The 57,671-nt window shown below is 59.7% G+C and carries 41 protein-coding genes, 1 tRNA gene and 2 pseudogenes (1 of these 44 cut by a window edge); 16 read left to right on the forward strand and 28 right to left on the reverse strand.

Annotation, left to right across the window (positions count from 1 at the left end; translation table 11 throughout):
* Positions 1-945 (forward strand): annotated as a pseudogene (locus tag AC1Q6I_RS14790) (methyl-accepting chemotaxis protein); its annotated part reaches 609 nt to the left of the window's first position; the annotation flags it as partial.
* Between the two features lie 23 nt (positions 946-968).
* Here AC1Q6I_RS14790 and AC1Q6I_RS14795 read toward each other — a convergent pair.
* Positions 969-2,309, reverse strand: a complete 1,341-nt coding sequence (locus tag AC1Q6I_RS14795; protein WP_024076570.1) for a hypothetical protein — start codon at positions 2,307-2,309, stop codon at positions 969-971.
* Between the two features lie 103 nt (positions 2,310-2,412).
* Positions 2,413-2,919, reverse strand: a complete 507-nt coding sequence (locus tag AC1Q6I_RS14800) for a hypothetical protein (protein ID WP_146015743.1) — start codon at positions 2,917-2,919, stop codon at positions 2,413-2,415.
* 245 nt (positions 2,920-3,164) lie between these two features.
* On the opposite strand from AC1Q6I_RS14800, the gene AC1Q6I_RS14805 reads away from it, so the two are divergent.
* The 3 genes from AC1Q6I_RS14805 (at position 3,165) to AC1Q6I_RS14815 (ending at position 7,348) form a co-directional block, all read left to right on the forward strand.
* On the forward strand, positions 3,165-4,205 hold the full coding sequence (locus tag AC1Q6I_RS14805; protein WP_024076572.1) for an alpha/beta hydrolase family protein: 1,041 nt from the start codon (positions 3,165-3,167) through the stop codon (positions 4,203-4,205).
* Between the two features lie 212 nt (positions 4,206-4,417).
* Positions 4,418-5,644 (forward strand): MFS transporter, encoded by a 1,227-nt coding sequence (locus AC1Q6I_RS14810; RefSeq protein WP_102623609.1) that lies wholly within the window; start codon positions 4,418-4,420, stop codon positions 5,642-5,644.
* A 315-nt stretch (positions 5,645-5,959) separates the two neighbouring features.
* Positions 5,960-7,348: an aminotransferase-like domain-containing protein gene (locus AC1Q6I_RS14815; protein WP_102623608.1), complete on the forward strand. Its 1,389-nt coding sequence runs from the start codon at positions 5,960-5,962 to the stop codon at positions 7,346-7,348.
* Here the strand turns inward: AC1Q6I_RS14815 and panB are convergent.
* Positions 7,336-8,151 carry a 3-methyl-2-oxobutanoate hydroxymethyltransferase gene (panB, locus tag AC1Q6I_RS14820; protein ID WP_024076575.1) on the reverse strand — a complete coding sequence of 272 codons (816 nt, stop codon included), beginning with the start codon at positions 8,149-8,151 and terminating at the stop codon, positions 7,336-7,338. The genes AC1Q6I_RS14815 and panB overlap by 13 nt on opposite strands.
* 165 nt (positions 8,152-8,316) lie before the next feature.
* Between panB and AC1Q6I_RS14825 the strand changes: the two genes are divergently transcribed.
* Positions 8,317-8,478 (forward strand): DUF2986 domain-containing protein, encoded by a 162-nt coding sequence (locus AC1Q6I_RS14825; RefSeq protein WP_024076576.1) that lies wholly within the window; start codon positions 8,317-8,319, stop codon positions 8,476-8,478.
* A 1-nt stretch (position 8,479) separates the two neighbouring features.
* On the opposite strand, the gene AC1Q6I_RS14830 is transcribed toward AC1Q6I_RS14825, so the two are convergent.
* Positions 8,480-9,691 carry a YeeE/YedE family protein gene (locus AC1Q6I_RS14830; RefSeq protein WP_024076577.1) on the reverse strand — a complete coding sequence of 404 codons (1,212 nt, stop codon included), beginning with the start codon at positions 9,689-9,691 and terminating at the stop codon, positions 8,480-8,482.
* An 80-nt stretch (positions 9,692-9,771) separates the two neighbouring features.
* Here AC1Q6I_RS14830 and AC1Q6I_RS14835 point away from each other — a divergent pair, with 80 nt between their 5' ends.
* The 4 genes from AC1Q6I_RS14835 (at position 9,772) to AC1Q6I_RS14850 (ending at position 12,461) form a co-directional block, all read left to right on the forward strand.
* Positions 9,772-10,989, forward strand: a complete 1,218-nt coding sequence (locus AC1Q6I_RS14835) for an MFS transporter (RefSeq protein ID WP_102623607.1) — start codon at positions 9,772-9,774, stop codon at positions 10,987-10,989.
* Positions 10,990-11,064: 75 nt separating this feature from the next.
* On the forward strand, positions 11,065-11,340 hold the full coding sequence (locus AC1Q6I_RS14840) for a metal/formaldehyde-sensitive transcriptional repressor (protein WP_024076579.1): 276 nt from the start codon (positions 11,065-11,067) through the stop codon (positions 11,338-11,340).
* Positions 11,337-12,248 carry a CDF family Co(II)/Ni(II) efflux transporter DmeF gene (dmeF, locus tag AC1Q6I_RS14845; protein ID WP_069076157.1) on the forward strand — a complete coding sequence of 304 codons (912 nt, stop codon included), beginning with the start codon at positions 11,337-11,339 and terminating at the stop codon, positions 12,246-12,248. Before AC1Q6I_RS14840 ends, dmeF begins: the two co-directional genes overlap by 4 nt.
* A gap of 33 nt (positions 12,249-12,281) precedes the next feature.
* Positions 12,282-12,461: a DUF1289 domain-containing protein gene (locus AC1Q6I_RS14850; RefSeq protein ID WP_024076581.1), complete on the forward strand. Its 180-nt coding sequence runs from the start codon at positions 12,282-12,284 to the stop codon at positions 12,459-12,461.
* 26 nt (positions 12,462-12,487) lie between these two features.
* On the opposite strand, the gene AC1Q6I_RS14855 is transcribed toward AC1Q6I_RS14850, so the two are convergent.
* Positions 12,488-13,285 carry a DNA/RNA non-specific endonuclease gene (locus AC1Q6I_RS14855; protein WP_024076582.1) on the reverse strand — a complete coding sequence of 266 codons (798 nt, stop codon included), beginning with the start codon at positions 13,283-13,285 and terminating at the stop codon, positions 12,488-12,490.
* A 138-nt stretch (positions 13,286-13,423) separates the two neighbouring features.
* Positions 13,424-14,635, reverse strand: coding sequence for an MFS transporter (locus AC1Q6I_RS14860; RefSeq protein WP_069076155.1), 1,212 nt, complete (start codon positions 14,633-14,635; stop codon positions 13,424-13,426).
* A gap of 122 nt (positions 14,636-14,757) precedes the next feature.
* On the opposite strand from AC1Q6I_RS14860, the gene AC1Q6I_RS14865 reads away from it, so the two are divergent.
* Positions 14,758-15,408, forward strand: coding sequence for a TetR/AcrR family transcriptional regulator (locus AC1Q6I_RS14865; RefSeq protein ID WP_102623606.1), 651 nt, complete (start codon positions 14,758-14,760; stop codon positions 15,406-15,408).
* A 71-nt stretch (positions 15,409-15,479) separates the two neighbouring features.
* Here the strand turns inward: AC1Q6I_RS14865 and AC1Q6I_RS14870 are convergent, their stop codons facing one another.
* Together AC1Q6I_RS14870 and AC1Q6I_RS14875 are read right to left on the reverse strand one after the other, a co-directional pair.
* The gene (locus tag AC1Q6I_RS14870) at positions 15,480-16,535 is read right to left on the reverse strand and encodes an NAD(P)-dependent oxidoreductase (RefSeq protein ID WP_024076585.1); all 1,056 of its coding nucleotides are present in this window, start codon (positions 16,533-16,535) and stop codon (positions 15,480-15,482) included.
* A gap of 149 nt (positions 16,536-16,684) precedes the next feature.
* On the reverse strand, positions 16,685-17,581 hold the full coding sequence (locus AC1Q6I_RS14875; RefSeq protein ID WP_069076154.1) for a LysR family transcriptional regulator: 897 nt from the start codon (positions 17,579-17,581) through the stop codon (positions 16,685-16,687).
* A gap of 122 nt (positions 17,582-17,703) precedes the next feature.
* On the opposite strand from AC1Q6I_RS14875, the gene AC1Q6I_RS14880 reads away from it, so the two are divergent.
* The 3 genes from AC1Q6I_RS14880 to AC1Q6I_RS14890 all read left to right on the forward strand — a co-directional run bounded on the left by AC1Q6I_RS14880 (position 17,704) and on the right by AC1Q6I_RS14890 (position 20,959).
* A complete protein-coding gene (locus tag AC1Q6I_RS14880; RefSeq protein ID WP_069076153.1) occupies positions 17,704-18,366 on the forward strand; it encodes an RraA family protein in 663 nt (220 codons plus the stop codon).
* 11 nt (positions 18,367-18,377) lie between these two features.
* Entirely contained in the window at positions 18,378-19,586 is a 1,209-nt protein-coding gene (locus AC1Q6I_RS14885) for a pyridoxal phosphate-dependent aminotransferase (RefSeq protein ID WP_102623605.1), read from the forward strand.
* Between the two features lie 95 nt (positions 19,587-19,681).
* On the forward strand, positions 19,682-20,959 hold the full coding sequence (locus AC1Q6I_RS14890; RefSeq protein ID WP_102623604.1) for a cation:dicarboxylate symporter family transporter: 1,278 nt from the start codon (positions 19,682-19,684) through the stop codon (positions 20,957-20,959).
* A 290-nt stretch (positions 20,960-21,249) separates the two neighbouring features.
* Here the strand turns inward: AC1Q6I_RS14890 and AC1Q6I_RS14895 are convergent, their stop codons facing one another.
* The 10 genes and pseudogenes from AC1Q6I_RS14895 to AC1Q6I_RS14940 form a co-directional block, all read right to left on the reverse strand.
* The gene (locus AC1Q6I_RS14895) at positions 21,250-21,708 is read right to left on the reverse strand and encodes an Hsp20 family protein (RefSeq protein ID WP_024076590.1); all 459 of its coding nucleotides are present in this window, start codon (positions 21,706-21,708) and stop codon (positions 21,250-21,252) included.
* 1,954 nt (positions 21,709-23,662) lie between these two features.
* Positions 23,663-24,043, reverse strand: a complete 381-nt coding sequence (locus tag AC1Q6I_RS14900) for a hypothetical protein (RefSeq protein ID WP_143036972.1) — start codon at positions 24,041-24,043, stop codon at positions 23,663-23,665.
* Positions 24,044-24,051: 8 nt separating this feature from the next.
* Complete coding sequence (locus tag AC1Q6I_RS14905; RefSeq protein ID WP_143036971.1) at positions 24,052-24,465, reverse strand: CdiA C-terminal domain-containing protein; 414 nt, start codon at positions 24,463-24,465, stop codon at positions 24,052-24,054.
* Between the two features lie 99 nt (positions 24,466-24,564).
* Positions 24,565-25,017, reverse strand: a complete 453-nt coding sequence (locus tag AC1Q6I_RS14910) for a hypothetical protein (protein WP_024076595.1) — start codon at positions 25,015-25,017, stop codon at positions 24,565-24,567.
* A 361-nt stretch (positions 25,018-25,378) separates the two neighbouring features.
* A complete protein-coding gene (locus tag AC1Q6I_RS14915) occupies positions 25,379-25,687 on the reverse strand; it encodes a DUF3630 family protein (protein ID WP_024076596.1) in 309 nt (102 codons plus the stop codon).
* Entirely contained in the window at positions 25,684-38,247 is a 12,564-nt protein-coding gene (locus AC1Q6I_RS14920) for a two-partner secretion domain-containing protein (RefSeq protein ID WP_102672938.1), read from the reverse strand. The genes AC1Q6I_RS14915 and AC1Q6I_RS14920 overlap by 4 nt, the downstream gene beginning before the upstream one ends.
* A 33-nt stretch (positions 38,248-38,280) precedes the next feature.
* Positions 38,281-40,002 carry a ShlB/FhaC/HecB family hemolysin secretion/activation protein gene (locus tag AC1Q6I_RS14925; protein WP_024076598.1) on the reverse strand — a complete coding sequence of 574 codons (1,722 nt, stop codon included), beginning with the start codon at positions 40,000-40,002 and terminating at the stop codon, positions 38,281-38,283.
* 237 nt (positions 40,003-40,239) lie between these two features.
* Positions 40,240-40,561: pseudogene (locus tag AC1Q6I_RS14930) on the reverse strand (ParA family protein); the annotation flags it as partial.
* Positions 40,562-40,682: 121 nt separating this feature from the next.
* Positions 40,683-40,758, reverse strand: a tRNA-Asn gene (locus tag AC1Q6I_RS14935).
* 84 nt (positions 40,759-40,842) lie between these two features.
* The gene (locus AC1Q6I_RS14940; RefSeq protein ID WP_024076600.1) at positions 40,843-41,730 is read right to left on the reverse strand and encodes a LysR family transcriptional regulator; all 888 of its coding nucleotides are present in this window, start codon (positions 41,728-41,730) and stop codon (positions 40,843-40,845) included.
* A 100-nt stretch (positions 41,731-41,830) separates the two neighbouring features.
* On the opposite strand from AC1Q6I_RS14940, the gene lldD reads away from it, so the two are divergent.
* Both lldD and AC1Q6I_RS14950 read left to right on the forward strand, forming a co-directional pair.
* Positions 41,831-42,973: an FMN-dependent L-lactate dehydrogenase LldD gene (gene lldD / locus AC1Q6I_RS14945; protein ID WP_024076601.1), complete on the forward strand. Its 1,143-nt coding sequence runs from the start codon at positions 41,831-41,833 to the stop codon at positions 42,971-42,973.
* A gap of 281 nt (positions 42,974-43,254) precedes the next feature.
* Entirely contained in the window at positions 43,255-44,181 is a 927-nt protein-coding gene (locus tag AC1Q6I_RS14950) for a GGDEF domain-containing protein (protein ID WP_041160986.1), read from the forward strand.
* Positions 44,182-44,203: 22 nt separating this feature from the next.
* Here AC1Q6I_RS14950 and AC1Q6I_RS14955 read toward each other — a convergent pair whose 3' ends face one another.
* From AC1Q6I_RS14955 to AC1Q6I_RS14985, 7 genes are all read right to left on the reverse strand, one after another.
* Entirely contained in the window at positions 44,204-44,974 is a 771-nt protein-coding gene (locus tag AC1Q6I_RS14955; protein ID WP_205896045.1) for an iron-containing redox enzyme family protein, read from the reverse strand.
* A 78-nt stretch (positions 44,975-45,052) separates the two neighbouring features.
* Positions 45,053-47,515, reverse strand: a complete 2,463-nt coding sequence (locus AC1Q6I_RS14960) for an EAL domain-containing protein (RefSeq protein ID WP_024076604.1) — start codon at positions 47,513-47,515, stop codon at positions 45,053-45,055.
* A gap of 71 nt (positions 47,516-47,586) precedes the next feature.
* The gene (locus tag AC1Q6I_RS14965) at positions 47,587-49,404 is read right to left on the reverse strand and encodes an ABC transporter ATP-binding protein (RefSeq protein WP_069076148.1); all 1,818 of its coding nucleotides are present in this window, start codon (positions 49,402-49,404) and stop codon (positions 47,587-47,589) included.
* Positions 49,397-50,032: a DsbA family protein gene (locus AC1Q6I_RS14970; protein WP_024076606.1), complete on the reverse strand. Its 636-nt coding sequence runs from the start codon at positions 50,030-50,032 to the stop codon at positions 49,397-49,399. Before AC1Q6I_RS14970 ends, AC1Q6I_RS14965 begins: the two co-directional genes overlap by 8 nt.
* A 3-nt stretch (positions 50,033-50,035) precedes the next feature.
* Positions 50,036-50,977, reverse strand: a complete 942-nt coding sequence (gene trhO / locus AC1Q6I_RS14975) for an oxygen-dependent tRNA uridine(34) hydroxylase TrhO (RefSeq protein ID WP_024076607.1) — start codon at positions 50,975-50,977, stop codon at positions 50,036-50,038.
* A 118-nt stretch (positions 50,978-51,095) separates the two neighbouring features.
* Positions 51,096-51,392: a BolA family protein gene (locus AC1Q6I_RS14980; protein WP_024076608.1), complete on the reverse strand. Its 297-nt coding sequence runs from the start codon at positions 51,390-51,392 to the stop codon at positions 51,096-51,098.
* A gap of 6 nt (positions 51,393-51,398) precedes the next feature.
* Complete coding sequence (locus AC1Q6I_RS14985) at positions 51,399-51,917, reverse strand: DUF2059 domain-containing protein (RefSeq protein ID WP_010567461.1); 519 nt, start codon at positions 51,915-51,917, stop codon at positions 51,399-51,401.
* Between the two features lie 192 nt (positions 51,918-52,109).
* Here AC1Q6I_RS14985 and AC1Q6I_RS14990 point away from each other — a divergent pair, with 192 nt between their 5' ends.
* Complete coding sequence (locus AC1Q6I_RS14990) at positions 52,110-53,492, forward strand: class II fumarate hydratase (RefSeq protein ID WP_102623603.1); 1,383 nt, start codon at positions 52,110-52,112, stop codon at positions 53,490-53,492.
* Here AC1Q6I_RS14990 and AC1Q6I_RS14995 read toward each other — a convergent pair.
* From AC1Q6I_RS14995 to pap, 3 genes are all read right to left on the reverse strand, one after another.
* Positions 53,489-54,445, reverse strand: coding sequence for a DMT family transporter (locus AC1Q6I_RS14995; protein WP_024076610.1), 957 nt, complete (start codon positions 54,443-54,445; stop codon positions 53,489-53,491). The genes AC1Q6I_RS14990 and AC1Q6I_RS14995 overlap by 4 nt on opposite strands.
* 129 nt (positions 54,446-54,574) lie before the next feature.
* Complete coding sequence (locus AC1Q6I_RS15000) at positions 54,575-55,759, reverse strand: thiolase family protein (RefSeq protein WP_069076146.1); 1,185 nt, start codon at positions 55,757-55,759, stop codon at positions 54,575-54,577.
* Between the two features lie 385 nt (positions 55,760-56,144).
* The gene (gene pap, locus AC1Q6I_RS15005) at positions 56,145-57,659 is read right to left on the reverse strand and encodes a polyphosphate:AMP phosphotransferase (protein ID WP_024076612.1); all 1,515 of its coding nucleotides are present in this window, start codon (positions 57,657-57,659) and stop codon (positions 56,145-56,147) included.
* Between the last annotated feature and the right edge of the window lie 12 nt (positions 57,660-57,671).

The raw sequence follows: 57,671 nt of genomic DNA on the forward strand, positions 1-57,671 counted from the left end.
CGCCGACTGAATAACGGCGCCGAGCTGGGCAGCATGGCCGGCATTTTTGGGGATGTGCCGTTGGCGGGGTTTTCGACCTTCGGGGAGATTCTGGGCTTGAACCTGAATCAGACGCTGACGGCGATTTTCTTCTTTCGGGTGGCCAAGGGTGCGAGTTTCAGTGATGAGTACGTGGACAATTTCATCGCCCATTACGGCGAGTTCAAGGCATTTTTCCTGCGGCGTCAGGTGAAGAAGCTGGCGGGGTTGAACCATGTGGTGGTCAAGCAGATTGCGGCGTTCAAGAACAATGATTTCACCGACACCCTGAATACCCGAGGCCTGGACCGCAATATCCTGCCAGTCTTCGAAGGCCTGGCCGACTTGGGCCTGGTGTTGGCCCAGGCCGAGCGCCAGCAGGAGGACATCGCTTCGCAGCTCAAGCACTACTCCGGTGAGTTACACGCCTCGATGGATGAACTGGTGGGCACGATTGGCCAGCAGAACACGGTGTCTGCCCAGGCCGGGGCCACGGTGGAGGGCCTGTCCAGCCAGGCGGATGTCGCGGTGCAGGGCGCGCGCACGCTGGCGGGGTCGAGTTTGCGTATCCAGTCGATTGTGCAGGTGATCCAGCAGATCGCCGGGCAGACCAACCTGCTGGCGCTCAACGCCGCGATAGAAGCGGCGCGCGCGGGCGACCTGGGCCGAGGCTTTGCGGTGGTGGCGGACGAGGTGCGCAAGCTGGCGGAAATCACGCGTAAGAATGCAGCGGAAATCGGTGTGGATATTGACCTGTTGTCGAGTGAGATCCAGCGCGTGGCCCAGCAGATTGAAGACCAGTCCACCGGGGTGGGCGCGTTGCGGGAGATGCTGGATGTGCTGGAGGCGTCGAGCCGTGCGACGGAGGGTACGGCGCAACGGACCAAGACCATTGCGGATACGTTGACGGGGTTGACCCATGCCTAGGGTATAGGGCGACGACCGCCGCATCAGGGGTTGATAGCTCTCATCACCGTGAACAGATAACCGGGTCCGGTCACCCCCATAGGCGCCCGATTGCGGCTGGTGGCGAGGGCCTCCAGGAGGGTGCGATGGGGGGCTTTGTCGACGGGGACAGGCGAGGTGGAGCCGTGTGGCGCTGGATTGTCTGCAGCGGCAGTCGCCCGTTGCAACTTGCCGGTGGCCTTGTCTAACGTGTAGCCGGCGGCTTTGCCTTCTTCGGTGAGGCTCCAGGTACCGTTGACGCTAGCGGCGAGTACCTTGGAGGGCGGTAGTTTTATGTTCTTATTCGTGGTGATCACAATATTGTCGTTGATCTTGACGGTTTTTAAAGTGGCGAACTCATTGCCCAGCGAGGGCAGTGAAGCCCCTTCGCCAGAGAATTTGATGACCATCTGTTCAAGGAACGGCATACCACCTGTATTTGAGAGTGCTCCGTAATCCGGATTCAGGATATGCCGCAAATAGCCTGGGTCGAGGCGGGTGCTGTTGATCGCCGAACCTTTCAGGATACGTGAGGCAATTGCAGCATCTTCTTCCTTGAAGTTGTAAGTCACTCGATACCCGTCCGAATCGTAGCCATTGTTGCCGCTCAAGAGCTGGCGCCCATCGCTCAAATGACGGTAGTGGCCAAGTGACCAAGCCAGGCGATCCACATAGCCCAGATCCGCACCTTCCGCCTGCGCATAAGCATACATATCCGAGATCAAGGCACGATCATCGCGATTGAGGAATTCAAAAGCGCTTTGAGTGGTGTTCTCAAAGGTCGCCGGAGGTTGGGCAACCGACGGCTCACGGTGGCCGAACAAGCGGGAGATCATCAGGTCACGGCCATTGATGCCTGCCGACCTGGGGCTACTCGCCACTGGGGGAGCGACAGTTTGCATCTCCTGCAACGCGGCACGTCGCTCATGGGTGGTAAAGGCGCCGCCCTCGTCGTGGGCGATCAAGCTCAATTGATCGCGCGCAAGGCCTTTGAAGGGGTTGCTGTCGACCCCATTGACGAAGGCGGTTGCTTGACGGGCGCGAGCCAGCAATTCTGGGGTGGCGGTCTTTGGAAGCTCTGCGTCGTGCTGCGTTTTGTTGGCGAGGTAGGTGTCGCCCGTAATCGAGTCGAGTGGGTGGGGGGTGTTTTGACCGCGACGGGCTTCAGCGCGCGTGGCGGCTTCGCTTAATTGATGGGCGAGCGTCGATACGGTGCTGTTGGTAACGCGACTGCTTGTAGCCAAGGATGCATCAGTCTTGTGTTGCGTTGGCGGGCTAACAACATTCACCGGACTGCCTGTCAGGCGACCATGAGCTATCGAAGCATAAGAAGTCAGGTTAATCATAAAATCTCACCCCGTAGAGGCGGCTGTAACTTGCCTACATTCAAAATGTTCAATTGTCAGCACAGAAGGCCGCAGTAAAAGTGCCCCCTGAGCGGGCACCTGACTAGTCTCTATATCGAAAGGTCACTGAATCAACGCCGGCAGGACGAGCATAGGGAGGGACTCCTCCTAGTACCGTATGACCGATGGTGACACGCGAACCATGGTTGAACGCCTCACCATTAAAGTCTGATAGTGTTCCGGAAGAGTTCGGGTTAATAGCAACACAGTTCTTTTCAGAACTGTAGGGGCGGTAGTAGCACAACTCGACCGACTCGCTAATACTCTGAGGATAGTAGGTCGTCTTCCAGTCGACCCCTAATAATTGTTTAGGATAGGGTAGCGTACCACTGGGGAAATCTGAGGTAGCCAAGTTAAAAAATGCTAATCCGACACCCGCATTATTCGATATCACAAGAACGGGGTCCGGCGTTTGGGTTTTAGTAATAGATCGATCTATCGCGTAGGCTGCGTTATCTAAAACCAGTACGCAAACAGCCAACACAGCAAGCAGGGCTCGTCTTGCATTCATGCAAGACGCCAACAACAAAAACACCGTTGAGCGTTTCATAGTGATCACCATAGCGTCAGGAATTACTCTCTCGGCTTGCTAACAAGCCAGCAGTAGGAACGACGCCCCTAACATGCACGATTTATTATCCCGGGTAAGCCAGCCGCTTCCTAAAAACACTAAGGACCGCTCCGTCATACTTAACAGTAGGATGACGTCAGCCACGTCCTAATCCCGCGTGCACACTATTCAAACCAAGTGGTTAAAGTCATGATGCGCGCCTCACTTCAAGGACGATAAAAACAGTGAAAACCACCTTCGCCGCCCTGCTCCTGACCTGCCTGGCCACACCCGCATTCGCTGACGCCCCCCTCATCGGCTTCAAGAGCACCACCCTGCCCGACGCCCACCACGCTCGCCCATTGGAACTGGCGGTCTGGTACCCCGCCAACACCACCGCCACGCCAACGCTGATCGCCGACTCCGTCGTCTTCATCGGCGCCCTCGCCGTACCCGACGCACCACCGGCCAGCGGCGAACATCCCCTGGTTGTGCTCTCCCATGGTTACGGCGGTAATTGGGGTAAACAGGTGTGGCTGGCCAGTGCTTTGGCGCACCAGGGTTATATCGTGGCGGCGGTCAACCATCCCGGCACTACCAGCAAAGACCGCAGCCCCCAGGCCGCCGCAGCGTTATGGCAGCGCCCGGCCGACCTGAGCCGTGCCATCGACGCAGTCCTGGCGCAACCGAAGCAATTTGGCGCGGTGGCGAAAAACCAGATTGCCGCGGCAGGCCACTCCCTCGGCGGCTGGACCGTACTGGAGATCGCCGGCGCGCGTTTCGACCCCGACCTGTTCAGCCGCGACTGCGGCGCCCACCCCAAGCTGGGCGGTTGCATCGGCTACCAGGAGATGAACCCCGCCGGGACACCTGACGGGAAGGCGCGACTGGCCGCTGACTTGAGCGATAAACGCGTCACCGCCATAGTGTCATTGGACCTGGGCCTGTCACGCGGCATGACCGACGCGAGCCTGGCGGCGCTACGGGTGCCGGTTTTGGTGATTGCAGGCGGGGTACCGTCGGAGGATATGCCTGCCGAACTGGAGTCTGCCGACCTGGCCAAGCGCCTGCCAACCGCCTCGACGCGCTACGTGGCGATCAGCGACGCCAACCATTTCAGCTTTATGTCGATCTGCAAGCCGGGGGCGGTCGCATTGATCGAAGAGCGTTCGCCAGGCGACGGCATGATTTGTCGAGATGGTGAGGGCGCACGACCACGGGCGCAGATTCAAAAACAGGTGACAGCGCTGATCAGCGACTTTCTGGCGCAGACGTTTCAGCGTTAAACAAATCCCCCCTGGACAGACGGCGGCCAGCCAATCAGTCAGGCTACATGGGCGGACCTGGGCAATCCCGCTCAACAGCCTCGCATCGATAACACTGATGATTACTATCGAACCGCTCGCCTATGGGGTGGCCAAACCCGATTCCTATAATCGCCTCCCAATTCTTCCCCTTCGCCTGGCCTCAGGCGACATCCCCCTTGGAACCCAGCATCATGCCAAGCGCCCTCCAGGCCCCCAGCGGCCGTCCCGAACATAATCAACAAAGCGTCAAACAGCAGTGGCTGGCGATTCTCTCGGTCGCGGTGGGCGCCTTCGCCCTGGTGACCAGTGAGTTCCTGCCGGTGGGCGTACTCAACGACGTCGCCGCCGACCTCGGTATCACTGCCGGCCACGCCGGGCTGATGGTGACCCTGCCGGGCATCATGGCCGCCCTCGCCGCGCCGTTTCTGTCGGTGAGCATTGGCGCGATGGACCGTCGCTACCTGCTGATCGGCCTGACGTTGATCATGATCATCGCCAACTCGGTCGTGGCCTTTGCCAGTGACTTCAACCTGCTGCTGTTCGGCCGTGTCTTGCTGGGCATCAGCATCGGCGGGTTCTGGGCCACGGCCATTGCCCTCAGTGGGCGCCTGGCGCCCAAGGGTGTGGATGTCGCGAAGGCCACCTCGATCATCATGATGGGCGTGACCCTGGCCACCGTGCTCGGCGTGCCCGTCGGCACCTGGCTCAGCGGCCTGATGGGCTGGCGCATGACGTTCCTGGTCACCGCGCTGCTGGGCGTGCCGGTGCTGCTGGCGCAGGTGTTCCTGCTGCCTCGGCTCACCCCGGAGAAGGCCATTCGCATCAGCGACCTGCCGGCGTTGTTTATCAACCCACAGGCTCGGGTCGGGTTGATCGCGGTGCTGTTGATCGGCTTGGCGCACTTTGCGGCCTACACCTATGTCGCGCCGTTCTTCAAATACAGCTCCGGCTTCGACGGGCCGACGATCGGCTCGCTGTTGCTGCTCTTCGGCGTGGCCGGGGTGTTCGGTAATATCTTTGCCGGTTTCGCCGCCAACCGCAGCGTGCGTCACACCCTGTTGCTGGTCGCGCTGATGATCGGCACCAGCACCGCCCTGTTCCCTCACTTCGCCACCGGGATGACCGGCGCAGCGATGCTGATCGGGCTGTGGGGCTTCGCCTTCGGCGCCTTCCCGGCCTGTGCCAGTATCTGGATGTTTGTGGTGGCGCCCAAGGATGTCGAACGCGGCATGCCGCTGTTCGTCGCCTTGTTCCAAGTGATCATTGCCTTGGGCTCGTTCTTTGGCGGGCGGATCGTCGACCAACTGGGCAGCTCGGTGCTGTTGAGCCTGGCCACGGCCCTGGTGGGCTGCGGTTTTGTGACGGTGCTGGTGCTGGGGCGTAATGTCAGCAATAGCTTGGCGGCCCAGCCTGGCTAGGCCTGCCCTGCAACCCGAGACCTTCGCAATAAATGCCCGCCATCGCGCCAACCGCGACGCCGATTGCTCCCACGCCGCCACGTGCCTGTCAGCCGGCATGTCGCACCCATGCACGATAGTGCAGGTTTTTTCGGCATGGGAGCGCGGCGACGTTGGCCTTGACGGCAGCCAGTCACGTGGCCGGTATGGCGAGGGTATAGGGCTTGATCGTGGGCATCTGCGTTAAGTTTCCGTATTCCATCGCCTTGCGTGATACTGGACCGGCCCCACATCCGAAGTCTTCCCGTAATCGCAGGTCGAGCGGCTCAAAGGATCATGGATAAACCTAAAGACGCCTCTTTTGCCTATCAGTCGGTGTACCGCTACCTCGTCGAATGGATCGAAGCCAGCCCTTCCCAAGGCGAACGCAAACTGCCGTCCCTGCGCCATTTGGCCCAACGCCTGGGCGTGTCGGTGTCGACAACCAAGTACGCTTACTCGCTGCTTGAGGATCAAGAACGGATCTACGCCAAACCCAAGTCCGGTTACTTCACCCGGTGGATACCGGCGCCTTTATCGACTGAACACTCGCCCAACCTGCTCGACCAGGTGTTCGCCAACGCGCGCCAGCCCGGCATGTTGGCCCTGAGCAGCGACGCCCCGGCGATGCTGCTGTCGCTGGAAAACCCTTTACTGATGATAGAGCGCGAAATAGCCCGCCAGTACCCGCGCTCACTCACGCCGCTGTACCTGCCATTCGGCGAGCCCGAGTTGCGCACGGCGTTGGCCGAGCGTTACACCTGCTCCACAGCCCCTTACTGGCAGGCCGAACAGGTGTATATCGGTTCAGACCTGCACACTGTGCTGGACGTGTCACTCAGCGCCCTCGAACTGCGAGGTACGGTGGCGCTGGTGGAGTCGCCGTGTTCGTGGGCGATCCTGCGCCAGTTGCAGGCGGCGAATATCCGCGTGATCGAAGTGCCCCTCGGAGCAGACGGGCGCTTCAACATGCCGGCCTTCCATGAATTGCTCAAACAGGAGCCGATTCGCCTGGCAGTGCTGTCATCGACGGTCAACATACCCCAGGGTGGCGTGGTACCGGCGCAAGACAAGCAGCAGGTCTGCCGCTGGCTGGCAGAGCGGGATATCTGGTTGTTCGAGAATGACACCTACGGCGAGCTGTATTTCGAACCTCGGCCCGCGCGCTATCGCGACTATGCCGACCCGCAAAGACTGGTGGTGTTTTCAACCTTCGACAAGGTGATCGGCTCGGAAGCGCCCTACGGTTATGTACTGTGTCGCGGGCAGGCGCCGCACTTGCAGCGGCTGTTTATGGAGCGCGGGTTTCGCCTCTCGCCGATCCGCCAGAAGGCGATCGCCAAACTGCTTACCTCCAAGCGTCTCGACCAGCACTTGGTGATGCTGCGGGCGGCGTTGCTGGAGCGCATGACGCGCATGAAAGCCCTGCTGGAAGCGCTCGGCGAATGGCAAGTGGTCGAGCCGAGTGGGGGTGCGAGTTTCTGGTTGCAGACCCGTCGCACGGTCGACATGCGCTGGGTATTCGAGCACCTGCTGGCCCAGCGCATCGTCATCGCTCCTGGAGAACTATTCAGCCAGCAAGGTACCTGGAAGCAGTCTCTGCGCCTGAGCTACACCCTCGACTGGAGCAAGGATATCGCCCAGGCTGTGAGGCAGCTGGCCCAGGCAATTCGTCAAAGCCCGTAACAGTGCCGAGCTTCTGGGAAGCGACCGTGGCGCACGTCTTCGGCAAACCGCTCGCACGCATCACGAATCACCGCGCTGACATCCGCATACTGTTTGACAAAACGCGGCAGGTGCTCGCCGCCCAGTCCCAGCACGTCTTCGGTGACCAGTACCTGGCCGTCGCAGGCGGGCGAAGCGCCGATGCCAATGGTGGGCATGGCCGAGTCCAAGGTGATCTGGCGTGCCACGCCTTCGGCCACCCCTTCCAGCAACAGGCTGAAGGCGCCCGCCTGCAGGCTGGCACGGGCATCGTTGCTGACCACTGCTGCGGTCTGGGCCGTGAGGCCCTGGGCCTTGAACCCACCCATCACGTTGACGAACTGTGGCATCAGCCCCACGTGGGCCATCACCGGAATACCGCGTGCCACCAAGAACTCAACCGTGCCTGCCAGCGCTTGGTTGGCCTCCAGCTTCACAGCATCGCAGCCGGTACGCGCCAGTACCTGGGCGCAATTGCGAAAGGCCTGTTCGTTGGATTCCTGATAACTGCCAAATGGCATATCGGCGATGACACACGCCAACCGCGTGCTGTCGACCACGGCGCGGGTGTGGCCGATGATTTCTTCGAGCTGCATGCTCAAGGTCGAAGCCCGGCCATAGCCGACCATGGCCGTGGAGTCACCGACCAGGATGAAATCCACGAGCGGGTCGATCAGCTTGGCGATGGAACTGGTGTACGCCGTGAGGGAGACGATTTTCTGCCGGCCTTTCATGGCGACCAGTTGGGGCACGGTCAATCGTTTGGTACGGGTGTGGAGGCTCATCTTTTCTTCCCTATGCCGTTCAATACTCGGGGGATTGCAGGGCCCGATTATTGGCGAAAGGAAAGGCGATTCAATGCACAGATCGGCGTGAAAAAGCGACCCAGGGAACGGCCGCGGTTTTTAAGCTGGTATCATCCCGAGCCTGTACCAACCGGGTAAGACGACATGAACCGCCAGAAAAAACTGCAGCAGCTATTCAAGGCCAAGGCGAAAAAGGCCAGTGCCAAATTGGCGCCGAAAAGCAAAGACAGATACATCAGCAAAGCAGAGCGGGAAAAGCTGGCGGCTGAAGCCGCTCAGGCGCCAGACATTTCCCCTGAACGTTGACTCAGCAACCGCTCAACGCCACCTGCGGCCGCTCACCGGCAAAGAAAAACGGCCGCAAGCGCACACCCACGCTATTGCCGATAAACGCCGCCACCAGCCAAACCCAGCCATGCAGGCTGCCCGAGGCGATACCGCTGAAGTACGCGCCGATATTGCAGCCGTAGGCCAGGCGTGAGCCGTAGCCGAGCAACAGGCCACCGATCACCGCCGCTACCAGTGAGCGTGCCGGGATGTTCAGGCTGGGAGCGAAACGCCCGGCCAGGCCGGCCGCCAGCAGCGCACCGAGGACGATGCCGATGTCCATGACGCTGGTGATGTCTTCCCACACTGGCGCGGCCAGGGCCTTGGCGTTGCCAGGCATTTGCCAGAACGCCCAACTGGCCACATCCACCCCCAGCCCGCTCGCCGCCTTGGCCCCCCACAACGCGAACGCCGACGTAATGCCCCACGGCCGCCCGGCCAGGGCCAACGTTGCGTAGTTGAGCAGCGCCAGGCCAATCGCGCCCCAGACCAGCGGCCACGGCCCGCGCAGGAAGCGGCGCAGCCCTGGGTGTTCGCTGGTCACGCCCGCTTCAAGCTGACCATGACGGGCTTTTTCCAGCCGCACAGTCACCACCGCGATGAGCGCAAATACCGCCAGGCTCATGAGCAAGGCCGGCACCACGCCGAAGCTTTTGACGATGGACGTCGCGGGGAACGCAGGCAGCGCAAACCACCAGTCCACATGGTGCGTAGCTATCAACGAACCGCAAATGAAGAAGAACAACGTCACCAACATGCGCGCATTGCCGCCGCCCACGGTGAACAGAGTGCCCGACGCACAACCGCCGCCCAGTTGCATGCCAATGCCGAAGATAAATGCGCCAAACACCACCGACACCCCGACCGGCGCCACCAGCCCGACCACCGGTTGCCCGAACAACGTGCCTGCCCCCAATGCCGGGAAGAACAGCAGCACCGCCACCGCCAACATCACCATCTGCGCGCGCAGGCCGGCGCCACGCCGATCATTGATAAATACGCGCCAGGCCGAGGTGAAGCCGAACGCCGCGTGATAGAGGGTCAAGCCCAGCGCCGCGCCGACCACCAGCAACAGCATCTGGCGCACGCCGACGGTGTTTTGCAGGAATACGGCGCCCACCAGCAGGATGATAAACGCCACCAGGGGCGCAAGCGGTTTGCGCGCAGGGGTCAGGGAAAGAGAGGTGCTCATGGGGATCTCGGTTCGGGTGAAGTTGGACGATTGCGAGGGGGCGAGTATAAACCCAGGGGCGGCTTATCTTTGGAGTATTCATGAGTTTGCTCAGAACCTTCCGCTCCCTGCGCAGCGTCAACTACCGCATCTGGGCGGCGGGTGCACTGGTCTCCAATATCGGCACCTGGATGCAGCGCACCGCCCAGGACTGGCTGGTACTGACCCAGCTCACCCCGCATAACGCGGCCGCCGTCGGCATCGTCATGTCGTTGCAGTTCGGGCCGCAGTTGCTCTTGCTGCCCTGGACCGGCTTCGCCGCCGACCACTATGACCAACGCAAGTTACTGATCGTCACCCAGGCGGTCATGGGCATGCTGGCGCTGACGCTGGGGGTGTTCACCATCACCGGTTTTGTCGAACTGTGGCATGTGTATGTGTTCGCGTTTTTGTCCGGTTGCGCCTCGGCTTTCGATGCACCGGTGCGACAGATCTTCGTCGCGGAGCTGGTGGGTGAGAAGGATTTGTCCAATGCGATCGCGCTCAATTCCACCTCGTTCAACATGGCGCGCCTGATCGGCCCGGCCGTAGCGGGCTTGACCATCGCATCGGTAGGCACCGGATGGGCGTTCCTGCTCAATGGCACGAGCTTTTTTGCGGTGCTGGCTTCGCTGTTTTTCCTGCGGGTGTCCGGCCAGCCGGTGAAGGTGCGAGCGCTGCGCTCCAAGGGCAGCCTGACCGAAGGGCTGCGCTATGTGTGGGCACGACCGGACTTAAAGGCGATCCTGCTGATGCTGTTCCTGATCGGCACCTTCGGCATGAACTTCCCGATTTTCATCTCGACCATGGCAGTCAGCGTGTTCCATGCCGATGCCCGCGCCTACGGCCTGCTGAGCTCGACCCTGGCCATCGGCACGATCGCCGGCGCCCTGCTCGCCGCCGGCCGCGAACGCCCGCAGTTCAAGTCGCTGCTCACGGGTGCAGCAGTGTTCGGCGCGGGCTGCACGCTGGCAGCCCTGGCCCCGAACTACTGGTTGTTTGCCGTGGCGCTGGTGATTATCGGCGTGGGTGCGATGACCTTCAGCAACACCACCAACAGCCTGATGCAGCTGAGCACCGACCCCGCCATGCGCGGCCGCGTGATCGCCCTGCGCGTGGGCGTCGCCCTGGGCGGCACGCCGATTGGGGCGCCCATCGTCGGTTGGGTCGCCGACCACCTGGGCCCGCGCTGGGCGCTGGGGGTGGGCGCGTTATCCGGTGTGCTGGCGGTGGGCGTGGCGCTGTATACCCTAAGGCGCCAGTTGCACCGGCCGAAGTAGCGTTGCAACAGCCTTCTTGTATAGGGGGGTGGGGTATGCAATGATCCGCCGCATTATAGGTAGGGAGGGTATGCCGTGGGTCATCTAGCCGCAAACAAAGACAGCCTGATCAAACGCGTCAAACGCATCGCCGGGCAGATTCAGGCGCTGGAAAAAGCGCTGGAGTCAGACGCCGACTGCGCCAAGACACTGCACCTGGTGGCCGCCACGCGCGGTGCTATCAACGGTTTGATGGAAGAGATCATCGAGGACCACGCCAGGGCGCATGTGGCTGACCCGTCACTGAGTACAGAGGCGCGCAACCAGGGCGTCGAAGAATTGCTTGAAGCCATTCGGCGCTACTCCAAATGACCCTCACGAATAGCCAGGCACACGAGCATGTCTTCCTGGGGGCTGCCCACGACGAGAACGCCCGGCGCACGCTGTGGGTGGTGATACTGACCGTGGTGATGATGGTGGCGGAAATTGCCGCTGGCGCCCTGACCGGTTCCATGGCCCTGCTGGCCGACGGTTTTCATATGGCCACCCATGCGGGCGCATTGGGCATTGCGGCGGCGGCCTATGCCTACGCCAAGCGCCATGCGAACAGCCCTCGCTACAGCTTTGGCACCGGCAAAGTGGGTGACCTGGGCGGCTTCGCCTCGGCGCTGATCCTGGCGCTGGTCGCCCTGGGCATCGGTATCGAATCGTTCATGCGCCTGCTCCAGCCGACCGAAGTGCAATTTGGTACGGCGACCCTGATTGCTATCGTCGGGCTGGTGGTCAATATCGTCAGTGCGTTGCTGTTGGGCCATGGGCATAGCCACGGCCATGACCATGATCACGACCATCACCACCACGGCCACGATAACAACCTCAGGTCAGCCTACATCCACGTGCTTGCCGATGCGTTGACCTCCGTGCTGGCGATCGCCGCATTGCTGGCGGGTCGGTACCTGGGTTGGGTATGGCTGGACCCGGTGATGGGCATCGTCGGCGCCATCGTGATTGCGCGCTGGGCCTGGAGCCTGATGGGCGTGACCGCCGGCGTGTTGCTGGACCAGACCGACGAACACGTCGCCGCCGAGATCCGCGAGCGGGTGGAGCAACCCGGCGATGCAACGATTACCGACCTGCACGTCTGGCAGGTCGGGCCCGGTGTGCATGCGGCCATCGTCAGCGTGGTCGGCCAACCGACAGCGGATGCCGAGAGCATTCGCCTGCGCCTCAAGCCGGTCCATGAAGTGAGCCACCTCACGGTTGAATTTCGTGCCGCGTAGCGGCGCCCCTTGACGGTATCCCCAGGTGAAATTTTGGCTAAAGAAATCGAAAACCCGTGTGTCTCGACCTGCCAGTTGAGTGGCGAGTTGTGCGTCAGCTGCGGGCGGACCAAGGACGACATCCGTAAATGGAAACGGATGAAACGCCCCGAGAAAATGGCCGCCGTACAGCGAGCGACAGCGCGCTTGAAGGCGTTGAAAAAAGGCAAGTAACGCTGGGCGTATCGCTCAACCCAGCATCACGTACGCCCCACCGAACCCGTCACCGGCAGGTTGCCGAGTAATTTGAGCCCGGTACTCTTCACGAAGGTGTCGTAGTCCATCGGTTTCTGGATACGGGTTTCGGCATTGGGCAACACGTAGGCCCAGGCGCGTTTGCTTGAGGCGTCGTACACCAACTTGAACAGGCGCGTCGGCACCCAGACCTTGTTGTCGCCGATGGTGCTGTAGCCCGCATCGAACAGCGGCCCGGTGAACACATACACGTCGCCGCCCGCGCGCTTGGCAAACTTGCGCACATCCGCTTCGACCTTGCTCCAGATCTTGCGGTTGTTGGTAGGGTCTTGCGGCACCATGTTCGACAGCGCGAAAGACTGTGCCATGGCATGGGCATTCGGCGCGTCGGCGGCTGGGGATTGGTGGCCACGGTCCATCGCCGGGTGCTGGCTGCGGTAGTCGCTCAACTCGGCGCGCCCACCTTTGGGAATGCGTGGGTCGGGGTAGAACTGGTTGGTGCGCTCCTCGCCTTTGGCGTCGATCAACTGGGCGGCATTCAGGCGCTCGACCACCACCAGCGGGGTCTTGCTGGTTTGCGAATAGAGCACCGCGAAGTGGTCGGAACAGAGGGCCATTGGCCTCATGCTGGCTGGCACCGTGGCCGTGTTGATCGGTGTCGCGGCGGGGAAGAGTTCGGCGCAACCGTCAAACGAGATACGTTGCTGCGTGGACGTGTAGGGGTTTGCCGGGCCGCGAGCGTCTACGGCGGTAGAGACTAAAACGAGGGCTGCCAGCCCGACTGCAATGTTGCGTAGGTACATGCTTTAGATCTTAAGGTGAGGGTAAACGGATGAGCGCGAATGATCGCGCGGGGCGTATGGACCCTGATAAATCCGTTTGGTGCCGCAGGCTTACCGATCTTGTCGCGCTCCGCTCCCCTATCGCGCTCACCCGAAGGTTCAGTGAGACACTATTGCAACGCCGGACCGTCGCCCAGGCTTGAAGCCGTGGTCACGCGCGCCCCACGCGATCCCCAGCGCCACGCCGATCAACACCAGCATCGCCCACGGAAATGCCCCCACGCCCCAGCGATCGAGTAATACGCCACCCACCACACCGCTGGCGGCAATGGCGCTGTTCCACGCCACGACGTTCAGCGACAACGCCACATCGGCGCCATCGCCCGCCGCGTCGGCCAGAGCCGTTTGCAGCAAAGTGGCGGCACCGCCGAAGCTCAGGCCCCACACGGCGACGCCAAGGTAGATCACTTCAGGCACGTTGCCCAATACGCCAAACACCAGCGCAATCGCGGCAAACACCACCAGGCTGACCAACACCGTCTGGCGCAATAACGGCTCGACCAGCTTGGCCGTCAGCCAGATCCCCACCAATGCCGCAATGCCGAATACCAGCAACACCAGGTCCACCCGCGCGGCCAAGCCTGCCCGCGCCACGAACGGGGCGATGTAGGTATAGAGAACGTTGTGGGCGAGCATCCAGCTGATCACCACCGCCAGTACCGGCCTGACCCCTGGCGTGGTGAGGACCTTGCGCAACGGCAGGCGTTGGTGCGCGGGCTGTGGCGCATAGTCCGGGACTTTCACCAGCACCCAAGCGATCAACACCAGGGTCAGTACCGACATCAGGCCAAAGGTGGTACGCCAGCCGACCAGGCCGCCAAGCCAGGTGCCCAGCGGTACACCCAGTGACAGCGCAATCGGGGTACCCACCATCGCCAGCGCCAGCGCCCTCCCCTGTTGATGGGGCGCGACCATGCGCCGGGCGTAACCGGCCAGCAGGCTCCAGGCCAACCCCGCGGCGACCCCGGCGAAGAAACGCGCCACCAGCGTCACACCGTAATGGGACGACAATGCCGTGATGGAATTGAACAGCAGGAAGCCGACGATGGTCAGCAGCAGCACATTGCGGCGGCGCCAACCACGGGTGGCTATGGTCATGGGGATCACCGCCAGCACCGAGCCCAGCGCATAGGCGGTGACCATCTGCCCGGCCATGGACGGGGAAATCCCCAGGCCATCGCCGATCAACGGCAACAGCCCGGCCGGCAGGGTTTCGGTGACGATGCAGATGAAACCGGTCATGGCCAGCGCGAGCAAGGCGCCGATAGGCAGGCGTTCAGAAGACGCGGATACGCAGAGTGAGGGGGTCACGGGAAACTCCTTGAGGCAACTTAGATACTGATCGATACAAATGTTGCAGGCAGCTGTCGCACGTTGTCAACGACTTATGTATCGACTAGTATTTATCTGGTCTGCCAAGGGAGTTTTATGAAATGGCACAAATGGGCCGTCCCCGTACCTTCGACCGTGACCACGCCGTGGAACAAGCCATGTACCTGTTCTGGCAGCATGGCTACGACGCCACGTCCCTCGCCCAGCTCAAGGCCGGCCTGGGCGGCGGTATCTCCGCACCGAGTTTTTATGCCGCATTCGGCTCCAAGGAAGCGCTGTTCGATGAGTGCGTGCAGCGCTATCTGGCAACCTACGCTCAAGTGACCGAATGCCTATGGGATGAAAGCCTGCTGCCGCGCAAAGCCATCGAGACCGCATTGCGCCAATCCGCGCGCATGCAGTGTGAAGACGGGCATCCCAAGGGGTGCATGGTGGCATTGGGCGTGATGAGCGCACCAAGCCCGGAGAATGCGCGGGTGGCGGATGCATTGACCCAGTCCCGTATGAGAACGCGGGCAGGGATCGTGGCGTGTGTCGAACGTGGAATAAGCTCAGGGCAACTGCCGGATACGATTGCCGCGGTGTCGATGGCGGCGGTGTTTGACAGTTTCTTGCAGGGCATTTCGATATTGGCGCGGGACAACGTGCCCCACGCAACCATCGATGCCGCCATCAGCCACATCCTGCTGACGTGGGACATTGCCGCCGCTACCGCACCGCCCATCCGTGCGACCGCTGCACAGCAGCCCTAGCCCATCCGGAAGCGCTTGCTACAACTCAGGGCGTTGAGGCGTTCATCAAGAGAGCGCTTTGCGTCCTGTGGTCAATGTGCGTTCGCAGCCAGGCTGAGCGCGTGGATCTTGTCGACGATCTGCCGTGAAGCCTTGCGGATTGCCTTCGTCGTGTTGCCGGCGATATGGGGTGTCAGTTGGGCGTTGCGAATGCCAGCCAGCGGCGAGTTGAAGCGGTCTTTTTCCTGGGCGAAGGTATCGATGGCGACCGCTTTTATATGCCTGGGAAATGCCGTCATGAAGCTTGCCAACTGGGCTTCGTCGACAATGTCACCACGAGCGGTGTTGATCAGTATCGAACCTTGGCGCATCTGTCTGAACTCGGTAAGGCCGAACAGGCCTCGGGTGAGCGGTGTCAGCGGTACGTGGATCGAGACCACATCGGCCTCCCCCAACAATTGCTCGAGGGTTTCTCGTCGCTCAAGCCCAAGGCTGCGCGCGACCTGCTCCGTAAAGCGCTCTGAACCGGTGGCGATGACCCGGATCCCCAGCGATCCGGCCTTGCGCGCGACCTCTTGAGCAATGCTGCCAGTGCCGACCACGCCTAACGTGAGTTCGCAGAACTCAAGGCTGGGCGCCAAAGTGCCCTTGGACCAGCGACCACTGTGCGTCTCGGCGTTGTAGTGATCCAGGTCCCTGGATAAAAACAATGTCTGGGCCACCACGTATTCGGCCACAGCTACCGCGTTGGAGGCCGGCGTGTTCAGTATCGTCACGCCACACCGTTCAGCCTCTTGCCGGTCGATATGGTTAACGCCTGAACCGGCCTGGGCGATGGCGCGCAGTGGCGTTGGCAGGGTCGGTGATGCAGCGGCGCGGATCAGTTTGCTCTCAATGGGAATATTCAGGCGCGTCTTGAACACGCTATACCCCCCGGCCTCAGTCACGGCGTCGATGAAAGCTTGCCTGTCGTGGCCATTGATCTCGGTGTATCGGATGCGCTCGCCGTAGTGCTTGCGGATACTGTTTTTATCCGTGAAATAGTAGAGATTCAGGGTGACGACCAAGCCCAACTCAAGGAATCGGTCGACTTCCTCGAATAGCAACGGCGGGCCGGGTGCATCCAGTATCAGGGTGGTGAATGCCATGCATTTTGGTCTTCTTGGCTGATAGAGGCTGGGTTCATGCGCCTTCAAGTATGAAGTTGAACTGACTACATCCAGGCTTGAATTAATCATGACCCTGTTTTTCGACAAAGGACCCTTTTGGAATAAAAAGCGCAGTGTGTGCACTTACGCTAAAACAACAACCGCGAAAAATCACAGCACCCCTGCGCCATCCGCGCCACGTCCTGGTTCAAGCCGAATTGGCGGTCCACCCGGTGCAATGCCACGTACTGGATACTCGGCAACTCCGGCTGCGTGACCAGCGCGCGTAATGCGCCGTGCTCGATCAGATGGGACAAACACGCCTTGGGCAAATAACTCACGCCGATCCCCGACAACGCCAAGCCCACCTGCACCAGCAGGTTATGGCTGGTGAGGGTCCGCGGCATCTGCACGTTGTGCGCGGCCAGCCAACGCTCGTAGATTAAGCCGGTGCCCGACTGCGAACCCTGGGTCAGAACGGTGTAATCGGCCAGCACTTCCAGGCTTACAGGGTCGGGCTGGGGGATCAGGCCTGGCGCGCAGATCCAGGCGTTTTCTACGCATTGCAGCGCCGTGCTGTGAAAGCGCGGGTCGCTGTAGACGTCCGGCACGATGACCAAGTCGAGTTGGTCGCTTTCCAGCTTGCGAAACAGTTCGCTGCTCAGTTCCACTGACGGCTCGATCTGCACCTTGGGGTAGGCCTGACGCAGCGCATCCACCAGCGCCGGCAGCCAGGTCAATGCGGTGAGTTCGGTGACGCCGAGGCGAAAACGGCGCACCAGCACTTCGCGGGCGCTGACCCGTTCGAGCAGTTGGTCGCGGCTGTTGAGCAGGTCGCGGGCGTAGTCAAGCAGCTCACCGCCCTTCTCCGTCAGCCGGGCGTTGCGCTTGCTGCGGTCAAAAATCTCGACGTCAAAGGTGTCTTCCAACTCCTGGATGCGCTTGGAGATGGCCGACTGAGACATGTTCAGCTTGTTCGCCGCCGCTTCAAAGCTGCCGAGTTCGGCAATCCAGTACAGCGCATCGATTTGCTTGAAGGTGATCATCGCGGCCAATTCATGAGAAAAAGCGATGCTATCACATCATAAAATATCGCTAAAACTCTTCGATCATCACTCCTAAGATCCAGCCATAGCCCATCGCTATCTAACAATTCTGGAGATTTGCCATGTCCTTGCCCGGTTCACGCATCCTTCCCAACGCGCCCATGGCCCCGGCCGAACTGGTCGAGGCGTTTGGCCAAGTCGTCACGCCGCATATCAGCGACAACCTCGGCCGTCATATCGGCGCCCGTGGCCTGACGCGCTACAACCGCAGCGGCAAGCTGGTGGGCACGGCGATCACGGTCAAGACCCGTCCCGGCGACAACCTGCTGATCTACAAGGCCATGAGCATGCTGCAACCGGGCCATGTGCTGGTGGTGGACGGCCAGGGCGACACCAATAACGCGGTGATCGGTGAACTGGTCAAGCTCTACGCCCAGCAGCGTGGTTGCGTGGGGTTTGTGATTGACGGCGCGATTCGCGATGTCGCCAGCTTCGAGGACACCCCGTGCTACGCCCGCGCCGTGGTGCACACCGGCCCGTACAAGACCGGCCCCGGCGAAGTGAACGTGCCGGTGTCTATCGGCGGCATGGTGATCAACCCCGGCGACCTGCTGGTGGGTGATGAAGACGGCCTGGTCGCGTTCTCCCAGGCCGACGCCGCCGAAGTACTGCGCCGCGCCGCGCAACATGCCGAGCACGAAGAAGCGGTCAAAGCAGAAATTGCCAGCGGTGCAGTGCGCCAGAGCTGGATCGACAAGGCCCTCAACAATGCCGGCCTGGTATGAAGGAGTCCGAGATGAGCACTGCATTTTTGTCGGACCGTATCCTGGGCATTGCGCCCTCCCCCAGCATTGCCGCCAACGCCCTGGTCACCGAGTTGCGCGCCCAGGGCCGCGACATCGTTAACTTCACCGTGGGCGAGCCGGACTTCGACACCCCGGCGCATATTCTTGAGGCCGCCAGCTTGGCGATGCACAGCGGTGATACCCATTACACCGCCACCACCGGCACCCTTGCCCTGCGCCAGGCCATCTGCCTGAAACTGCAGCGAGATAATGATGTGGTGTATGGCCTGGACGAAGTCGTCGCCGGTTGCGGCGGCAAGCACATCATTTATCACGCGTTGGCCGCCACCTTGAATCGCGGCGATGAAGTCATCGTGCACACGCCGTATTGGGTCTCATACCCGGACATCGCACGGCTCAACGATGCCACACCGGTGATCATCCCGGGCGATGAAAGCCTGGGTTTCAAGCTGTCGCCCGCCGCGCTCGAACAGGCGATCACCCCACACACCAAATGGATGATCCTCAACAGCCCGAACAACCCCAGCGGCGCGGTGTACAGCGAAGCCGAGCTGCTGGCCCTGGCGCAGGTTTTGCGTCGTCATCCCCATGTGCTGGTCATGGCCGATGAGATCTACGAACACTTCGTCTACGGCGACGCCCGGCATGTGCCGTTGACACGCCTGGCGCCCGATCTCAAGCCACGCACGCTGATCGTCAACGGCGCGTCCAAGGGCTATGCGATGACCGGTTGGCGCCTGGGCTTTGGTGCGGGGCCGGCCTGGTTGATCGCGGCCATCGCCAAGTTGCTGTCACAGACCACCACCTGCCCCAGCTCGTTGAGCCAGGCGGCAGCGGTGGCCGCGTTTGCGGGTGATCAAGCACCTATCGCCGGCATGCGCGAGGAATACCAGCAACGCCGCGCGCGCATTCTGGCGCTGCTTGAGGGCATCCCCGAATTGAGCATTACACCACCGGATGGCGCGTTTTATGTATTCGCCAACGTCAGCGGCCTGATGGGCAAGCTCACCCCCCAAGGCGATCGCCTCGACAGCGACACCCAACTGGTGGACTACCTATTGCGCGACTACGGCCTGGCCACCGTCAGCGGCGCGGCCTACGGCATGTCGCCGTATGTGCGCCTGTCGTTCGCAAGCTCGCTGGACGTGATCGAAGAAGGGTGCCGTCGCCTCAAAGACGCATGCAACGACCTGCGCTGACGGCCACCCGTAACACCCGGCGACCAGCGGACGGCCGCCTTTTGACTGCCTAGAACAACAACTTAAAAATCATTGATCTCAAATGAGGCACTCCCATGCACACGCCCCGCATCGCGCTGGTCTGGCAAATCATGATCGGCTTGCTCGCCGGTATCGCCATTGGTGCCCTGCTGCACCGCTTTCCCGAATCCCGGCCGTGGCTGGTGGACAATGTCCTGCAACCGGCGGGCGATATCTTTATCAAGCTGATGAAAATGATCGTGGTGCCCATCGTGTTTTCCTGCATGGTGGTGGGCATTGCCGGGCACGGTGACGGCAAATCCCTGGGCCGTATCGGGGTCAAATCCCTGAGCTATTTTTTCTGCATCACCACCCTGGCGATCATCATCGGCCTGGTCATGGGCAACCTGCTCAAGCCCGGCGCTGGCACTGAACTGTCCAGCCTGCACGCGGCGAATATCACCCTGCCCACCAGCAACGGCGCCGGTCATAGCCTGGGGCAGATCATCGTCGGCATCATCCCCGACAACGTGGTCAACGCCATGGCCCAGGGCAGCCTGTTGTCGGTGCTGTTTTTTGCGGTGATGTTCGGCCTGGGCGTGGCGCGCTTGCCCGCCGAGCGCAAAGACCCGGTCATCGCGCTGTTGCGTGGCGTCAGCGACGCGATGTTCAAGGTCACCTCGATGATCATGGCCTACTCGCCCATCGGCGTGTTCGGCATGATCGCCGTGACGGTGGCCAACTTCGGCTTCAGCTCGTTGCTGCCGCTGGCCAAGCTGATCATGGTCAGCTATGTGGCCATCGCGTTCTTTGTGCTGGTGGTGCTCAACCTGGTAGCGCGCGTTTGCGGGATCAACCTGTTCGCGCTGATGCGCCATATCAAGGATGAACTGGTACTGGCCTTCTCCACCGCCAGCTCGGCGGCGGTGATGCCGCAATTGATGAAGAAACTCGAAACCTACGGCGTACCGCCTTCACTGGTGAGCTTTGTGGTACCGGTGGGTTACTCGTTCAACCTCGACGGCGCTTCACTGTTCCTCGGCATCGGTACCCTGTTCGTCGCGCAGTTGTACGGCATTGATTTGAGCCTGGGCGATCAGGCCTTGCTGGTGGTGACCATGGTGCTCACCTCCAAGGGTGCGGCCGGGGTACCGGGGTTCATGTTCGTGATTCTCTCGGCCACCCTGGCCAGTGCCGGTTTGCCGTTGGAAGGCATCGCGTTTATCGCCGGGGTGTACCGTTTGATGGAGATGCCGACCACGGCGCTGAATGTGCTGGGCAATGCGTTGGCGCCGTTGGTGATTGCCAAGTGGGAGGGGCGTGAGGGGCGGGCTGGGCAGCAGCAGAAAGCGCAAAATGTGCAGATGGAATGAAGCGACTGCTGTGCTTCTGTGGTAAGCGGGCCTGTTGTGGCGAGCGGGCTTGCCCCGCGTTGGGCTGCGAAGCAGCGCCAATAAAGGCACTGAGATTTTCCGATTAGAACTCATAGGCTGATTTTGGGGCCGCTTCGCGTCCCAACGGGAGCAAGGTCCCTCGCCCCAGGTACAGTGTTCGCCCTTGACTGACTGGCATCGGGGCAAGTCCGCTCATACAAAAGCGCCACATTTTGACCTCGCCACATCGAATAAAAGCGCTCCGAAGAGCGCCTTTATTCATTCCAGCCTTATTGCTCGCTGATGGATTTCACCTCAGCCTTGGCAGCACCGCCAATCGCAATGCGCTTAGGCTTGGCTTCCTCGGGCACGATCCTGAGCAGATCGATGCTCAGCAAACCATTGGCGAGCTGTGCGCCCTGCACTTCAATATGGTCAACCAGGCGGAACGACAGGCGGAACGCGCGCTGGGCGATGCCTTGGTGCAGGTAAGTGATGCCCTCATCGTGTTCCCGCTTGCCGCCGGCGACGGTCAACACGCCTTTCTCCACCTGAATATCCAGGTCGTCCTCCACCAAGCCTGCTGCCGCGATCACGATCCGATAATGATCGTCACCGTGCTTTTCGACGTTGTGTGGCGGATAGGTGGTACCGGCCTCGCTGCGAAGCGCCGATTCGAACAGGTCGTTGAAACGGTCAAAGCCCACGGAATGACGGAACAGTGGGGCCAAGGAAAGAGTAGTAGCCATTGCAAAATCTCCTGAGTTTTCTCCAAGTGATTTGATACGCGACCCGCATTCGGCATCGCGTAATCCCTAGGTAGGTTCAGGCGGAAAAATTTCAAGCGTCACCCTAAAAAAATTTTTCCGTGCGTTTTTGGGCTGCTGGCACGCCGGGTGTTCGTCAAATTCAAGGCGAAAAAAAGCCTGCATCGCTGCAGGCTTTTTCCTATCTGGCTTCACGACCTGGACTCGAACCAGGGACCGAGTGATTGACAGTCATTTGCTGGCTGTTAGGCGCGTCGGGGCCACGACGAAATGTGGCGCAGAGATAGGGTTGCTGCATAGCGTGGGTCGCATGAATGCGTCACGCCAGGAAAGTTAGTCGGGTTGGGTGGGCTTGTCAAAGCTGGAGAAGTCAATAAATTGTAGGAAAAGGCGACACTCTTAGTCAGAGACAGTTTAGTCCTCAATGATCGCCTTTCATCAATACGCTTATATAAAGTTGCTCCACTTATTGAGAAACGACACTCAACTCTAAATTTAGTAAAAATAAATTATGCGGCTTCGCTTATTAATACTTACTGGCATAATTTTCGCCTTTCCAAAACTTCTGTTACTTTGATTAACCAGCCAGCACCCCAGACAGCTGTTTAAGAATATTCCTTTCTATCCATCTTACCGCGCTGGGATTTACGGCCTCTACACGCCTTGAGCAAATACAGCACCCAAACCCTCACCGCCACTAGAACGGCATAGGCTAAAGCACCTTTAACCAAACCAAAAACATCAACTCCCCCTCCCAATTGCCACTCTTAAAATAATGTACAACAACGGCGAAAAACGCCCCTAAAAACCCTAAAAAAACAAATAATCCCACACAATAGAGTATTAGAAGCAAAAACAGTTTACCTTGGACTTTCGCCAGTCATTACTTGCCTCCCAATGCGTTAATTTGTCCATTCACCACCTTCGGCAGAAAAGATCCGGAGGTATTGCCGACAGTCTCAGCCGCCCCACCTATTATCGGTATCAATTGCCCCGCAACCAACTTTCCGCTTTTGAATCCCACCACACCACCGACAGCGGTTACCCAGAGTGGGTATGTTGCATCTTCTCTTTTAATATAACTCCTCACCGCTTAAGCTAGTGCCCAATGTAACCCCCAAGACTTCTGTCTTGGGTCGCTATTCCAACGCCCGTGCAACGGATAAATCGACATAATCCATAAGTTTTCCCGCCATCAGTTGATAGTTGAAATTCGCTCCACCGGAAATTTATCCCCCCACAGCCACGTCGGTAAGTCCAACAACGGGGCTTCAACGGCTACCAGCGGAACTCCAGCCATCATTGACAAAGCTTGTATCAATGCGTTTGCAGGCGTCCATCCGTCATAGCCAGCCCCACCTTTTCCCCCAAGCCTTGCTCATAGACACACCACACTAACGTCTAAAGATGATTGATTTCGCGAAGTCCGCATACTTATAAAACCAACTCAACGCAAACAAAATCGAGAATGGCATTCCCAACCATACAAATACCACATCAAACCCCACCTCAAACCCTGCGGAAATAAACAGGACCGGCAACAACGCCAACAAGCATCCTAGGGACAACATGACGACCAAAACACCCGCCCCCATTATCGCCGAGGAAATGAACTTACTTACCGTCACCCTTAGCCTCCTCGTAAAAGCCGTAGCCCTTATAGCCAACTCCGCCGACATATATACCTAGCGCAGTACCAAATGGCGTTTTCGTGCCTAACTGCATACGTTACCTACACACCAGTCTGGACGAACACTACCCGAAGTGCCGTAAGGAACTTCTTGTCCATTTTTATAACTGACTTGTGGGCGAGCTCCAGCACCAAGATCAGCGCCGACATCAATTTCAGATTTTTGGGGTGTGGGACGAACAGGTGTCCCAGTAGAGGCAAGATCATCTACCTTTCCAGCAGCGCCACCAGTTGCTTTTGCACCAACTAATCAACCATGTTTCTCAGAAAACTAATACCAAACTCATCACGAATCACATACAAGCTTTCGTACTGAAAAGAAAGAACAAATTTAAAATCCGTCTCTATCGACAGCTTCGTAAGGAAAGACTTAATATCCTCAGAACTCTCCAGCAAATATTTTATAGGACAATGAAACGCTCCACTCATACCTGCTTTCCAATCAACATCAACCCCTTCAGCAGCAACGTCCTCAGGAGTACTAAAGCAACGAAATACAAAATAAACACCTGAATATTTAAAGTTACCTGTTAGATAACCACTTTCAATTGCGTGCTCAGCCCCCATCACTGAGAGCACTGAAGCAATTTCTTCAAAGGAAACTCCAACTTCAATCTCAAGATTCATTGTAATTGTCACTTCGCAGCCCCTATCACCCTAAATTCCCCGCCCTTCATCAAATAAAGCTTTTTCAAACCTTCGACAGGATTCGAGCGCAGTGCACTTTCTATCTGATCAAAGGTCAATGGAGAGTCAGCCAAATTCACAACAATATTGCTAGCCTGAGTCTCAACTTTACCGGTTATTGTTTTCAGCACTGAAATTGGGCTATTGGTGATTGGCGAGAAAACATCAGCTAGTTCACCATTAATCCGCAAATCAGGGTTGGCTCCTTTTTTCCCAGAATTTGCCAACTGCTCAACATCATATCCAGCTTGAGCAAGCCCCTTCGAAGCTTCATTTTGACGCTCAATTGATCGAATCATGTCCGGACTTGCATTTTTTGGTGGCAGCTCAGGCTCTCCCTTCAAAGAACCTATCTTTGCCAATCCACTGGTTCCAGCCTCAGCGTCTGTTATAGCACTCGTCGCATTCAGATTACTCGCTGGCCCTCCTTTTGCACCAACATGCGACTAAAACCGATAGAGTTAACGCCTATCCTTTTCCGGCAACCAGCCCTCTTCAATTCTCTGGACCAATAGAGTGTCGTTCCATGTTCCACGTATAGGAAACTTCCGCTGCTCTTCTGTAATTTCGCCAACTTTCCATTCTTTCTCCCCGTTCCAAAACCACCAAGCATCGACACGCCCAGTTGAAGGGTCCACTACTCCAGCACGGAAAGTTGGGGTCTCCTTAGAGTGCGTTGGAACAGTACAACTATTAGCTTTTTGGATAATTCCTTGCTTCAGAGCTGCCGAGGCAGGAAAAAAAATCCAGAAATTTGTTTTTTCCTCTACCAAGACATCCAAATCTGGTTCGTCATGATACGTACCTGGCAAGACACGGATTAAAGAACCCATAGGAGGGATTTTTTTCACAAACTGGAAATATGCTTTTCCACTCGTAGTTGCGATGGCAAATACATCTCCAATTTTGATCATTATTTAAACCCTGGATATCCAATTGATTTCAAAAGAGCGGCACCTCTAGCGAGAGACTCCGCATAAATCGGATTAGCTGTGGAGATACTGTTGATCTTATTGATCAATGAGCCGCCATCTTTACCTAAGTCGTTGTATTCGATCAACACTTGCTCAACTGCCCTTGCATCACTGCGAGATATATTCTGAAGACCTGGTATTGCATCAATTTCAATGCCTTTCTGGGATAAGTGTGCCGCTGACCGCGCCTCAAGATTATCGGTAATACCAACATACTGTACAGTGCCGTCTTCAGCCGTCGAAGAATATACAGCGGTCTTACCTGGATCAGGTACTACATCTTTTGCGCCGAAGGACTAACCTAGCTTATCAAAATCTCTCTTAGCTCCTCGACAAATCGGTCCCCCCCTTCACTTTGCGACTCCAAACTAATCATCACGGGAAAGTCTTCGTAAACCAATCGCAGGGACTGACCTTTTATAATCACGCCCCAAACTCTAGTATCAACAGAATCATTTTTACTAATGATACTGCCAGAGAACAGCTTAATGAACTCCTCCGCATAGTTAGGGAAACCTTCCCAGCCCACATCAGAAATCAGCTCCGCATACAACCTTCCAGATTTCATACGGCCAAGAGCATAAACGTTATCATCAATAAATCTCTTCATTGAAAAAGGTCTCCACCGCCAGCCCGAGTAGAACTTTCAATTATCTGATCAAAAGTTTTACCTTTTTTAACTAGATCATCAAATGCGGGTCCAATCTTGTTGCCATATCGCTCCAAGTTTCTTGCATCAATGACATCAAGCATTTCCGGAGGTGTATACTCCCTGTACTTCATTTTCAGCTCGTTTCTTGCGCCATATGCATACTTTGCAACGTCTTCTGCGCTTGCACCGCTAGCACGCATCTTGTCCACAGCCCCTTGTAAGTCGTAAACATCTTTAACATAGTTTTGCCGGACAGGCGGGAGATACCCGAAGTCTCCGTCAGCTTTAGATATAGCGTTATCCCAAGCAGGAGTCCCTTTTGCACCTTCCGCCGCAGCACCACCAACAGCAGCCTTCAGCCCCACTATATTCAGAAGCGCTTGCGCAAACCAACCAATTCTCTCTCCAGTAGTCGCTTTGGCCTCTGTAACCGGGTTAGTGACACCAAATGCCATCGAAAGCTGGCATCCAATGCCAATTAGGCCCATCCCACCGCAGCCTTCACTGAAAGAATCATCAGCAAACTGCTTAAGCGACGCTTTCAGGTCGCTCGCCATTTTCTCCTGATTCGCTCGTCCTTCCAATGCCTGTTCGACGGTCGCCGGCTTCAGATACCACTCGTTACCGTCAGCGGTTTTCACAAATTGATCTGTAACTACACAGAACGAGGTATAGGACGTCTTGCACATGACGATGTCGCCAGGTTTGTGATCCAGCTTGGAGTCCCAGGTCGCATCACTTGCCAAGCTGATGGTTTCGTCTTTAAGTATGCTTTGGGCCTTCTTGAACAAAGCCTCAATATCAGCCTTCAGTTTTGTGCATTCATCTGACGAAACTCCCACGCACGACGAGTTGTACTCCTTTCGCATTATCTCCAGGGAGGCGTCTTCGATCGGGTTCAGATGGTTGTTCTCGACCGCGTTTTTAGCGGTCCCTGCAGCGGCAATCGCGTTGTTCAAGCCTCCAGCGGCCAGCCCACCCGCCAGTCCTCCAGCCAATGTTGATAGAGCCGATATCGTCTGCTTTTCCGACTCGGTTAATTGATCAACAGGTTTATTCGGATACAACTGTTTGGCGATGTATTCACCAATACCTGCTCCCGCAGCGCCCGCCAACGCCGAGTTACCTTGAGCTTTGGCTAGTACCGCTCCCCACACCGCATGTGCCATCAGGTTCGCGACGTCGTCGTCCCCGGTAGCCTTCTTGATTCTTTCAGCCACATAGGGCGCAGCGGCGCCAGCCAACGCACCACCAATGTTCCCACCCAGGATTCCCTGGACAACAGCGCTGACCGCCTGAGACGCTTTCTTGAAGCTGCTACCGACGCCATAGTTCTGACTGACCTGTTGATCGATCTGATCGGGAGTCGGATTGGCGGTGCCCTTCTCCAGTAGCTGCTGACGTGCCGCCTTCGACTCATCACTGTTCGGATCCTTGGCGGCCTTCATCTTGGCCGTGGCAATTGCATCCGAGATGCCATTGACCAACTCCACAGAGCTACGAATCAGCTCCATGCGCTCTTCAATCGCCTTTTTGTCAGGGCGATCCAGTTTTTCGTTGGCATTGGCGGTGTCACGGTTCAAGCCAACCAGGTCGTTAGCTCCTTCGGCGTTACGTACAATGATCGTGCCTTCGCTGACCGCACTTCGGGTCTTGCTACTGTCCGACTCATTGAGCGACATGCCGAACAGGCCGCCCAAGGAAGCCGCCGATCCACCCGCCCCTCCATAACTGGCGGAACCGCTGACGCTGGCAGACGAACTCTCGATGTCGCTCTTGTTCTTGATGTCGCTGGTTATCAATCGGTCGGTGCTGAGCAGGTTTTTGTCGGCCGTCGCATCACTGGCAATCACTGCCCCTTTAAGCGTGGTGTTGGCGCCGACAACAATGTTGTAACCACCATTGCCCGCAAACAGACCGCTCTGGTCCGTAACAGCCTGGTAGTTACTTTTCATGTTGCCGGCGGAAAGGCTGGCCGATGCCGTCACCGGAGCGCCATAACAGATCGGCGGAATGCAGATACTGGCGCCCACACCCGCACTGCCCTGCTTGGTCTTCTCGGTTTCGGAGTCCTGGCGCGAGGTGATGTTCAGGTGGCCCTCAACCAACGCATCAATCTTGTTGGCTCGCACCTGCGCGCCATCAAGGGTGGTGTCTTTGCCACTGTGCAACGTCAGTGCACCGCTATCCAGCGTGGTATTGACCTGAGTGACCGAACTACCGTTACCCATGCCCTTGGCGATCTGGGCACCCAGGTCGATGGTAAAACCATTCTGCTGACCAATATTGAAGCTGGCGCCTATGGCCGTTCTGTTGTTGGAGTTCTTGTTTGCCCAGTCAGCGGTGTTCTGCGCACTTTCCAGAATGATGTCGTTCTTGGCGATCAGTGCAGTCTCGGCCGCCTTCAGGCTACTGCCGATGACATGGATATCACCTACCGTGCCCAGTGCCTTTCCCGTGGCTTCGATAGCAAGGGCCTGGCCTACGTTGAGCGAGCTCTGCTTGGCCGTCTGGCTTTCATATTCGCTAGTACTTTTACTGTGGGTCAGCGCTGTTTCAGTACCGATTTTTATTAATGAGCCATTGCTGGAACCGCCTTTGTTGTTGGCGTAGTCCTTGATGCCCTCGGAAACCGAATCACTCATACCGTTCAGGTTGTAAGCAGCCAGCGCGGCCTGCGCCAGCTTCACAGCCTTGAGTTTGGGGTCATCGGCGTTGTTCGCCGCCTTGATGGCGCCACGGATGGAGTTGAAGGTATCCACGACAGCGCCGCCAACCACTCGGCCCACTGCCAGGCTGCTGGACTTGTCGGTACTGCTCTGGCTGGCGCTTTCCATGCCAGCGGCAATGTTGACGTTGGCCCCCGTCAGGTTCATGTTTTTGGTACTGACCAGATCGCTGGCGATTACGCTCAGCTCACGCCCTGCAGTGAGCACAACATTGCCCTGGCTCGAACCGACGGTGCTGCCGGTCAATGTGGTCTGAGCGGACTGACCGGTATGGTTCTGGCTGCTGATGGACAGATGCTGATTGCCGGTGATGTCATCAATGCCCAGGTTGTTGGCCGTCAGCACACCGGTCAGGTCTCGATTTTTCTGCTTGTGCATTTCACTGTGAGTGAACGTGTTTTGCGCCGCATCAATCACCAGGTCACGACCGGCCTGCACCTTCAGGTCCTGGGTACTGACCAGTCCGGAGCCTCTCACCGTGACATCATGCAGAGCCGCCACATCCACGGTGTTACCCGAGATAATGCTGCCCCTTGCCATGGTCTGCGTCTCAGAAACCGCATCCTGAACCTTGCTCGACTTCAACCCACCCCAGCTGCTTTTGCTCTTGCTGCTTTCATGCCGAGCACTATTGGAATCGGTGACCGCAACAATCTGCACATCATGACCGGCGACTAGCTTGGCTGCGCCCTTGTCGGCGGCGACCTCACTGCCCTTGACGATGAGATCATTACCCGCAACCAGCGTGCTGTTCATCCCACTGGTGACCGAGCTGGCCATATTGGTGGTACTGGCGATCTCATCCAGTCGACTCTTTTTACCCGACGAGCTTTTCTTGACCTTACTGTAGAAGCTGTAGTCTTCATTGGCCGCCGCTTGCAACGTCAGGTTGGCGCCCGCACTCAGGTAGGCCTCATTCCCTGCACTGACCTTGCTGGCTATCAACCCCAAGTCCTTGCCAGCTGCCAGCACCACATTGCCACCCGCCGAAACACTGGTCGCGACTTGCTGGGTGTGATCCTCCTGACTCGTCACCTTCTTGGTCTTACCATACGAATGCTGCTCATCCGCCGCCGAAGCCAGGGTCAGATCACCCACCGCACTCATGCTCACATCGCGCGTGGCAGCAAGCCGACTGGCAATCGCGGTGACATCGCGGCCAGCGCTGACTTTCAAGTCCTGCCCGGCATCGACGGTCGAGCCGTATTGGGTAATGCCCTGACTCGTATACAAACCACGCACGCCGCTGGTGACTTGTTCAGCAGAGACAAGGTTGACGTCACGTCCGGCACTGATCGTGGTGTCCTTGCCGCTTTTGAGCGCGCCGCCGGCGTTGTTGACGTCTCGCCCGGCGTTGACGTTCAGGCCGTTGGCGGCTTCGATGCGGGCGGCGTTATCGACGAAGTCAGTGCGTTCGGCTCGGTAGCTGCTGCCGCTTTCGTGGGTGGTAACCGTGCGTTCGTTGATCACGTCGCGGCCGGCCGTCAGTGAGACGTCGCGGCCGGCGATGACACCGCCTGCCTTGTTGATCAGGTTGTTGCCGGCCAGCAGGTCGAGACGATTGCCCGCTTCGACCAGACCGCTGTTCACCAGGTCGTTGCCAGCCGTCGCCGACAGGTTGTTGGAAGCTTTCAACGTGCCGGCGTTGCTCAGGTCCTTACCAGCGATCAGGGTTACGTCGCTGCCTTGGATAAGGGCGCCGTTGGCGGCCAGGCGATTGTTGGCGTTGGCCAGGTACAGCACCGGCACCAGCACTTGCTCGCCGTTCACCTCGGCGTTTTCCATCCAGACAATGTCGTGGGTCAGTGCCGCGACCTGTTCGGAGGTCAGGGAGACGCCCAATTGCAGGTTCAATTCCTGTTTGCTGGCGACGGCGTTGTTCATCAGGTACTTGAACATGCCCTCGTCGGAGGTCTGGCCATCGATGAAGCGCTGGCCGGTTCGGGCGACTACGGCTTGCTGAATCAAGTTCTGTTCGTAGAAACCGTCACCCAGGCGCTTGGCGCTTTGGTCCGGGTTGTAACCGAGGTTGGACAACAGGTAGTCCGAGCTCATGAACTGCTTGAGGTCGGTGAGTACCGGGTTGGTTTCGATCAGGTATTTATGGGGGGTGGACTGACCGCTGCTGGCGGGCAAGCCCTGGACGCGATTAATGGTAAATGCCGTGGACCGGCCTGGCAGTGCAGAACCCTCAGCGCTGGCAGCCGGTGGGCTGACGTTAATCGCGCTGGCTCCCACGTTGACGTTTGACGCCTGATGACCTGCCGCAGTCAAATCTACGCCGCTGGCCGCAGCCTGAGCGTCGTTGCCCAGTTGAATGTTCGGGGGCTGGACGCTGGGCAGCACTTGCTGACGCTGGGTCGGGCTGACGCTGGCGCTGCCCATGGTCCAGCTTTGCGGGCCGCTGGCCACTGGAGTACTGCTGCCTTGACCACTCAGGCGGAACAAACCGTTCTGCCCGGTGGGCAGTGCGAAACCCGGTAAGGTCAGTGGATTCACCTGCTGCTGGGCGAGGTTCGGTGGCAGCTGTTGATTGACTGTAACTCGCGTCGAAAACGCCCCCGCGCCGCTGGCGCCGGCACTGCCGGTGGTGGTTTTCGCACCCGCACCTACATAGGTGAAACCGGGCCGCGCCACACGGTTGTCGATACCGTCCTGGGCCTTTATGTTCACCGCGCCTGCCGCCTGAATCACGGCAGCGTAGGTCTGGTCACCCGTGCTGATCTTGGTGACCCGGCGCAACACCGTGCGCTCTTGCTCGGTCATGCCGATAAACGAGGACATGGCGCCAACCAGGCCGCTCAGGTCTTTGGGGTTGTAGCCCGCGCCGCCAATGGCATAGCGGTTGTTGAACGCCGCCGCAGCGTCGTACCACATACCGGCATTGCGGGTGCGCTCGGACACGAACAGCCGCCAGGTTTCGGTTTCGCCGGTTTCAACGCCGCTGTTGGTCAGGTTGTTGGCGGTAATGTTGAGGTTGCCGGCAGCACCGATGGTGCTGCTGGCATTGAGTACATCACCGCCTGCGATATTGAGGTTTTTCCCAGCGGTGATGCTGGAACCGGCGCTGGCAGCGGTCACCTCGAGTTTTTCGCGTTGGTCGATCTGCCACAGGTGGTTTTGCTTGCCGCTGCAGTCACCCGCATAGTTCGGGCTTTCTATGCACGGATACTCCGTGATGGAGGCGGTGTAAATGCCACCGGCACTGGTGGTCAGCACGGCACGCACGTTCTGAAGCGTGCTGGCGGCCAAGCTCAGGTTGCCATCGCTCTGGATGCTCGACGAGCTGTTGATCACGCTGGTTGCCAGACCGCCCTGCCCGTCGCGGTCGATGCTCAGGTTGCCCAGGCTGTAGATATCGGCGTAGCTGTTGTTCAGTGTGTCGAGGCGCAGGCTCATGTCGGCGCCGCTGAAGATCAGGCCGTGGTCGTTGACCAGCGCGCCAGTGGTCACGGTCAGCCCTTGACCGCTGCCCAGCGTGCCCTGGTTGTTGATGCCCCCGGCGTTGACGATCAGGTTGGTCGCCGAGGTCAGGCGACCGACGTTGTTCAGCTGGCCGCCGACTGACACCGTAGTGTCTCCGCCGCCGGCGATGCTCGAAGGGGCGTTCAAGCTCACTTGCCCGGCACTCAGCCCGAGTGTCCCAAGGCTACTGAGCCGGCCATTGCCTGCGTATGTGCCACCGAGGTTCAGGTTCAGCGCACCGTCACTGGCGATCAGGCCATCGTTGGTCCAATTGCCGCCGCTACCGACGAGGCTGGTGGACGCCAACAGCTGGCCACTGGCGGTCTGGGTGAAGTTATTGACGTTGACGTTCAGGCGCGCGGCCTGGATGACGTTGCTGTTGCTCCAGCTGTCGGCGTTAAGCGTCAGGCCGCCGCGAGTGACGATCGAGCCGCCGGCGCCCGTGACGTTGGCGGTAGAGATGTCGAACGTGCCGTCGCCCACATGCAGCAAGCTGCCGCCATCATTGAGAAAGCTTCCTGCCGCCAGGCTCAGGTTGGTGTTGGCGCTTTCCAGGGTGCCATTGCGGTTGTCAAACAGCCCGCCAATCTGGAAGTCGGTATTACCGCTGCCGCCCAGAACACGCAGTTGGCCGGTCTGGTTATCGAGGCTCGCGGCCTTGATTGCCAGGGTGCTGTCGCTTTCGATGATGCCCAGCCGGTTGTTCAGTGCGCCACTGAGGTTGAGGTCGATCTGCTGACCGGCAATCTGGCCATCGTTGTCGCCGCTGTTGTCAAAATCGTTGCCGGTGACGTTGATCTTGCCTTTGGCGTACAGGCCACCGTTACGGTTGTCGAAGTTGCCGGTGGTGATGATCGCGTCACCGCTTTGCGCCGACACTCGCCCGCCGTAGTTATCGATGCCACCCAAGGCGGTCAGGTTCAAGCGCTGTGCCTGGGTCACGCCACCCTGACGGTTATTGTTCAGGTCATAGCCATTTTTCAGCACGCCGGTGAGCTGAGCAGTGAAGGCCGATTGCAGGCTGGAGAGCACGCCGCCGCGGTTATCGACATTGCCGGCGGAGACGCTCAGGTCGCCGGTCTTGGCGATGATCCGGCCACTCTGGTTATTGATATCCGCGCCTGTGGTAAGGGTCAGCGCCCCCTGACTTTGCAGCGTGCCTTTGCCATTGCTGAGGCTGCCGGCCTGGACTTGCAGGTCACCGCCCTGGCTGTAGATCAGGCCGTCGGCGTCGTTCTGCACCACGCCCGGTGTAGTGATCGTCAGCAGATCGTTAGCCGCAACGGTGCCCCGATTACGGTTGTCCAGGCCGCCAGTGAGCAGCGTCATCAAGCCTTGGCTGGCGAGCTGGCCGCCCTGGTTATCGATTTGCGTGGAGCGCTGAACCAGCAGCGGGCCGACGCTGGCCAGTTTGCCATTGGTGTTGGTCAGCACGCCGAGCAAGTCGAGGGTCACTGCCGCGTTGCCGACCAGATTGCCACCGGTGTTATCCAGCGCGGTGCCGGTGAAGCTAAGGCCCTGCTGGGCGTTGACGGTACCGCCGGCATTCCCTAGCGTCATCGCCTGAATCACCAACGCCGCATCGCTGTCGATCAAACCGCCTTGGGCGTTTGTCAGCAGACCGCTGAGGGTCAGGGTCTGGGCGCCGCCACTGGAGATCACACCACCGTTGCTGTTATCCAGGTCCACGGCGTTGAGACTGAGGTTTTTGCGGCTGACGATTGCGCCTTCGCCGCTATTGAGTACCGCACCGCTGACCGCAACGGAAACATCGCCATCGCGGCTCGACAGCGTACCTTTGTTGCGGTTATCCAGGTGGTTGCTGGTCAGGCTCAGGCCCTGCCAGCCGGACAGCAAGCCACCGAGGTTTTCCACGGCGTCGGCATTCACTGTCAGCACGTTGCTGCTGATCAGCTTCCCACCCGTGTTGTCGAGTGCCCGCGTGCTGAGGTCGAGGCTTTGCGTGCTGGAGATTTCGCCGTTGCGGTTACTCAGGTCGCGTAAGTGCTGAATGCTCAACACGCCGGCGGTGGTGATCAGGCCGCCGCTGTTGTCCAGGTCTGCTGTGGCCGCACCAAAATCGATGGCAATTGCGCTGCCCAACAGTGAACCGCTCTGGTTATTGATACCGCGGCTGTTAATGGTCAGGCCGTTGGTGGCGTTGATCAGGCCCTTATTCTGGTTATTCAGAAGGCCGTCGAGGTTCACGTCCAGATTGGCACGACTGGTCAGCGTGCCGCCGCTGTTGTCCAGGCTGCCGGCCTTGACGTCGAGTGTGGCGGCAGCTATCAGCCCTTTGAGGTTGGCCAGCGCCTGATCGACGCGCAGGGTCAGGGCCTGATTGCTCAGCAACTTGCCATTGCTGTTGTTCAGGCTGCGAGCCGTCACGTTGAACGCTTGGACACTGGAGATTTCACCGCCATCGTTGTTGATGTCGGTGAGATTCTTGAGCATCAGCAACGGCGCGCTGATCAACCCGTTCTGGTTATTCAGTTGACCCCGGTTCACGTCCAGCGTCAGGGCGGTGTTGCTGAACAGTTGACCGCCCTGTTGATCCAGGCCAGTGACGTTTGCGGTCAGGGCGCCGGAACTGGCAATTCGACCGCTGTCCTGGTTGGTCAGTTGGGTAGCCGTCAGGTCCAGCGTGTCGCCACTGTTCAGCCGCCCGTTGTGGCTGTTATCCAGCACACCGGTGTTCACGCGCACCGCACCTTTGCTGCTGATGCTGCCTTTGTTGCTGTTATCGAGGCTGGCACTGTTGAGCACGAGGCCGGCATCGGTAACGATCACACCGCCTTGGTTCAGCACGACGCCTGTGGTGGTCAGCGTCAGCGGTCCTGCCGCAGACAGGCTGCCGAGGGTATTGCTCAGGCTGGCTGCGGTCACGTCCAACCGGCCTTCAGCACTCAACAGGCCTTGGCTGTTGGTCAGATCGCCGGAGAGTCCGGCCTTGAGGTTTTTCTGGCTCAACAGCGAGCCGCCGCTGTTGTCGAGATCCTGCCCGATCAACGTCAGGTCAGTCTTGCCCGACAAAAGGCCTTTGGCGCGGTTGATGACATGATCGACTGTCAGCGCCAGCGCGCCCTGCGCAACTACCTGACCGCCATCGCTGTTGTCCAGGCTGTCAGCGCTGATCTGCATATCCCCGTCTGCAATCAGGGTGCCGCCCTGGTTGACGACCTGACCGCCTACCGTTACCCCGAGGGTGCCGCGGCTGCTGATCAGACCACCCGTGTTGTCCAGACGGGCGCTCTGCAGGTCCAGGGTCTGGGCGGAAATCAGGCCCTTGACGCTGGTCAGCCATTGTTCGAGGCGCAGGGTCAGGCCCTGATTGCTGATCAACTTGCCGTTGCCGTTATCGAGGTTACGAGCGTCTAGCGCGAATGCCTGGGCACTGGAGATTTCACCGCCCTGATTGTTGATGTCCTTGAGGTTTTTCAGCATCAGCAACGGCGCGTTGATCAAGCCGTTCTGGTTGTTCAACTGCCCCTGATTCAGGTCCAGGCTCAGGGAGGTTTTGCTGAACAGTTGACCGCCCTGCTGATCAAAACCGGTGACGCTGGCGGTCAACGCCTTGTCGCTGGCAATCCGGCTAGCAACACCGTTGCTCACCTGAGTGGCGCTCAGGTCAAGGGTGTCGCCGCTGATCAATTGCCCGGCCTGGGTATTGTCGAACACACCGGTTGTCACAACCGTCGCATTCTTACCGCTGATCTGGCCTTTTCGGCTGTTGTCGAGGATGGCGCTATTGAGGGTCAGGGTGCCGTCGGTACTGATCGAGCCGCCCTGATTTTTCAACACGCCCTTGGTGGTCAGCGCCAGCGCGCCGGCACTCGACAAGTTACCACCAGTGCTGTCGAGACTGCCTGCATTGACCGCCAGGGTTCCTTCACTGCTGATCAGACCGGCGACGTTGCTCAGGGCATTATCGAGGCGAATATCCAGACCTTGCTGAGTGACAAGGTTGCCACCGCTGTTGTCCAGGCTCTGTCCGAAAACCGTGGTCGCGCCCTTGCTGAACAGTTGGCCTTTGGTCTGGTTGATGATCTGTGCCACGCGCAGGGCCAGATCGGTACCGGCGAGGATCTTGCCGTTATCACTGTTGTTCAGTTGCGAGCCTTGCAGGCTGACATCGACGGCGCTGGAGATTTCCCCGCCACGGTTGTCCACTGCATCGACGTTGAGTTGCAGCGCTTTTGTGGCGCCTACCAGACCACCGCCACGGTTATCCAGTACCTTGCCGTTCAGGGTCAACGCGCCCTGAGCGACCAGTTCGCCCCCCTGGTTGGCGAACTGCGCAACATTGGCGATCAGATTGGTTTGGCTGGCAATGCGACCGCCGCCGTTATCGGTACTGGCGGCGTCCAGACGCATCGGCCCGACTGCGCTCAACAAGCCACCGCGGTTGTCCAGTTGAGTGCCCGTGAAATTGATCGCCGCCTGACTGTTGAGCAGCCCTTTTTGGCGGTTATCGAGTTGCCCGACATTCAGTTGCAGGTCATTGGTGGCACGTACGTTACCGGTGCGGTTGTCCAGCGAGTCGCTGCGCAGCGTCAGTCGGTCCTTGCCGGACAGGCTGCCATTACGGTTATCGAGGCTGCCAGTCTGCAGGTCGACCGCGCCTTTGGCGCTGAGGTCACCGTTCTGGTTATCGAACAGGCCCGCAATGCGGGCGGTCAAGCCGCCATCGCTGACAAGGCTGCCGTTATGGCTGTTGTCCAGGCTGGCGGCAGTGATGCTCACACGCTGACCGGACCCCAACACCCCGTTCTGGTTGTTCAGGGCGCCGATCAAGCCGATATTCAGCGCAACGTCACCGGTCACCTGACCATCGCTGTTATCCAGCGAGGAGGCATTCACCGTGGTGTTCCCGGCGCTGGAAAGCTCGCCGTTGTGGTTGTTCAAGTGCCCGACATTGGCCGTCAAGTCACCGCTGCTGGTGATCACGCCCAGGGTATTGAACACCTCATCGGCCGTAACCTTCAGCGCGCTGACACTCAGCGCACGCCCGTTGTTCTGATTGTCCAGAGTCTGGGCATTGAGGGTGGTGGTTTGTCCGCTGAGCGTGCCACCCTGGTTGGTCAGGGTCTGCGTTGCGTTAACAACCAGGTCACGACTGGCGATGATGTTCTTGCCAGTGTTGTTGACGCTCTGTGCACTGATGCTGACATCGCCCGTGGCATTACGGGTGTTATCGGCATTGACCCCGCTTTCGATGATGCCGTTATTGCGCAACTGGCCGCCGCTGGTGAGCGTGATGCGGTCCTTGGCGACAAGGTTGTTCTGACTGGTCAGGTCACCTTGGGTTTTCACGTCCAGGGTAGTGCCGGCGTAGACCGGCCCCTTGGCTTGCAGGTTGTCGGCCTTGATGTTGACCGCGCCGGCCGCCGCCGTATCAACCAGGCTAAGGTTGCCGCTGGCATCCAATTGCATATCGCCGCTGCTGGCGACCATCTTGCCGTCGAGTTTCACCCCGACACCGGCTTCACTGCTGACCAGCTTGATCGCACCGGCATACATGCCGCCCAGGGCCGAGGAGTCGATGGCCAGTTGCGGTTTGCTCGCCGGATCGGCGGCGCGGGCAGTCGCCTTGAGGGTTTTCGCGTCGACGTCATTGGCACCGGCAATGATCGTCAGGTTCTTGGCCTGGATCTCAGCGTTGATCTTGGCCGAGCGGGTGATGATTTCGAACTGGTCGACGTTGCTGGCATTCAGGCCGGCACCTTCAATGGCGACGCTGCCCTGGTCGACTTGGTAGCGAGTGATCTGGCCGTTTTCGATGACGGCCTTGCCGGTGGTCAGCGTGGCCTGTGGGGTGTTGATGAAGCCACAGCCGTCGCAGGTGACACCGTACGGGTTGGCAACGATCACGTGGGCCGATTGCCCCGCCACTTCCGTGTAGCCACGCAACTGGCTGGGGCTGCCGCCGTTGACCTCGTTGAGGATCACGCTGGCTGCTGTGCCGTTGAGGTTCTGGTTGCCGAGGATGATCCCGCCCAACTGGGTCGACTGGGTCCGACCGGTCGCGTTGTTGAGGATCACGCCCTGCTGGCCGACGTTGTAATCCTGGAATTGGTTATGCGACAGCCCGTTGCCATTGGGCGCCGCGATATTGACGATAGGCACGCCATTGCCCGCCTGACCGAGCGTCGTCCCCGGCGCGCTGACCACAATCCCGTCCGCCTGGGCCAGCAACGGTTGCCAGAACATCGCGTTGGCCAGCACCAACGCCAAGCCACGCTTGGGCAACCCCAGGAAGTTGGAACGACTTTTCAAGGCCGCAGAAGGTTGGCGCGCGAGGAAGGCGAACTGGCGAACGTCCATGTGTTTTCTCGATGCCCGAGGGGCAGTAAAAATTTAAAGAAAGAAATCCAGGCGGAAATAGATCGGCGCTTCACGTTCAGTGATCGGCCCCGGGCGTTCCAAAGAGTGTGCAAAGGTCACCGTGGCGGCGACGTTCTGGCCGCGCGCGAACAAGTCCACGGAGTTGCTGGTCATGCGCCCGTGCTGTTCGGCGTTGTAGCGGCCATGGCTGATCACGCCCTGGTCGTAGCCGAGGCTGGTGCCGTATTCGCTGAACACCGGCTGCATCCAGGCCCAGGTCACCGGGCGGCTCCAGCGCAGGTCGTTGCGCCAGTAGCCGCCGCTGTCGCCGGACAGGCTTTGATCCTTGTAGCCACGAATCGACGACTGCCCGCCCAGGCTCATGCGTTGCGGGCTGAACAGCACGTCTTCGCTGCGCTGGCCGGTCATCAGGCTGCTGAAACTGAACGACTCGCCCCACAGCTTGAACGGGTACAGGTAGCTCAGGGTCGCGGTGTATTTGCGATAGCGCGCATCGGCCTGGCCGGGGCGTGGGTTGTGGTTGGCCTGGGCGTCGAAGGCGCCGATGCCGTCCTGCATGCCCAGGTCGATGTTGAGGAACGAACCACCAATGCGTCGACCGTGGTTGATGCCAAACTGGGCTTCGCTGAGGCGGTTGCTGCTCAGGGCGAGTTTGCTGTCTTCGATGAAATTGTTGGTGCGCAGGTAGGCCACACCGGTGCTCAGGGAGGTTTTGCTCAGGGCGTCGCGGTGGATCACCCGCTCCAGGCGCAGTTGGTGGTTTTGGCTGTCGCCCGATTGCTTGAAGTTGAAGCCGCTGGCCTGGGCCAGCGAGCGGTATTCGCTTTCGCTGTAGGTGTAATTGAGGTTCCACCAGCCGAACGGCAGGCTGTAGTTGAGCATCGAGTTGCGCGAGGTTTTCTGGTGATCGCTGATCGCATCGTGGCCGCCGCGCAGCGAGAGCTGGTCGGCCAGGCCCAGCGGATTGTCCCAATCGAGGCTGGCACCCCACTGCTGTTCACCGGTGCTGCGTTGGCCGCCATTGTGGCGTGACAGGCCGACGCGCCAGGGTTTCTGCGGGGTGTTTTTGACCAGCACTTCGCTGCCGCCCACTTCCTTGCCGGGGGCCAATTCCATCTGCGTCTGGTTCGATGGCAGGCGGTTCAGTTGGTCGACCATCTGCTCGATCTCGCGCAGGTTGAGCAGAGCGCCTGGTTTGCCTGGGAAGCTCATAAACAGCTGGCGATCAGTGATACCGCTGCCCTCGGCGCCCTTCATGCCTTCCAGGCGCCCTTCCACCACCTGCACTTTGAGATTGCCGCTGGAGAGGTTCTGTTGCGGCAGGTAGGCACGACTGGTGACCAGACCTTTGGCCAGGTAGTAGTCGGTGATGACCTTGAGCAGATCATTGAGCTGCGGTACGCCGAGGCACTGGCCGATATAGGGCTTGAGCAGGCGATCACGCTCGCCTTCGGACAGCGCGTCGGCGCCGATGAGTTCGATGGTGTTGATGGCGAAGCAGCGGGTGTCCGCCGGTGCCGTCGGTTTGGCAGGCGCGGCGGCTTTGCCGGGCAGGTCCTTGAGTTCTTCGAGGCGGCGCTGTTGCTCTTCGAGCAGGCGATCCTGACGATCACGGATCAGATCAGTGACGCCCGGCGTATCCTGCGGGGTCGCGCCTTGAGCCGTCCCGGCGAAACCCAGGCAAAAAAAAGCGGACAGCAGACTGAGCCTGGTCCGGGGTACCGAACGCCACATTGCTAGATCCCTCTACATGGCACTATGCCATCAATTTGCGGCGATCTTATGGTGGCGTTTTATTGGCGTCAATTAAATGTATAACTTTGTTCAGCTGTGACACATGATCAGTTTCAGCCTGAAAAATTAAGCTGTTTAACATCATGTACTTAAGCAAAAAATCACAGAATCCCACTCAAAGGCTTCATGCGGCACGGTCGGCACCAGTAGCAGCACTTGAACACCTGCGCCCTGTAGGGCAGTCAGCATATCGGGGGGGGATGGGGAAGTAGCCATTTGTGCCCCAAGCAAGGCCATCTCCAACACAATGGAGCGTGCTCCTTGGGTATCGATCAAAATCAGATCAAAGTCCTGCTCGAAAGCCGGCAACAGGTTCTTGAGACGAAGGCACCCGTCAGCAGCATGGAACAACAAATTTCCCAGCTGATTGAACGGATCACTGGAATGGATCAATGAACAGGGTACGAATCCCTGCGTCGGCGCAGAACGCACCTAGATTGGCGCCCACCGTGGTCTTACCCCGTCCGCCTTTGGTTGAAACGACTGCTGCGACTTTCATGGTACTGACCTCTGAATCATAGGATCAGAGACGGCGTCATGCTGGTCACGCTGTGCGCTTTGATCACCTCGGAGAAATCCAAGGCAAAAAAAAGCCTGCATCGCTGCAGGCTTTCTCTATCTGGCTCCACGACCTGGACTCGAACCAGGGACCCAATGATTAACAGTCATTTGCTCTACCAACTGAGCTATCGCGGAATGCGCCGTATGTTACTGATTGAAAAGGAGAAGTCAAGCATTACGTAGCATTTGGCCGGTTTCATTCGGATGACCGGTGACGTCCTACTGCGTCGGGCTGGCCATTTCCTTGGCCAAATCCAGCCAGGCGCGTGCCGCCGGTGGCAGGTGGGCACTGGCGCGCCAAGCCAGGGCGATGTGCCAGTCGGTGTGGGGCTCGTCCAGGGGGATCAAGGCGATGCCGGCGTGTTGGTGCTTGTGCGCCAGCATGCGGGGCAGGAACGCGACGCCCAGGCCGGCCGCTACCAGGTCGACGATAAAGTCGATCTGGCCACTGCGGGCGGTGACTCGGGGCGTTACGCCCTTGCGCTCGCAGGCAGCCATGATCAATGCGTTCAGGGCGAAGCCGGCTTCGAACAGGATGAAGGGTGAATCCGCCAGGTCGGTGAAATCGATGCGAGTGCGCTGGGCCAGTGAGTGGCCCATGGGCAGTACCGCCATCAGTGGTTCATGACGCACGGGCTGGTAATCGAACCCCTCGTCCACCGGCAGCAGCAGGGCCGCCAGGTCGACCTCACCGGCTTCCAGGCATTCGCGCAGTGTCTTGCTGCCGTGCTCGGTCAGTTCGATATCGATGTCTGGATAGCGACTGCGATAGGTGGTGAACATCGCCGCGAACAGCACGCCACATCCTACCGGCGGCAGGCCGATGCGCAGCACACCGCGCTTGAGGCCGCGCAAGTCGTTGATCTCGGCAACGAGGTCATGGTGCTCGGCAAGCAGCACCAGGGCACGGCGGTAGGCAATTTCGCCGGCGGCGGTGAGTTCGTTCCGGTGGCCAAGGCGATTGAGCAATGGCGCGCCGAGTTCCTCCTCCAGGGTCTTGACCGCCTTGCTCACCGTGGATTGGGTCAGGGACACCACATCGGCCGCTTGGGAGAACCCTCCCTGGCGCACCACTTCGACAAAGGCACGCAATGTGCGCAGGTTCATCAGCATTCCTTTAGCGACTGGGTAGTAGTGATAAAAGTTGTTTTTATCATGCCAGATGTTTGCTTATCGTGGCGCCACCTTGCCCGTGGAGTCACCCTAAATGATCATCTCGTCTGCTGCCGATTACCGCGCAGCCGCCAAGCGCAAGCTGCCGCGCTTTCTGTTCGACTATATCGATGGTGGCGCCTACGCCGAGCACACAATGCGCGCCAACGGCTCGGACCTGGCCGAGATCGGCCTGCGCCAGCGCATCTTGCGCAACGTTGATAACTTGAGTTTGAAGACCCGCGTCTTCGGCCAGGAACTGGCTATGCCCGTCATCCTCAGCCCAGTGGGCCTGACCGGTATGTACGCGCGACGCGGAGAAGTGCAGGCCGCCAAGGCAGCGGCGAACAAAGGCATCCCGTTTTGCTTATCGACGGTGTCGGTGTGTTCGATTGAAGAAGTGGCCTCCCAGAGCCCGCAAGCGATCTGGTTCCAGCTCTATGTGCTCAAGGATCGCGGTTTTATGCGCAATGCCCTGGAACGGGCACAGGCCGCCGGCGTGACAACTCTGGTGTTCACCGTCGACATGCCCACCCCAGGCGCACGCTACCGCGATGCGCACTCGGGCATGTCCGGGCCGTATGCATCGACGCGGCGGATGTTGCAGGCCGTGACCAAACCGCAATGGGCATTGGATGTCGGCTTGCTCGGCCGCCCTCACGATCTGGGCAATATCTCCAAGTACCTGGGCAAACCCACCACCCTGGAAGATTACGTGGGCTGGCTGGCGAACAATTTCGACCCCTCGATCAGTTGGAAAGACCTGGAGTGGATTCGCGAATTCTGGAAAGGCCCGATGATCATCAAGGGCATCCTCGACCCGCAGGACGCCAAGGATGCGGTGAGTTTCGGCGCCGATGGCATCGTGGTGTCCAACCATGGCGGGCGTCAGCTGGACGGTGTGCTGTCCACCACCAAGGCGTTGCCACCGATTGCCCAGGCAGTGGGCGATGACCTGACGGTGCTGGTGGACTCCGGCATTCGCTCCGGGCTCGACGTGGTGCGCATGCTCGCCCTGGGGGCCAAGGCTTGCCTGCTGGGACGCTCGACGGCGTATGCGCTGGCCGCCGAGGGCCAGTCTGGCGTGGAGAACCTGCTGGATATCTTCGCCAAGGAGATGCGCGTGGCCATGACGCTGACGGGCGTCACCGCGATCGACCAGATTGACCCCACCACGCTGGTTCAGCCTGCCAAATAACCGGCGTCATACGGCAATGGCTGTTTTACGTGTTAAAAACAGCCATTGATTTATAAGGAGTTTAATTAAGTTAAACGAAGTGGCATGAATCTCGCTCTAACCCTTCCCACGCAGGTTAAGCGATGACAAGACGTGCGGCAGTGCCCAAGGGTTATAACCCATGACAAAGCGGTCTAAACTGTTTCCAATGTTTTACGGAACTGAAGGAACAGTAAGACGCTTGGCACTCGCCACTCTCATCGAGCCTGTAAGACAGCTAAGTGCTTAGAGGCCGATTGCTTATGAAAACACCCACCCAGACCCACGCAATCGACTTCGACACGGCCAAATTGCAACGCCTGGGCTTTGGCCAGCCAACCTCTCTGCCGCGCCGCCCCACCACCACTGTCCAGCTTCGCCAGCAACTGGGTCAGCAATTGCAGATCAGCCTGGAACCGGAGCGTATCCTCGGCCTGTTCTTTCGCGAGATCCAGCGTCTGGTACCCCTTGATGCCCTGCTGTACCGCCACCAGGCCAGTGATTTGCGCCTGGAGTTTGGTCATCGCGGCCATCATTCGGTCAGTTATGCCCTCAGTCACGAAGGCGAGCACTTGGGTGAACTGGTGTTCCGCCGCAACCAACGCCTGGTGGAAGAAGAGCTGAGCCAACTCGAATCCCTGCTGGCCACCCTGCTCTACCCGATGCGCAACGCCCTGCTCTACCGCGCCGCCACCCGCAGTGCGCTACGCGACCCGCTGACCCAGACCGGTAACCGCGTCGCCATGGACCAGACCCTGCAACGGGAAATCGATATGGCGCGGCGGCACCTGAACCCGTTGTCGTTGCTGATGCTGGACATCGATCACTTCAAACAGATCAACGACACCCATGGGCATGCGGCCGGCGATAACGTGCTGCGCGCGGTCGCCGCAGCGATCAAGGCCCAGTTGCGTAACGTGGACATGGTGTTTCGGTTTGGCGGGGAAGAGTTTCTGATCCTGCTGTCCAACACCGGCCGGGATGCCGCGGCGATGGTTGGCGAGCGTCTGCGCCAGGCGACGCAGGCCCAGGACTACTGGGCGGATGACCTACGCATCGAATTGACGGTGAGCCTGGGCTGCTCGACCTTGTTGGCGGGTGAGTCTGCCGACAGCCTGTTGCGCCGGGCCGACAATGCGCTGTACGTGGCCAAGCGCGAAGGCCGTAACCGCTTGGCAATGGCGGGGTAATGACCCCGCCATCACGCTGACCTTATGCTTCGCTGGCCACGCGAACCGGGCGTTCACGCACCGCCATGACCGCAGGTTTGTCTTTCTCCAGGCGCATGCAGCTTTCCAGGAACAGGTACATGTAGTCGTAGCTCTTGCACACGGCCTGGCGCAGCTCTGCCTGCAGCGCCTTGGTCGGGTTCATCCCGGCCAGGGTGCAGATGATTTCCAGCGCTTCCCACGGGTGGGCGTCATCGTACTGGGCGTGCATCTTCAGCCATTTCATCGCGCGCTTGCGGTCTTCCTCGGGGAAGGCGGCAGCGTAGACGCCGGTGGAACATACCACCGCGGACCACTCCCCGGTCGCCCCCTCGATTGCGTAGTTGGTCGCGGCAATCGCCACGATCAGCGAATCGGCCGAACTGGTGTGCCAGCACCAATGGCTCAGTGCATGCAACTCCGGCGGTACGTTCTGCGCTTGCAACTCTTCGAGGCTGACGCCATGGGCGCGGGCCCAATGCACCCAATAGTCGGCGTGGTTCAGTTCCACGCGAATGTTGCGCATCAGCCACCGCCGCGCCATGTCCTCTCCAGGATGACGGGCAAACTTGGTTTTGGTGAGGTTCTGTGCCATGTACAAGGCAAACTGTTCAACCACTGGCCAGCCACCAATAAGGTAATGGCGCATGGTCTTGGCGCTGAGCGTGTTATCACGCATGCGCTGGTACAGTTCGTGCTCGACAACTCGGCGCTTGCTCTCGCTACAGTCCTGGATCAGTCGTTGTGCCCAGGCGGGGTAACTTGAGGCTTCCATAAGCGGGCCGGTTCGGTTGAAGGTGTCGATCACTGTAAGGCTCCTTTTTAAGTGTGATTGTACAGACCAGCAAATGTTTCAGCGGAATGTGCCGGGCGCCTTGAATAACAGGGGCTGCGGCCGCACAGGTCGACACTGCAAGCTATCAGGGGTAAACAACTGCGGGCGTTCAATCACGTAGCCCTGAGCGTAATCCACACCAATCTCGAGTAACGCCTGTTCAATGAGCGGTGTTTCAACAAACTCGGCAATTGTGCGCTTACCCATGACGTGGCCGATGTGATTGATCACTTCGACCATGGCGCGGTTAATCGGGTCGTCCAGCATATCCTTTACGAAACTTCCATCGATCTTCAGGAAGTCTACAGGTAAATGTTTCAGATAAGCGAATGAGGACATTCCGGCACAAAAGTCGTCGAGTGAAAAATGGCAACCTAACGCTTTGAGTTCATTAATAAAGCGAATTGCACTACCCAAATTGGCAATAGCGCTGGTCTCAGTTATTTCAAAACAAATCATTTCCGCAGGAATGCTGTAAGCCGCGAATTTGTCACGTAGAAACCCTAGGAAATCGTCATCGCCAATGGTTATTCCCGACAGATTAATCGCACACATGGCCATGGGCTGGCCCGGACGCTCATGCATGCAGCGGGCGATGATCTTGAACACGTTCTCAACCACCCAGCGATCCAGCGAGGTCATCAGGCCGTAACGTTCGGCTGCCGGGATAAAGCTGTCCGGCAGAATGATCCGACCGGCCTCATCATGCAGGCGCAGGAGGACTTCGATATGTCCGTTACCGGGGTCGGTATGGCCCAAGGCTGCGATTTCCTGGGCATACAGGCAGAAACGGTTTTCTTCCAGGGCCATGTGCAGGCGCTGCACCCAGGCCATCTCGCCGAAACGCAAGGACAGCTCAGAGTCATCGGCATGGTAGACCTGCACGCGGTTGCGGCCCTTTTCCTTGGCCATGTAGCACGCCATATCGGCGGCCCGCAGCGATGTCTCCAAGGTGGTCGGCGCGTGTGAGAGGTGCACCAGGCCAATGCTGACCGTGGTCATGAACGGCCGCCCCTTCCACACAAAATGCAGGCTTTGCACGGTATGGCGCAGGCTTTCGGCGATTTTTTCCGCCACCGGCGCCGGGCAGTTCTCCAGCAAAATACCGAACTCATCGCCGCCCAGTCGCGCCAGCGTGTCACCCTCCCGCAGGTCCGATTGCAACAAGGCGCAGATGTGGCGCAGCAGTTCGTCGCCTGCCGCATGCCCGCAGGTATCGTTGACCAGCTTGAACTGGTCCAGGTCGAGGAACATCAAGGCGTGGCGCCCACTTTGCTGGCGCGCGGCCTGTTGCAACACCTGCTCCAGGCGGAATTCGAATTCGCGGCGGTTGGCCAGGCCGGTCAGGGCATCGTGGGTGGCTTGCCACGACAGATTGGCAATGTACTGGCGCTCCTGAGTCATGTCGTGCAGCACCAGCACCGCCCCGCTGACCTTGCCGGCGCTACGGATCGGCGCGCCCACCAGGGTCACCGAGACCGTGCTGCCGTCCAGGCGCTGAATGGTTTTGGAGTGTTCACTGCCACCGCTGAGCTGGCCTTTGGTGATGTGCTCGATCAGGGTAAATCCATCGGGCTGGGCATCTTCATCCAGCAAATTGAACAGCGAAGCCAGGGGCAGGCCCTGGGCCTGGGACGATTTCCAGTGGGTCAGCGCCTCGGCCGCCGGGTTCATGTAGGCAATGGCACCATTGACATCAGTGGTGATCACCCCGTCCCCGATCGATTCCAGGGTGATCTGCGCCCGCTCCTTTTCCAATTCCAGGGCATCGGCGAACGCATGACGCTGGCGCAGTAACTTATGGGTGCGCAGCAAAGCCAGGGCGATCAGGCCCAGGGCCGTGGCCAGGTTGGTAATCATCAACAGCCGCAGGATAAATCGCGAACCTTCGCCCAGGGCATCACTGAACGCCTTGGCCGCCGGCGTCACGCCGTCGTTGATGGCAAAGATCTGGGCTTTCCATTGCCGCACAGCGTCGCCGCTGACCTGGTGGGTGGTGATTGCGCGGTGCATCGTTTGGGCCAGGTCATCCAGTTGCACCAGGTAGCCATCCCCCACGGTCCACAACTCGATGGCTTTTTCCAGGTAACTGAAATGGCGAAAGTTGAGGTACAACCAGATCAGGCTGGAGACGTCATCCGGATGGTTGCCCCCCTTGAGGATCCCCAGGCGTGCGGCGGAGAGATCGGGTATGGGCCGGTCCAGGGCGATACGCAGCTCATGCCCGCCCTGGGGCACGGCGATGGCCTGCTGGTATTTGAGGAAGGTGGCTTCGTCACGATTGTCGGCGTACAGGGTCAGGTAGTAGATGGCGTCCTTCTGGCCTTTTGACCACAGGCTTTCGCCGGCCACATAACCACGCACGGCCGAGAGTACGTAGAGACTGACACTGCCCAACAATGCCTGGAACAGCACGACGGCGATAAATGGCCAGACAATGCCCAACAACCGTGGCGTTCCGAGAGTCCGCTTTTGCTTCATGAAGTCCCTTGCACATGCACAGCTGAAAACGCACGCGAACATCCGCTCCTGATAGCACAGCGTAGGCTAAATCAACGCACTTGTTGCAGGTGCCCGTAAAGTTTGGCGTACAGGCCGCCGTCGGCGATCAGTTGCTGATGGTCGCCATCTTCGGCGATATGCCCACCATCGAACACCAACACCCGGTCTGCCTGCTTCACTGCTGACAACCGGTGGGCAATGATCAGTGTAGTACGGCCACTGAGAAACCGCGCCAACGCCTGGTGCAGGTTGTACTCGGTGGCGGCGTCCAGGGCGGAGGTGGCTTCATCCAGGATCACCACTTTCGGCTCGGCCAACACCATGCGCGCAATCGCCAGGCGTTGCCGCTGCCCGCCGGAGAAGCGCACGCCTGAGCGACCGACGATACTATCCAACCCCATGGGCAGCGCCTTGACGGTCGCATCCAACTGGGCGATTTCAAGGGCCTGCCAGCACGCCTGGTCCGTGCGGCTGCGCCCCATCGTCAAGTTGGCCCGCACGGTATCGTTGAACAGCGCCGGGTGTTGCAACACCACCGCGACGTTCTCGCGAATGGTCTCCAGGCCGATTTCCTGCTGGGTGGCGCCGCCAAAACGAATGCTGCCAGCTTGCGGCGTGTAGAGCCCCAGCAGCAGTTGCACCAGAGTACTTTTGCCGCCGCCACTGGCGCCGACGATTGCCACCTTCTCCCCCGGCTCGATGGCCAGGTTCAATTGATCGAGCACCCGTTCTTCGCCATACCCGAACGTGAGGCCGCGCACTTCAAGGCCGACCGTCTCGCGCCCGGCAAACGGGTCTTGGCCGCCGGCATATTGCGGCTCATCGGCGCGTGCCAGCAGTTCGTTGATCCGCGTCAGCGCCCCGCCCGCCGCGTAGTAGGCGTATTGCAGGTTCAATAACTGCTCCACCGGACCGATCATGAACCACAGGTAGCTGAATACCGCGAGCATCTGGCCGATGGAGAGGTCGGAGAACAGCACCGTCAGCATCGCTGCCGCACGGAAGATGTCGATGCCGAATTGGAACAGCAAGCCACTGGCGCGGCTGGAGGCGTCGGTTTTCCACTGGGAGTGGATGGCGTAGTCCCGCACTTCCTGGGCACGCTGGCCGAGGCGCCCGAGGAAAAAGCCCTGGCGGTTACCGGCGCGCACTTCCTGAATGGCATCGAGGGTTTCGGTCAGCGCCTGGGTAAAGCGCGAGGTGCTGTCATTTTCCAGTTTCTTCAGGTGTTTGACGCGCTTGCCCAGCTGCACCGTGGCGTAGATCACCAGCGGGTTGAACAACAGGATCAGCAGCGCCAGTTGCCAATGCATCCACACCAGGATGGCCGACGTGCCCACCAGGGTGAGCATCGCCACCAGGAAACGGCTGAGGGTTTCGCCGACGAACTTGTCCAGCGTATCCAGGTCGGTGACCAGGTGCGTGGTGACCGTGCCGCTGCCCAGGCTTTCGTATTCCCCCAGGGAAATACGCTTGAGCCGTTCGATCAGGCGCACGCGGATGCGGTAGACGATGTCCTTGGCCAGCCGGGCAAACAAACGCGCCTGCACCACGTTGAATACCAGCGCACCACAGCGCAGGGCCAAGGTCACCAGCAGCATCAAGCCGATATACCCAGCGGCCTTTTGCCAACCCAGGGGCAACGCGTGGTTCATCACCTTGAGCGCGGCATCGCCGTGGCCCAACAGCACTTCGTCGACCAACAGCGGCAACAGCAGCGGAATAGGCACGCTGCACAGGGTCGCCAGGACGGCGACACCGTTGGCGATCCACAGGGATTTCTTGTGACGCAGGGCCAGGCGGCGGATCTCCGCCCAGGTCAAGCGGTCGACACGAGGGGTGGGCGTTAGGTCGGGCTGATCATGCACAGGCAGCTCGCTCCAGCCATCGGGCGAGCAGAGGCGACAGCTCGGAGAGCGGCTGGTAGCCATTGGTCAGCAACGCCAACTGGCCATTGCGCTCGGCCAGCAGCGTCGGGAAACCGGCGATCCCCAGGTCCTGTACCCAGGTGAAATCGGCGGCGGTAGCGGCATGCTGCTCGGCGCGGTCAAAAGCGCCGGCAAACTCGATACGCGGGATACCGGCCTCCTCGGCCAGTTCCACCAGCACACTGGCGAGGGTCACATCGCGCCCCTCGACATAAAATGCATGCTGGATCAGGCCCAGCAGTTTCCACGCGCAATCCGGCGCCAGGCTGCGCGCAGTGACAATTGCACGGCACGCCGGCTCCGTGTCGTAGACAAAACCGTCGGGCAGCGCGCCTTCGAACGTGAACGTCTGCCCGGTGGCGTCGGTGACCGCCTGCCAGTGTTCCAGGATATAGCGCCGGGTCGTCGGCTCCAGCGCCGCGCCGCTGCCGGTGCGCAAGCCGCCCACCACCAGGTGCAGCTCCACGCCGGCCGCCTGGGCCTGCTCAACCAGCGCCTGCGCCACCGGGGCAAAGCCCCAGCACCAGGAACACATAGGATCCATTACATAGAGCAGGCGCGCGGACATGGCTCAGGCCTCGGAAGGAGTTTGCTTGTAGTTGAAGCCGATCGGGTGCGGCATATTGCGGGCCTTGGCCAACTCAATCTGCTTTTGCCGGTCGATCGCGCTGCGACGGGTTTTCTCCGGCAGCTTATCCCAGCAATGTGGGCAACTGATGCCCGCCACATAGTGCTCGGATGCGCGGTCTTGCACGCTCACCGGTGTGCGGCAGGCATGACATTGATCGTAGTCGCCTTCGCTCAAGTCGTGGCGCACGGTGACGCGATTGTCGAACACAAAGCAGTCGCCCTGCCATTTGGTCTCTGCCTGCGGCACCTCTTCGAGGTACTTCAGGATGCCGCCCTTGAGGTGGTAGACCTCATCGAAGCCTTCACTGAGCATGTAGCTCGAGGCCTTTTCGCAACGAATGCCGCCGGTGCAGAACATGGCGACCTTCTTGTGCTTGGCCGGGTCGAAGTTGGCTTTGATATAGTCGGGAAATTCGCGAAAACTGGTGGTTTTCGGGTCTATCGCGCCTTCAAAAGTGCCGATGGACACTTCGTAGTCGTTACGGGTGTCGATCAACAACACTTCGGGGTCGCTGATCAGCGCGTTCCAGTCCTGCGGATCGACGTAGGTGCCGACCTTCTTGTTCGGGTCGACGCCTTCGACGCCCAGGGTCACGATCTCTTTCTTGAGCTTGACCTTGGTGCGGTAGAACGGCTGCTCGTCGCAGTACGACTCTTTATGGTCGATGTCGTCCATGCGCGGGTCGTTCTTGAGCCAGGCCATCAGGCCGTCAATGCCTTCGCGGCTGCCGGAAACGGTACCGTTGATGCCTTCTTCGGCGATCAGCAAGGTGCCTTTGATGCCATTGTCGACCATCGCCTGCAGCAGGGGCTCGCGCAGCGCAACGTAATCTTCGAGGGTGACGAACTTATACAGTGCCGCCACGACAATCGGTTGAGTCATGGGTGTTCTCTCCAGGTGGCTACCCTCGTAAGGGGTGAACCGGATGCAAAAAAAACGCGCCGGCTAAGCGGCGCGTTGCGGATTCTAGCAAATGCGAGGTGTCAGAGACACCCGGTCATCAGCCATGGCCGCCGGCGCAGGTCGGCGAGGCCGGGGCTGCGTCGATTTTCGCCCACTCTGCGGGCGTGTAGGTATGCAGCGCCAGCGCATGAAACTCGCTCATCAGGTCACCCAGGGTGGCGTAGACCTTCTGGTGGCGCTTGACGCGGTTGAGCCCCTCGAACTGCTGGCTGACCAGCACGGCCTTGAAGTGGGTCTGCAACCCACGGCTGTGCATATGGCTTTCGTCCAGCACGCTCAAGTGCTCCGGGGCCAGGGCGGCAAGTGCCGTTTCGATACGCTGTTGCATGGTCATTCCTGCTTACTTCTTCTTGGCCGGTGCGGCGGCTTTAGGCGTCAGCTCGTTGGTCATGTCTTCCAACAGCTTGTTCACCACCGGCACGGCGCTTTCCAGTTTGGCCTGGGTCATCTGGGCCGATTGCTGGGTCAGCTGCGGCATTTTCTCCAGGACTTTCTTGCCCAGTGGCGACTGGTAGAACGCAACCAGGTCCTTGAGCTCGGATTCGCTGAAGTTGCTGGTGTAGAGCTTGACCATGTCCGGCTTCAGTTTCGGCCAGCCGATGGCTTGGTCCAGGGCAGCATTGGCCTTGGCCTGGTAGCTGTCCAGTACGGACTGTTTGGCGGCAGGCGCCTTGGTCTGTTCGAAACGCTGGGCGAACATTTGCTGCACTTGCATGTACACCGGGGTCCCCAGCTTGTCAGCGTGGGCCAGGGTAAGGAAGGCTTCGGCACTGGCGTTGTGGCTGGCGGTATCGGCAAAAACCTGGCCGCTGGCGCAAACCAGAGCAACCGCGGTACAGATGGCACGAAGACGAGTCATCGAGTTTCCTTTTCTAGCAGGCGAGGTAAGACCCCAAGGGCGCCCATTCTGCGCCTAAAAAACGCCCCGGCTCAACCCCGAGCCTTAGCGGGCGCGGATTGCCGTGAGTGAATCCGATGAAAAGTCTTTTAGGGAACCCCCCGGGCCGATCACAGCCTAAACTGCGCAAACGAACCTGAAGGAGTGTGCCCGATGAGCCGTATCGAAACCGACAGCCTGGGAGAAGTCCAAGTCCCGGATGACGCTTACTGGGGCGCCCAGACCCAACGTTCGCTGGTGAACTTCGCTATCGGCGAACAGCGCATGCCCCTGGCGGTCCTGCACGCCCTGGCCTTGATCAAGAAGGCCGCTGCCCGGGTCAACGACCGCAATGGCGACCTGCCCGCCGATATCGCCCGCTTGATCGAACAAGCCGCCGACGAAGTACTGGCCGGCCAACATGACGACCAATTCCCCTTGGTGGTGTGGCAAACCGGCAGCGGCACCCAAAGCAACATGAACGCCAACGAAGTGATCGCCAGCCGCGCCAACGAGCTGTCGGGCAAGACCCGTGGCGGCAAGAGCCCCGTACACCCCAACGATCACGTCAACCGCTCCCAGAGTTCCAACGACTGCTTCCCCACCGCCATGAGCATCGCGGCGGTTCAGGCGGTCAACCAGCAATTGCTGCCGGCGATCACCCACCTGTCCGGCGGCCTGGCGGAACTGTCGGCACGGCATATGAAGCTGGTGAAGACCGGTCGCACTCATATGATGGATGCCACGCCGATCACCTTTGGCCAGGAACTCTCGGCGTTTATCGCCCAGCTTGATTACGCCGAGCGCGCGATCCGCAGTGCCCTGCCCCAGGTCTGCGAGCTGGCCCAGGGCGGCACGGCCGTGGGCACCGGGCTCAACTCGCCCCATGGCTTTGGCGAAGCGATTGCCGCCGAGCTGGCGGCGCTGTCGGGCTTACCGTTCGTAACCGCCCCCAACAAATTCGCCGCCCTCTCCGGACACGAACCCCTGGTGACCTTGCACGGTGCGCTGAAAACCCTGGCCGTGGCCCTGATGAAAATCGCCAACGACCTGCGCCTGCTCGGCTCCGGCCCCCGCGCCGGGCTGGCGGAAGTCAAACTGCCAGCCAACGAACCGGGCAGCTCGATCATGCCCGGCAAGGTCAACCCGACCCAGTGCGAAGCGCTGTCCATGCTGGCCTGCCAAGTACTGGGCAATGACGTGACCATCGGCATCGCGGCGAGCCAAGGGCATTTGCAGTTGAACGTGTACAAGCCGGTGATCATCCACAACCTGCTGGAATCGATCCGCCTGTTGGCCGACGGCTGCAATAACTTCCAGGAGCACTGCATCGCCGGCCTGGAGCCCGACGCCGAACAAATGGCCGAGCACCTGGAGCGCGGGCTGATGCTGGTCACGGCGCTCAACCCGCACATCGGCTATGACAAGTCAGCAGAGATCGCCAAGAAGGCCTACGCCGAAGGATTGACCCTTCGGGAAGCGGCGCTGGACCTGGGCTACCTCACCGACGCAGAGTTCGACCAGTGGGTACGCCCGGAAAACATGCTGGGCGCCTAAGACGCCATGCGTAGCCGCCGGGCCTTGAGCCCGGCGAGCAACGACGGCGCCAGCGCAACCGCCGCCGACCCCATGACCACCACCAACGCGCCGAAATAGCCCAAGGCATTGATCTCTTCGGCCTGCACATAGTTGGGCCACAGCCACGCCGCCAACGCCACCGCGACAAAGGTCACCAACGGCGTCAGTGCCAGGGTTGCACTCACCCGCGAGGCTTCCCAGTGGGCCAGGGCTTCGGCAAATGCGCCGTAGGCCACCAGTGTGTTCATGCAACACGCCAGCAACAGCCAGCCTTGCAGCGGGCTCAGTTGCAGGGCCTCCAGCGGATGCGCCCAAGGCGTCAGCAGCACGGCGCACGACAGGTAGATCACCATCATCACTTGCAGCGAATTCCAGACGGTCAGCAACTGCTTCTGGCCCAAGGCGTAGAACACCCAGATCGACGTGGCGAGCAGGATCGTCAGCACACCGGCGGTATAAGCGCCGAGGGACGTCAGCAGTTCCTCCAGGCGTTGGTTGAAGAACAGACCGAAGCCGACGATCAGCACCACCAGGCCCACGCTCTGACCCACGCTGAAACGTTCCTTGAACACAAACACGCTGGCGATCATCAGGAAGATCGGCCCCATCTGCACCACCAACTGCGCGGTGCCGGGGCTGAGCAGTTTCAGGCCCACCAGGTACAACACGTAGTTGCCCACCAGACCGCACACGGCCATCGCCACCAGCCAGCCGCCCTTGGGGCCGAGCACTTTACGACTGGGCAGGCGCTTGGTCGCGGCGAGGTACACGAAGAGGCAACTGCCGGCCACCATCAGGCGAAACCAGGTGACGGTGATCGGGTCCATCACCTGCAACACTTGCTTGAGCTTGATCGGCAGAATGCCCCAGAGCAGCGCGGTCAGCAGGGTCAGGAAAAAACCGTAGACCCAGCGGCCGGAAGAGATGTGCATGAGTGCCCCAGAAAATGCCAGAGGTGGAGGAGCGGCTATTCTAGGGGCAAGTGGACGCATTGGGATATGGCGCTGCATACCTGTGGGAGGGGGCGGTGCGACGATTCGACTTGCCCCCTCCCACACTTATCAGCGCACGGCTTCGAACAGTCCCGTGGCGCCCATGCCGCCGCCCACGCACATGGTGACGATGCCATAACGCAAATTGCGCCGCTGCAGCTCACGCACCAGGTGCCCGACCTGGCGCGAGCCGGTCATGCCGAACGGGTGGCCAATGGAGATCGAGCCGCCGTTGACGTTGTATTTGTCGTTATCAATTTCCAGGCGATTACGCGCGTACAGGCATTGGGAAGCGAAGGCTTCGTTGAGTTCCCACAGGTCGATGTCCGCCACCTGCAGGCCTCGCGCCTTGAGCAGCTTGGGCACCGAGAACACCGGGCCGATGCCCATCTCATCCGGCTCGCAACCTGCCACGGTGAAACCGCGGAAAAACGCCTTGGGCTTGAGCCCCAGTTCCAGGGCTTTCTCCAGGCTCATCACCAGCGTCATCGAGGCGCCATCGGAGAGCTGCGACGAGTTACCCGCCGTCACCGAGCCGTCTTCGGCAAACACCGGCTTCAACCCAGACAGGCTGGCCAACGTGGTGTCCGGGCGGTTGCAGTCATCGCGATCTACGACGCCGTCGAGGATTTGTACCGCGCCAGTGTTCTTGTCCTCGACCCTGTACTTGACCGCCATCGCCACGATTTCATCGTCAAACAGGCCATCGGTCTGGGCCTGGGCCGTGCGCTGCTGACTTTGCAAGGCGTAGAGGTCCTGGTCTTCGCGGCTCACGTTGTAGCGGCGCGCGACGATTTCAGCGGTCTGGCCCATGGGGAAGTAGATGCCCGGCACCTGCGCCTTGAGCAGCGGGTTGATGAGGTTATCGGTGTTGACGCTTTTCATGGTCAGGCTGATCGACTCGACACCGCCCGCCACGATGATATCGCTGCACCCCGAGGCGATCTGGTTGGCGGCGATGGCGATCGCCTGCAGGCCCGACGAACAGAAGCGGTTGAGCGTCATCCCTGCCGTGCCGGTACCCAATTGCGAAAGCACCGCCACGTTGCGCCCGATGTTGTAGCCCTGGGCGCCCTCGTTGGAGCCGGCGCCGACGATGCAATCCTCCACCGTGGCCGGGTCGATGCCGTTGCGGGCCAGCAGCGCGTTGACGCAATGGGCCGCCATGTCATCCGGGCGGGTCTGGTTGAACTTGCCGCGAAAGGATTTGGCCAGGCCGGTTCGCACACTGTCGACGATCACTACTTCACGCATGGGCTACCTCGATCTTGTGGTTGTTGGATCGAGAATAAGTCCAGTCCTCTCCCACTGCGACGATCATTCACCCGGCGTATGCAAAAACATGGTGACGAACATAAATCGGTGGTGAGTCGGCCTGTTGTGGTCAGAGGGCTTGTGTGGCGAGCGGGCTTGTTGTGGCGAGCGGGCTTGCCCCGCGTTGGGCTGCGAAGCGGCCCCAAAACCAGCCAATGAGTTCTGCCTGGAGAAACGCGGCGTCTGGGTCAGGGCCGCTTCGCGCCCCAACGCGGGGCAAGCCCGCTCGCCACAACAAGCCCTCTAACCACTTCAAGCCCTCCGGCCACTTCAAGCCCTCTCCCTCGCAACAGCCCCGCTCGCCACGAGTCAGTTACCCAGCCACTTATTTCTTTTTCTTTTTATCGTGCTTGTCGGACTTGGCGAACGCTTCTTCCAAGGCCAGGTTGATGGTGCGTAGCACCTTGACCCGCGCCCAACGCTTGTCATTGGCCTCCACCAGGGTCCACGGCGAGACCTCAGTGCTGGTGCGGTCGACCATATCGCCCACCGCCGCGCGGTAGTCGTCCCACTTGTCGCGGTTGCGCCAGTCGTCCTCGGTGATCTTGAAGCGCTTGAACGGGATCGCCTCACGGGCCTGGAAACGCTCCAGTTGGGTCTGCTTATCGATAGCCAGCCAGAACTTGACCACAATCACCCCCGCATCGCGCAGTTGCTCCTCGAAGTCGTTGATCTCGCCATAGGCACGCAACCAGTCGGCCGGGGTGCAGAAGCCTTCGATGCGCTCCACCAGCACTCGGCCATACCACGACCGGTCGAATACCGTGAACATGCCGCGTGCCGGGATCTGCCGCCAGAAACGCCAGAGGTAAGGTTGAGCCCGTTCGTCTTCAGTGGGGGCAGCGATCGGGATGATGCGGTACTGGCGCGGGTCGAGGGCCGCGGCGACACGGCGGATCGCCCCCCCCTTCCCGGCGGCATCGTTGCCTTCGAACACCGTGACCAGGGCGTGCTTGCGCATGCGTTTGTCGCGCATCAGGCCAGAGAGGCGCGCCTGCTCGGTAATCAGTTGTTCTTCGTAATCGTCCTTGTCCAGGCTCAAGGTCATGTCGAGGCTGTTCAGCAGGCTCACCTGGTCCACCGCGGCAGGCAAAGGCGCCGGGTTCATGCCGCTGGCCTTGCCCCTGGCTTGCTTCAAGGCGTTTTGCAGGCCTTCGAGCAGGATCTTGCCCACGGTCAGGCCACGGTAATAGGGGTCGACACCTTCGATCACATGCCACGGCGCATAGTCACGGCTGGTGCGGCGCAGCACGCGCTCGCCAAAATGCACGAACTTGTCGTAGGTCTGCGATTGCTGCCAGTCCAGCGGGCTGATGCGCCAGCTGTGCAGCGGGTCATCGGCCAGGGCCTTGAGTCGCGCCTTCATCTGTTTCTTGGACAGGTGGAACCAGAACTTGAAGATCACCGCGCCCTCATCGCAGAACATCTTCTCCAGACGCTCGGCACCGGCGATGGCCTGGTCGAGCCGCGCATCCTTGATCTCGCCATGCACGCGGCTTTGCAGCATCTGGCTGTACCAATTGCCAAAAAACACGCCCATGCGGCCCTTGGCGGGCAGTTGGCGCCAGTAGCGCCAGGCCGGGGGGCGCGCCAGTTCCTCGTCGGTCTGCTGGTCGAAGGTGCGCACTTCGATCAGGCGCGGGTCCATCCATTCATTGAGCAGCTTGACCGTCTCGCCCTTACCCGCACCTTCAACCCCGTTGATCAGGATGATCACCGGAAAACGCTTCTGCTGCTGCAACTCGTATTGCACTTCGAGCAAGGCTTCGCGCAGGGCGGGCACCTCGGTGTCGTAGGTGTCTTTGTCGATGGCGTGACCGATTTCGGCGGATTCGAACATAGGCTGCTCCGT

This window comes from Pseudomonas sp. MPR-R2A5, from assembly GCF_058793055.1.

What these genes read in the sequence shown, in the direction of transcription:
- AC1Q6I_RS14920 (WP_102672938.1), bottom strand. Translation starts at nt 38,247, where the DNA reads ATGGACGTTCGCCAGTTCGCCTTCCTCGCGCGCCAACCTTCTGCGGCC.
- AC1Q6I_RS14950 (WP_041160986.1), top strand. Translation starts at nt 43,255, where the DNA reads ATGAAAACACCCACCCAGACCCACGCAATCGACTTCGACACGGCCAAA.
- trhO (WP_024076607.1), bottom strand. Translation starts at nt 50,977, where the DNA reads ATGACTCAACCGATTGTCGTGGCGGCACTGTATAAGTTCGTCACCCTC.
- AC1Q6I_RS14880 (WP_069076153.1), top strand. Translation starts at nt 17,704, where the DNA reads ATGTCCTTGCCCGGTTCACGCATCCTTCCCAACGCGCCCATGGCCCCG.
- panB (WP_024076575.1), bottom strand. Translation starts at nt 8,151, where the DNA reads ATGAGCCTCCACACCCGTACCAAACGATTGACCGTGCCCCAACTGGTC.
- AC1Q6I_RS14800 (WP_146015743.1), bottom strand. Translation starts at nt 2,919, where the DNA reads ATGAAACGCTCAACGGTGTTTTTGTTGTTGGCGTCTTGCATGAATGCA.
- lldD (WP_024076601.1), top strand. Translation starts at nt 41,831, where the DNA reads ATGATCATCTCGTCTGCTGCCGATTACCGCGCAGCCGCCAAGCGCAAG.
- AC1Q6I_RS14940 (WP_024076600.1), bottom strand. Translation starts at nt 41,730, where the DNA reads ATGAACCTGCGCACATTGCGTGCCTTTGTCGAAGTGGTGCGCCAGGGA.
- AC1Q6I_RS14960 (WP_024076604.1), bottom strand. Translation starts at nt 47,515, where the DNA reads ATGAAGCAAAAGCGGACTCTCGGAACGCCACGGTTGTTGGGCATTGTC.
- AC1Q6I_RS14830 (WP_024076577.1), bottom strand. Translation starts at nt 9,691, where the DNA reads ATGAGCACCTCTCTTTCCCTGACCCCTGCGCGCAAACCGCTTGCGCCC.
- AC1Q6I_RS14990 (WP_102623603.1), top strand. Translation starts at nt 52,110, where the DNA reads ATGAGCCGTATCGAAACCGACAGCCTGGGAGAAGTCCAAGTCCCGGAT.
- AC1Q6I_RS14855 (WP_024076582.1), bottom strand. Translation starts at nt 13,285, where the DNA reads ATGTACCTACGCAACATTGCAGTCGGGCTGGCAGCCCTCGTTTTAGTC.
- AC1Q6I_RS14895 (WP_024076590.1), bottom strand. Translation starts at nt 21,708, where the DNA reads ATGGCTACTACTCTTTCCTTGGCCCCACTGTTCCGTCATTCCGTGGGC.
- AC1Q6I_RS14915 (WP_024076596.1), bottom strand. Translation starts at nt 25,687, where the DNA reads ATGAAGAGATTTATTGATGATAACGTTTATGCTCTTGGCCGTATGAAA.
- AC1Q6I_RS14955 (WP_205896045.1), bottom strand. Translation starts at nt 44,974, where the DNA reads ATGGAAGCCTCAAGTTACCCCGCCTGGGCACAACGACTGATCCAGGAC.
- AC1Q6I_RS14890 (WP_102623604.1), top strand. Translation starts at nt 19,682, where the DNA reads ATGCACACGCCCCGCATCGCGCTGGTCTGGCAAATCATGATCGGCTTG.
- dmeF (WP_069076157.1), top strand. Translation starts at nt 11,337, where the DNA reads ATGACCCTCACGAATAGCCAGGCACACGAGCATGTCTTCCTGGGGGCT.
- AC1Q6I_RS14980 (WP_024076608.1), bottom strand. Translation starts at nt 51,392, where the DNA reads ATGACCATGCAACAGCGTATCGAAACGGCACTTGCCGCCCTGGCCCCG.
- AC1Q6I_RS14900 (WP_143036972.1), bottom strand. Translation starts at nt 24,043, where the DNA reads ATGAATCTTGAGATTGAAGTTGGAGTTTCCTTTGAAGAAATTGCTTCA.
- AC1Q6I_RS14925 (WP_024076598.1), bottom strand. Translation starts at nt 40,002, where the DNA reads ATGTGGCGTTCGGTACCCCGGACCAGGCTCAGTCTGCTGTCCGCTTTT.
- AC1Q6I_RS14810 (WP_102623609.1), top strand. Translation starts at nt 4,418, where the DNA reads ATGCCAAGCGCCCTCCAGGCCCCCAGCGGCCGTCCCGAACATAATCAA.
- AC1Q6I_RS14825 (WP_024076576.1), top strand. Translation starts at nt 8,317, where the DNA reads ATGAACCGCCAGAAAAAACTGCAGCAGCTATTCAAGGCCAAGGCGAAA.
- AC1Q6I_RS14835 (WP_102623607.1), top strand. Translation starts at nt 9,772, where the DNA reads ATGAGTTTGCTCAGAACCTTCCGCTCCCTGCGCAGCGTCAACTACCGC.
- AC1Q6I_RS14910 (WP_024076595.1), bottom strand. Translation starts at nt 25,017, where the DNA reads ATGATCAAAATTGGAGATGTATTTGCCATCGCAACTACGAGTGGAAAA.
- AC1Q6I_RS15000 (WP_069076146.1), bottom strand. Translation starts at nt 55,759, where the DNA reads ATGCGTGAAGTAGTGATCGTCGACAGTGTGCGAACCGGCCTGGCCAAA.
- AC1Q6I_RS14870 (WP_024076585.1), bottom strand. Translation starts at nt 16,535, where the DNA reads ATGGCATTCACCACCCTGATACTGGATGCACCCGGCCCGCCGTTGCTA.
- pap (WP_024076612.1), bottom strand. Translation starts at nt 57,659, where the DNA reads ATGTTCGAATCCGCCGAAATCGGTCACGCCATCGACAAAGACACCTAC.
- AC1Q6I_RS14970 (WP_024076606.1), bottom strand. Translation starts at nt 50,032, where the DNA reads ATGTCCGCGCGCCTGCTCTATGTAATGGATCCTATGTGTTCCTGGTGC.
- AC1Q6I_RS14985 (WP_010567461.1), bottom strand. Translation starts at nt 51,917, where the DNA reads ATGACTCGTCTTCGTGCCATCTGTACCGCGGTTGCTCTGGTTTGCGCC.
- AC1Q6I_RS14865 (WP_102623606.1), top strand. Translation starts at nt 14,758, where the DNA reads ATGGCACAAATGGGCCGTCCCCGTACCTTCGACCGTGACCACGCCGTG.
- AC1Q6I_RS14815 (WP_102623608.1), top strand. Translation starts at nt 5,960, where the DNA reads ATGGATAAACCTAAAGACGCCTCTTTTGCCTATCAGTCGGTGTACCGC.
- AC1Q6I_RS14875 (WP_069076154.1), bottom strand. Translation starts at nt 17,581, where the DNA reads ATGATCACCTTCAAGCAAATCGATGCGCTGTACTGGATTGCCGAACTC.
- AC1Q6I_RS14995 (WP_024076610.1), bottom strand. Translation starts at nt 54,445, where the DNA reads ATGCACATCTCTTCCGGCCGCTGGGTCTACGGTTTTTTCCTGACCCTG.
- AC1Q6I_RS14885 (WP_102623605.1), top strand. Translation starts at nt 18,378, where the DNA reads ATGAGCACTGCATTTTTGTCGGACCGTATCCTGGGCATTGCGCCCTCC.
- AC1Q6I_RS14795 (WP_024076570.1), bottom strand. Translation starts at nt 2,309, where the DNA reads ATGATTAACCTGACTTCTTATGCTTCGATAGCTCATGGTCGCCTGACA.